Below are 50,921 nucleotides of genomic sequence, written 5' to 3'. Positions count from 1 at the left end.
CATTACAATAAATTGGTATCAACAAACTTGGCACACTATTGAGTTCTCAAACAACAGACACACCCGGCACCACCACAACCAAACAACGGCCGCGGCTCGCTCCGGAGCAACTTTCCAAACTTACCCGAACCCGGGACACTTAGCAAACCACGTTTCCGCAATCCACACGCTGTCGGGCTCGGCCCCGCCGTTATACAGCACGCCAAGTGGCGAACCATTTTTCAGGCTGTTTAGAAGGGGTTTTGGCCGCCTTCGGTTGCCAGCTTCTCGCCGGCCCCCTCTCGGCGACTTAAAAAACTATACACCCACTTGGCCTCCCCTGCAAACCCACCCCGGGCGGGGTTCCAAACCCCGCCAAGCCGGGCCAAAACGGGCGCCGGAGGCACCTTGGGGAGCGCCGGCGTCGTTCTCGTTTTTGTGGACTGGGTCACGTCAGCAGGCGCACCGCCTTCCGGGGAAAACCGGCAGACAGGGGCAGCCGCCGTTAAACGCAAGAAGGGCCGGCAACCGTAAAGGTTACCGGCCCTTCTTAGACCACTGGAATCAGCAGTGCTGAATTACCAGGAAGACTTGGTGATGCCCGGGAGCTCACCGCGGTGAGCCATGTCGCGGAAGCGAACACGGGAGATACCGAACTTCTGGAAGGTACCGCGGGGACGGCCATCGATGATGTCGCGGTTACGCAGACGTACCGGGGAGGCGTTGCGGGGCAGCTTCTGCAAGCCGAGGCGTGCAGCTTCGCGTGCTTCGTCGGTTGCGTTGGGGTCAACCAGGGTCTTCTTCAGTTCGAGGCGCTTTGCAGCATAGCGCTCGACGATGACTTTACGCTGTTCGTTCTTAGCGATCATTGACTTCTTAGCCATAGTGCTTAGCGCTCCTCTCGGAATTCGACGTGCTTACGGATGCGGGGGTCGTACTTCTTCAGAACCATGCGGTCCGGGTCGTTACGACGGTTCTTGCGCGTGACGTAGGTGTAACCCGTGCCAGCGGTCGACTTGAGCTTGATGATCGGACGTACGTCCTTGTCCTTTGCCACTAGAGCTTCACTCCTCGTGCCAGGATGGCGGCTACGACAACGTCGATGCCACGTACGTCAATGGTCTTGATGCCCTTTGCAGAGACCTGCAGAGTGACATTACGGCGCAGGGAAGGAACCCAGTAGCGCTTCTTCTGGATGTTCGGGTCGAACCGACGCTTGTTGCGGCGGTGCGAGTGCGAAATGCTGTGTCCAAAGCCCGGCTCGGCTCCGGTCACCTGGCAGTGTGCTGCCATGACGACTCTCCTCATGAATAAATGAAACGGTCCGCAGAGTTCCGCGTACCGTGCGGCAGGCAGCGTCCGCATCCAGCTTCACATGCCCGGCGTCAGGCGTGGACAGCTGACGAAAGCCGGCTGTTTCCGCACTGCGGGAGAACATGGTGGGCCACGAGTACCGGGCAGAGGAATCCACTGCGACGTACCGGGATGCTGGGCGAATACAGGAGTGCACGCAACTTGAGCCCCTAACTACCGGCCTTGAGGACTGTCATATAGAGGACAGATCCCGCCAACCGGAGCAATTGCACACGCTCCGCGCCACCTAGCGCCTACCAAGTCTACGAGCTTGACTAATTAAAGGCGAATCGGGTAGCTGCCTTTGCCCTCTGTGGGTGTATAAGCCGACGGCGGGCTGGGCTTCCGTTGCCGCTGCAGTGGCCTTGTGGCTGGCCGACGGCGGCGCGAGAGGATTCTCGACACTCACCGGAGCCTTCACCGCGTTGGGCATCGTGGCGGGACTGGCCGGCATGGACCTTGTCCTTTTGATGCTGCTGCTGGCGGCACGCCTTCCGGTCATTCACCAGACCGTCGGCCACGACCGCGCCCTGGAATTCCACCGGAAGCTCGGAAAACCGTCGCTCTACCTCCTGTTGGCGCACGGAATCCTCATCGCCGTGGGTTATGGCATGGCCGAGGGGCTGGATCCCCTCAGCGAAGCGGTGTCCCTGTGGGTGCTCGTGCCGGACATGTGGCTGGCCTACATTTCCATGGCTCTCTTTATCGCCGTGGTGGTGACGTCGCTGGTCGCTGTCCGCCGGCGCTTTCCGTACGAGTTCTGGTACGCGGTGCACCTGCTGACGTGTGCCGCCGTCGCAACCTCGCTGCCCCACCAGTTCAGCGTGGGCGGCTTGTTCGCCGTAGGGACGTGGCAGCGCTGGTACTGGCTGGCAGTGTGCATCGCAACCGGCGCGCTGAAGGCCGGAACGAAGGTCGCGGTGGCCGGGCCGTACGGCATCTTCAGCAGCGCGGCCCGGACCCGGGGCCGCACTGAACAGGAGCTCCACCTCGGTTCCGAAATCCTGGCACTTGCAAAGAGCCGGGGTGCCACGCTGTTCCACCTGACCGGCGCCTGCTCCGCCCGGTATGACGGCGGACGCGCTGGCGACGGCGATCGTGGCCGGCGGACTGCCCATGTTGGACCGGGCGGCGGACGGATGGGACATCGAGGTACTGGCCGTGCGCCCCGCCGGCGAAATCCTCGCAACGCCTGGCTTTCGCGGTAGGCGCCACGCAAGTTTCGGCGGTAGGCGCCGAGGCGGATTCCGGGGAAAGTCAGATCCGGGTGAGCCGGCTGTACCGCGGCTCGAGGCCGTCGCCCGAGGACCTCCCCGTGACCCGCCGCATCACCCATGGTCCGGCGTGCTCGCGCACCCAGCGGGCATTCGCCCGGATGGCTTCGGCCCGGCTGAGCTCCGGAACGGGGGTCATGGGCGGCACTTCGATGGAGTGATCGTGCTCGAGGACTGTCAGGACCCTTTTCGCCATGTTCGCGTGGCCGGCGGCGGACATGTGCATCCGGTCCTTGGCCCACATGCCCCAGTCGTAGTATTCGCTGAAGCGCCAGTAGTCCACCAGAAGGGCGCCGTGGTCGCCCGCGATGCCCCGGACCAGCTCGTTGTAGATGGCGGTGCGGCCGCGCATCGTGCCGAAGACCTTGGAACCGCGGGCGTCGAAGCCCGTGAACATCACCACTTTGGCGCCGGTAGCACTCAACTTGCGGATGCCGGCGTCGTACTCCTCCAAAAGTCCGTCAATATCGATTTTGGGACGGAAGATGTCGTTGGCCCCCGCATAAATGGTCACCAGAGTCGGTTTAAGTTCGACGGCGGCGTCCACCTGCTCGGCCATGATCTGGCGCAGCTTCCTGCCGCGGATGGCGAGGTTGGCGTAGCCAAAGGAAGGGTCAGCCGCACCGAGCTGCTCAGCCACGCGGTCGGCCCAGCCGCGGACACCATTGGGACGCGCCGGTTCGTCGTCGCCAAGGCCTTCCGTAAACGAATCTCCCAGGGCTACGTAGCGGGCAGCGAAATCCATAGCGCTAGTTTGCCACCCGTTGCCGGGAGCAACAAAAGCCGCGGTTCCGGGCCCGGGGCAGTCCGGTCAGGACTCGCGCAGGATCCAGTGATCAGCGTCCAAACGCCCCACGATTTTCTCGCCGATGCGGGCCAGGTCCGCGACGTCGCGCTCGGACAGGGCATCAAGGAACAGGGAGCGGACGGCTTCCACGTGACCTGGCGCGAGTTCCACGATGGTGGCCATGCCGGCGTCCGTCAGGTGCGCCGTGGTGACACGCGCATCGCGCGGTTGCGGACGGCGTTCCACCCACCCGCGGGTCTGAAGCTTGGTGACCACGTGCGACAACCGCGACAGCGACGCACTGGTCCGGGCGGCGAGTTCGCTCATGGGCAGGAAACGCCCTTCCGCTTCGGAGAGCATGGCGAGTACGTTGTAGTCGAAGAGCGACAATTTGCCCGCGGCGTGCAGCTTGGTGTCCAGCGCTGCCGGCAACAAGGTGTTGATGCTGAGCTGGGCGAGCCAGGCACGGCGTTCGTCGGCGTTGAGCCAGCGCGGTTCAGTCATGGAACCATCCTAGGAGAAAAAATCATTGACGGTTCAAGCCCTGAAGGGGCGCCCCGATCAAAGCAGGCATCATGACTGACATCACGATCATCGGTACGGGCAACATGGGGGCAGCAATCGCCGCCCGGGCTGCCAGTGCCGGCCGCAGCATCCAGATCCTGAGCCGCGACGCCGTGGCCGCGTCCGAACTGGCCTCAAAAACGAACGCGACCACCGGGACCACCGGACAGGAGATAGAGGGCAGCATCGTTGTCCTCGCCACCCATTTCGACGTGTCCAGGGAAATCGCCGGCAGGTACGGGGAGGCCCTCAACGGCAAGACGGTGCTGGACGTCTGCAACCCCGTGAACACGGACACGTTCGACTCCCTGACCGTGCCCGCGGGAAGCTCCGCGGCGGAGGAGATCCAGTCGCTCGTTCCGGGAGCGAACGTGGTCAAAGGCTTCAACACGGTCTTCGCGGCCACACTGGCAGCGGGCGAGGTGGCCGGGGAGACGCTGGACGTCCTACTGGCCGGGGATTCTGCAGCTGCCAAAGCGGCAGTCGCCAGCTTCATCAGCGATTCCGGTCTGCGCGCCCTTGACGTGGGGCCCCTGCGCCGCGCACGGGAGCTTGAATCCTTCATGATCCTCGTCGTGGGGCTCCAGGTCAGCAGCGCCCACCCGGACTACAACTGGAACAGTGCGCTCAAGCTGCTTCCGTGAGCCGGTAGGCTGGCCGCATGTACGTTGTCTCCCTGACCTACAAAGTTCCCGAAGAGATCGTCGATTTCCATCTGAAGGCACACGTTGAGTGGCTGCAGGACGCTTTCGAGCAGGGCATCTTCATTGTGGCGGGCCGGAAGATCCCCCGCACCGGCGCGCTGCTCCTGTCCAACGCGGACCGCGCCAGCCTGGACGCGTCGCTGGTCAAGGACCCGTTTTATACGAACGGCGTGGCGGAGTTCGACGTCGAGGAGTTCCACGCCGGCAGGGTGGCTCCCGGTTTCGAAAACCTCCTGGATAGCTAGCTTTTCTTCCGGGCCCCCTCCGGCGCCTTCTCGACGAGTTTTTTCAGTCCGCCCTTCCGCGGCACTTTCACCGGCTCAGGCCAACGCGGGCTCAATCTGTCCCCCAGCGTGACGCCGCGCAGCTTCCGGCCAAAGAGCGGCAACACCCAGTCGTGCACCCAGCGCCGCTGGCGCTGTTCCCACTCCCGCAGGCTCAGCCTGGCCGGCGGTTCCCACTCCAGCGGGCTGATCTTGTGCGGCACATCCAAATGGTCCAGGACTTGGGCGGCGAGGTATTTGTGCCCTGCCTTGGACATGTGCAGCCGGTCGGAATCCCACAGCCGGCGGTCGTGGAACGCGTCGAATGCCCAGTAATCCACCAGCACCGCGTTGTACCTGGCCGCGATTTCCCGGACGCGGCGATTGTAGGCGGCGTTGCGTTTCTTCAGTGGTTCCAGGACGGCGGACACCTTGACGTCGAAACCGGTGAACAGCACGACGGTAGCTCCCGTCGCGGCGAGCCGGGACACCAGGGTTTCATAATCGGACATGAGTGCGTCCATGTCGGTGCCGAAATCAAGGATGTCGTTGCCGCCGGCATACAGGGTCACGAGTGTCGGTTCCATGGCCAGCGCCGGCTCCAGCTGCTCGTCGATGATGTGGCGAAGCCTTTTGCTCCGGATGGCAAGGTTGGCGTACTCCCAGCCCGGCTCGGCCTTGGCCAGTTTCTCGGACACCCGGTCAGCCCAGCCGCGCACCCCGTTAGGGAGCCGCTTGCTCCGGTCGCCCACGCCCTCGGTGAACGAATCCCCCAAGGCAACAAACCGCCGTCGCCCTTTCCTGTCCGGCAGCAAAGGAAAAGAACCCACCCCGGCACACTAGCCACGCCAAAAAGCCGCCAGGGAACAACAGGGTTAACGGTAGGCGCTAGAGCTCGGCCTTGCCCTGCCGCCAGTAACCCATGAAGGCGACCTGCTTGCGGTCGATCCCGACGTCGCGCACCAGGTACCGGCGCATCTCCTTGATGACTCCCGCTTCGCCGGCGATCCAGGCGTAGAAGGGCATGGCTCCCGCCGGCATGCGGGGGTTTTTCGTGGCGGCGATGGCAGCGGTTTCCATCCTTGCGGGCGTCTCCCAGAGGATTTCCTGGTCCACGTCCACGTCTTCCGGTTCCGGACCGGCTCCGCCGGAGCCGGCCTTGATGCCCACCCAGCCCGGCTCGGGAACGGCGGAGCGGACGGCCTCCTGCAGGAGTTCGCCGTGCGGACGGGAGCGGCCGATCGAGGCACCGCGCGCCAGCCAGGTGATTTCGACGTCGGCATCCGACTTCAGGTCCAGGAAGTCGCCGGCCTCGGGGACCTCAAGGAAGGCGTGGCCGCTCATGTAGGACGGGAGGCTTTCCAGGATGGCGCCGATGGCGGGCACGGCGGTTTCGTCGCCTGCGAGCAGCACGCGCTGGGCGAGACCCGGACGCCATTCGATGCCGGAGTAGATCTCCGCCGTAACACAGTGCGCGGCCCGGTTGTTGGGGCCGATGATGGTGATCGCGTCGCCCGGTTTGGCGGCCTGCGCCCAGTTCGCAGCGGGCCCGCCGTTGCCCTCGGAGTCGAAGTGCATCACAAAATCGACATCGATCTCGGGGTAGACGCCATCCAGCCGCTCCTGCCGGACGGTGTAGGTCCGCATGGAGCCGCGGGTTGCGGGGTCCATGGCCAACCATTCCCGGTACCAGCCGGTCTGCGCCATTTCGAACACCGGGAGTGGCAGCGGCGTGCCGTCCTCGGCCAGGGACGGGATCATCAGCTTCACCCGAAGGTCCAGGGTTCCGCCGTGGACGCCGAAGTCGCGCAGGGAGTAGCCGCCAAAGGTGATGCGGCGGAAGTTGGGACTGAGCTCCTGCACGGCGGAAACAGTCACGTCGAACGCCAGGGTCATGGGTTCGGTGGCCGGCTGGTCCTTAACCGCCGCAGAGGCACCGGTCGGGTTTGCACGGCGTGCGCGTGCCTCGCTGAGGTCTACCGCATTGCTCTCAGTGGAACTGCTGTCTACTGCCGTCATGGGACCAACTCCAGGGTTGTGGTTTCGGCTTTTGGGAAAACAATGTGGTGCCGGCCGAGCGGAATGATCAAGGGCGTGCCGGAAAGGGGATCGGGAAGGACCCGCGAATCGAGGCCAAAGACGTTCCGGACCAGGTCCTCGGTGACGACGTCGGTGGAGGCGCCCTCGGCCACAACCGCGCCGCCCTTCATGGCGATCACGTGGTCCGCGTACCGGGCCGCGAGGTTCAGGTCGTGAAGGACGATGGCCACCGTGGTGCCGCGCTTGCGGTTGAGGTCGGTGATCAGGTCCAGCACTTCCACCTGGTGGGCCAGGTCCAGGTAGGTGGTGGGTTCGTCGAGGAGGAGCACGCCGGTCTCCTGGGCCAGGGCCATGGCGATCCAGACGCGCTGGCGCTGGCCGCCGGACAGTTCGTCCACGTTGCGCGCCGCGAGTTCCAGCGTTTCGGTGGCTTCCAGCGCACGCTGCACGGCGAGGTCGTCACCCGAGGACCAGTTTCGGAAGAAGTTCTGGTGCGGGTACCGGCCCCGGCCCACCAGGTCGCGGACGGTGATGCCGTCAGGTGCGGTGGGGTGCTGGGGCAGGAGGCCCAGGGTCCGGGCAACCTCGCGTGCGGGCCGGGCATGGATGTCCTTGCCGTCCAGGGTGACCGCGCCCGCGGCGGGTTTCAACAGGCGGGACAGTCCGCGGAGCAGGGTGGACTTGCCGCAGGCGTTGGCGCCCACGATCATGGTCACCTTGCCTTCGGGAATTTCCACTTGCAGCCCTTCAACCACCGTGCGCTGGGCATATTTAAGGGTGAGGTCCGCGGCGCGCAGTACAGCCATCTCAGGCATCCTTTCGGTTGGAAGTGACCAGCAGCCACAGCAGGAAGGGGGCGCCCAGCGCACCGGTCACCACGCCTACCGGGAGGACGGTGCCGTCCAGCAGCAGCGGCGCAAGGTTGGCGGCAAAGTAGTCCGCAACCAGCACGATCAGTGCTCCGACGAACGCCGACGCCGGGAGGCTGGCTTTTCCGGTGAACCGCCGGGCGATGGGACCGGCCAGGAAGGCGACGAATGCCACGGGGCCGGCTGCCGCCGTCGCCACCGCCGCGAGTGCAACGGCAACAATCACCACGGCCAGCCGGGTGAAGCTGACCCTGATGCCGAGCCCGGCAGCGGCGTCGTCGCCGAGTTCAAGGATGCGCAGCGGCCCGGCCAGCGCGGCGGTGGCCGGGAGGACGATCAACAGGGCAAGGACGAGCACTCCGGCGCGGTCCCAGCTGGCGGAATTGAGGGAGCCGTTAAGCCACACCAGGGCATCGGCGGCGGTGCGGATGTCCGCCCTGGTCATCAGGAAGCTCACTACTGCGTGGAGTGATGCGGCGATGCCGACACCGGCCAGGATCAGCCGGCTCCCGGCAGCGTTGCCGCGGTTTCCGCCGCCGGACCCCAGCGACCCGCTCCGGGAGATGGCGTAGATCAGGGCGGCGACCGCCAGCGCGCCGGCCAGCGCGGAGCCGGAGACCACGGCCCCGGACGCCCCGAAAACAACGATTGCGGTAACGGCCGCGGCGCTGGCCCCGTAGCTGATGCCGATGACATCAGGGCTGGCCAGCGGATTGCGGAGCATTGTCTGGAAGAGGGCGCCCGCGAGGCCAAACGCGGTGCCGATCATGGTGCCGATCACAGCCCGGGGAAGCTTGTTTTCCATGACGATGAAGCTTGCGCCGGGGATTTTCTGGCCGCCGGTGAGGTGGGCGAACAGGATCTTGAAGAAGTCCGGGACCGTGACGGTGTAGCTGCCCAGGAGGACACTGACGGCGAACAGAACCACAACGGCGAACCCCAGCAGGGCGGTCCGGCTTACTGCGGAAGCCCGAACGGGCAGATAATGCCCGGTTTTCAGGGTTTGGAGGGCATTATCTGCCCGTTCGCGCACCGGGCCGGGGGCGTTGTCCCCGAGCACGCCCCCAAGGTTGGCGAGGTCTGACTTGCTCACAGTCCGGCCCCCTTTCCTCGGCGGACCAGCCACACGAACACCGGTGCACCGACGAGTGCCGTCATGATGCCTGCGGGGACTTCGCCCGGCAGCAGGATTACGCGGCCCACGATGTCCGCGGACAGCAGGAGGACTGGTGCGAGGACGAGGGAAAAGGGCAGGATCCAGCGGTAGTCGGGCCCCGTCAGGAAGCGGACGGCATGCGGAATGACAAGTCCCACGAAGCCGATGGGTCCGGCGAGGGCGGTGGCGGCACCGGCCAGCAGGACGATGCCCAGCGCGGTGACGCCACGGACCAGGCCCACGCGCTGGCCGAGGCCGCGGGCGATGTCGTCGCCCAGGGCCAGGCTGTTGAGGATGCGGCCGGTCACCAGTACGATCCCGGCGCCCAGGATAAGGAACGGCACTCCGGGCAGCACAACCGACCAGTCGCGTCCGTTGATCCCGCCCACCTGCCAGAACCGGAACCGGTCCAGGGTGTCCTGGCTCGAGACCAGGATGACGTTCATCAGGGAGAAGAGCCCGGCGCTGAGGGCCGCACCCGCGAGGGCGAGCTTCACCGGCGTCGCACCGTCCCTGCCCAGCGAGGCGACGAGGTAGACGACGGCGGCAGCGCCCGCCGCGCCGATGAACGCGAACCAGATGTAGCCGTGCAGGGAGGAGATTCCAAAGACGTAAATGCCGGTCACCACGGCCAGCGCGGCTCCGGCGTTGATGCCCATGATGCCGGGATCGGCGAGCGGATTGCGGGCCACGCCCTGCATCGCGGCGCCGGCCAGGCCGAGGGCTCCGCCGGCGAGGAGACCCAGTGCGGTGCGCGGGATGCGTGCGTGGACCACGGCGTGGTCACCGTTCGCGGGATCAAACCGGGTCAGCGCCTGCCACACGGTTTCAAGAGAAAGCTCGCGTGCGCCGACGGACAGCGACACCGCGGAAACAAGGACAAGTACGACGACGGCGGCCAGCAGCCACGCGGCCTGCGGTCCGGAGGCGCGAACGGGCACTTGCGGCCCTTTACCGGCGGCGGCCTCGGCGCCTTGCGGGGCCTTAAGTGTCCGTTCGCGCCGGGAGGCGGCCGCCGTCGTCGTACTCGGTGTCATAGGTGCTTACTTCACTGCATCCGCAGCAGTAGCGAGCTGCGGCAGGAACTTGTCCAGGGACCACGGCAGGCTCAGGGGCGACGACGCCGAGATGGCGAGCGTGAGCGTGTTGTCCGAGTCGGCAACCAGGGCGCCGTTCTTGATGGCCGGGATCTGGCCGAGCAGCGGATCTGCTTTGATGGAATCGGTGGTCTTCGCGTCAGGAACCCAGGTCACGAAGATGTCCGACTCGAGTTCGTTGGCTTTTTCAGCGGACCACCGGATGAAGAATTCCTTGGAGTCCTTCGAGTTGTCCTCCACCACCGGGGCCAGCTTCATGCCGATCTCGGACAGGAAGCGCGGACGGTTGTCAGCTGCCGTGTAGACGTTGACGCCGTCGCTCTTGGCAGGCTCCAGGTTGCCGTAGATAAAGCTCTTGTCGGCCAGCTGCGGGTACTTGGAAACCTTGTCCTTGATGGTGGTTTCGGTGTCCGAGATCAGCTTGGCGGCCTCGGCGTCCTTGCCCAGGGCCTTGCCGATGATGGACGTGGAATCCTGCCAGGAGGTTCCGTAGGCCAGCTCAGGGTGCGCCACCACCGGCGCGATTTCGCTGAGCTTCTTGTAGTCCTCTTCCGTCAGGCCGGAGTAGGCGCCCAGGATGACGTCCGGGTTCAGCTTGGCGATCTCCGTGAAGTTGATGCCGTCCGTCTCGGAGAACTGGACGGGCGCCTTCTCGCTGCCGAAGCCAGCTCCCAGCTCTTCAAGCTTGGCGTCCTTCCACGGCGTGGAGCCCTTGTCGTTGCCACCCCATTCGTTCTTGGGGACACCGACGGGAACAACACCCAGGGCGAGTGCAACGTCGTCGTTGACCCAGGAAACCGTGACCACTCGCTTCGGCTGGGATTCGATGGTGGTCTCGCCGAAGACGTGCTTGATGGTGACGGGGAACTGCGGGCTGGCGGATTCGCTGGCCGCTGCAGTGCCGGTGCCGGATGCCGCCGGGCCGGTGGAGCAGGCGGTGAGTGAGAGGGCTGCTGCGGCCAGAACGGCCGTTGCCTTGCCGGCGGTCTTGAGCAGCAGGCGGCGGGACGGGCCGGCGGCAAGGCCGCTGCGGCCGGCGCCCGGGCCGGAGAAGAGGGGGGAAGTCACGGAACTCCTTAGGTCAATGGTGCGAACCCAAGTAAGGGTAGCCTATCCTTCTGGCTATTAAAGAACGTTTACGTAACGTAATTGTCTCAATGGGCCCTTTGCGGGACTTCCGCGGGTGCAGCGACGTGAGGAGTGACACCGCCAGTTTGTTGGCGGCACGGGGTGAACAGTGGTTCACTTTTAAGAGAGTAAACGCGCGTTCACCCCTTTAGTGGCCGCCTGACCCCCGAAGGTTCCACGCATGTCTTCGTCCCGTAGCAGCTCCAAATCCCCCGGCGCCATCACGGCCGTCCTCGCCCTGAGCGGAACCCTGGTGGCGCTGATGCAGACCCTCGTGGTCCCGCTCCTTCCGGATTTTCCCGGGATCCTTGCCGTGACGGCCGACGACGCCTCGTGGCTTGTCACCGCAACCCTGCTCTCCAGCGCCGTCGCCACCCCGATCGTCTCCCGCAGTGCGGACATGTACGGGAAGCGGAAAATGATGGTGGTCTGCCTGGCAATCATGGTGGCCGGTTCCGTCGTGGCTGCGGTCGGGGGCAGCTTCCTCTGGCTCATCATCGGCCGGGCAATGCAGGGGTTCTCTTCATCCCTGATTCCCGTGGGCATCAGCATCATGCGCGACGAACTGCCCAAGGAGAAGATGGGGTCCGCCGTCGCCCTGATGAGCGCCACGCTGGGCATTGGGAGCGCCCTGGGCCTTCCGCTCGCCGGACTGCTTTATGAAAGCCTTGGCTGGGAATCCATCTTCTGGGTTTCCGCCGCCGCCGGCACCCTGCTGCTCGCCGCCGTCGTCCTTGTGGTCCCTGAATCCAAAGTGCGCACGCCAGGCCGCTTCGATTACCTCGGCGCGCTGGTTCTATCCGCTGCCCTGGCGGCACTGCTCCTGGCCATCTCCAAAGGCGGCTCGTGGGGCTGGGGTTCCGAGCCGGTGCTGCTGCTGTTCCTCGCGGCCGCGATCCTCCTGGCCGCCTGGCTTCCTTACGAACTGAAGGTCAGCCAGCCAATGGTGGACCTTCGCACCTCAGTCCGGCGCCCGGTCCTGCTGACCAACCTTGCCTCCCTTCTGGTGGGTTTCGCCATGTTTGCCAACATGCTCCTCACCACGCAGCAGCTCCAGCTGCCCGCGTCCACCGGCTACGGTTTCCAGCTGAACGTTATTACTGCAGGGCTCTGCATGGTTCCGTCCGGCTTGGCCATGGTAGTGTTTGCCCCTGTTTCTGGCGGCATCATCCGGCGGTTCGGCGGGAAATCGGCGCTGATCGCAGGTGCAGCCGTCATGGTGGCGGGCTACGTAGGCCGCGTGTTCTTCTGGGACTCGATCGCCTCGGTGATCATCGGCTCCACGGTGGTTAGCGTCGGCACGGCAATTGCCTACGCCGCGATGCCCACCCTGATCATGGGTGCCGTCCCCATTACGGAAACAGCTTCGGCCAACGGCCTCAACAGCCTGGTGCGTTCCATTGGAACCTCGACGTCGAGTGCAGCGGTCGCAGCCGTCCTCACTTCCGTGACCATCGCCGTCGGATCCGCGCGGCTGCCTTCGTTCGAGGCGTTCAAAGACGTCTTTTGGATGGCGGCGCTGGCTTCCGCCGCGTCGATGGTGGCTGCGGTGTTCATTCCGCGGGCCGCGGCCGCGAAGGCAATGCTTCCGGCGCAGGCCGCCACCGAACTGGTGGTGCAGGGCCGCGTCCTGACAGCCGACCGCCGCCCCGTGACACCCGCCGTCGTCACTGTCCTGCACACCAGCGGCGAGCCGGTGGACTGGAGCCGGGTGGACAGCGACGGCAACTATTCCGTGGCGCTGCCGGGAGCGGGCAAGTACCTGATGGTGGCTAACGCCGCGGGGTGGGCGCCAATGGCTGAGGTGTTCGATTTCGACGGCCGGACGCTGCAGCAGCACTTCCACCTGCAGGACCGCCTGGAACTTGCCGGGACCGCCACGGTGGCCGGCGCCGCCCTGCCGGACGCCGTGGTCACGCTGCTTCAGGCCTCCGGGGAACATGTCGGCACCACCAGGACGGACTCGCGGGGCCGGTATTCGCTGCCGCTGCCCATGGCGGGCCGCTACATCGTGACCTTGCTGCATCCGGCCACCCACCAGGCTATGGCCCGCAAACTGGCCGTGGACAACCGCTCCGTAACGGCAGACCTGGCGATGGACGCTCCGGCCGGGCAGCTGGTGGACGCATGAGCGCTTCCATCAAGGACGGCATTTCCAGCCGCGACGCCGTCCTGGACTCCGCCGGAAGGCTGTTCGGTGAGCGCGGCTACCGCGGAGTGACCGTCCGCGACATCGCCTCCGACGCCGGGGTTTCCGCAGCGCTGGTGATGAAGCTGTACGGCTCCAAGGAAAAGCTGTTCGCCGCCGCCAAGCCGGACGAATCGTTGCTGTCCGAGCTCGACGTCCCTGCCTCCGAACTCGGCGCGACGCTGGTGTTCCGGGTCCTGATGCGCCGGGAGCGCGGCCTGAAGGAACCGTGGGCCATGCTCCCGTTTGTCATCCAGGACTCCCCCACGCCCGACGCCGCCCGCACGGAAACCCGCGAACGCTACCTGTCCAGCATTGCCGGCCTCATGGGGGACACCACGCCGGAACGGCTTTACGCTTCCACGGTGATTGCGCTGATGGCAGGCTTCGGCGAGGCGGTGCGCACCCTTGGGATGTTCGCTGAGTGGGACTTCGATGAACTGGTGGCCCACTATGGGGCGATCGTCCAGGTACAGATCGACGCCTGCCGGGCCGCCCGCACGTAAGTAGGTCCGCCTCCCGCCCGGGACGCTCTCTCATTTCCTGCACCCTTTTCGCCGACGCTCTCTCACCTCCTGCACGCAATTCCCCCAACGCTCTCTCACCTCACGTATGTGACTGCGTTGCCGAGACGTCCCCGATTTGGGAGGATGGCGAGGCGGGCCACTGGCGCCCAGTCAACAGGCGATTCGGATCGGATCTGCCGGAAACGAGGGGATGAGCATGCTGAAGACCGTTGAGGTCGTCGCAGCCGTGGAAAGTGGGGCGGCCGCTATGGCCTGCTTTGCGTCCGCAGCGACGTCAGCCATCCCGCGCCGGACCTGCCTCTAGCAGTCCCGACGAGCAATGCCCAAGCATGGGCTTCCTTTAGTGTGCGCGGATTCTGCTGACACGGACCGTCATTGCCCCCAAGGGGACCACACGACTTCGAAAGCTCACAGCCATGCAAAGAATTACTGCCCAGCAGATCCGTTCATCCTTCGTAAATGCAAGCCGCTCCGAGGCGGCCAAGCTGACCTTGCCCCGGGACTTCGACACCTTGGACTGGGACAGCCTGGACTTCCTCGGGTGGCGGGACCACAAGATGCCGCTACGCGGCTATATCGTCCTGCCTCGGACCGGAGGTCTCACGGGGATAGTGCTCCGTGCGCCCGAAGGCGGAGCAAAGAAAAGCCGTTCCGTGCTCTGCGAGCTCTGCCGCGACGTGTTTTCGAAAGATGACGTACTGATGTGGGTAGCCAAACGCGCCGGGCAGTCCGGCAGGGACGGCAACACAGTGGGGACGCTGATCTGCGCCGACTTTCTGTGCTGCGGGAACGTCCGCGTGGAGCCACCGGCCAACGAGATCAACCCGGACCCTGCCGCCGTCGTCCTTCGGCAAATCGACGGGCTGATGGCCCGGACCGAACTGTTCCTGGCCCGGGTTCAGGGACCCTAGCGCCAGACGTTCCGGCAGGTCCTGCCGGCCAGGCAACGACGCTCCCTCACATCAAGTGAGGGAGCGTCCGCCGAATCCCTGTAGGAAGTGCGAGAGCGTGCTGAAGGGGCGGGCGGGTAATCGGCGGGGTTGGATTGGGCGGGCGTCAGCGGAGGACGATGTCCACCGGGTTCGCCTCCGAGCGCCATGCACCCTCGGCGCCGGCCCGGGACTCGATCACGGGAGCCGTGAGCACACCGGAGCGGTTGGTCCGCTTGTCACGCAGGATCTCCGTGACGGAGCCGAGGTGCCGGGACAGGTCGATCACGTTTTCCGGGGCCGCCAACAGCAGCTGGAAGCCGAATTCGTGCAGCGCCTTGATGCCCGCCCCGGCAAATTCCTCCGAGGCCAGGACAAACGCCTCGTCCATCATCACCGTGCCGTACGTGGTGAATCCCTGCTCAGCGATGCCCAGCTGATAGCTCAGCGCGGCGGCCATGATGAACGCGGTGAAGCGCTGCCGCTCACCGCCGGACATGGAACCCGTATCCGCGTGCATAAACACGTCAGTCCGCTTCCCGCCGCGGGGACCAACCACCTCGCGGTGTTCCTTACACTGGATGAACAGGTGCCCGCGGACATCCAGCACCTCGGCGCGCCAGCGCCGGTCCTCCGGCGTCTGTGAGCCCAAACGCTTCACAAGCGTTTCCAGCGACTTGTAGCGGCTGGTGAGCTCGGCGTCGTCGTCCGTTTCCACTCCGGCGCCGGCCTGGCCGGCAGCCCGCGAGGGACGCGCGTGCCGGGTCCGCAGCGCATTCTGGATGGCATCCTTGAACTGCTTGGCCGTGGGCGGCAGGGTCTGCTTGATGTCGAGTTCCAGGAAGCTGCCCTCGTGGAAATTGACCCCCGACAGGATGCCGTTCAGCGGCAGGATGCGGCTGGTAATGGAACGGCGCTCCTCGTCGAGCAGGTGGAGCAGCGTGCTGAACGATTCGTGCGTGCGCTGGTTGAAGAACTGCCGAAACTCGGCTTCCTGGGCGGGCAGGCCGTCGCTGACGATGGCGTGGTACCTGGCTTCGAACTCCCCAGCGGCGCCGATGGACGTGCCGTGGTCCGCGGAAATCGCCGTCCCCCACTCACGCACGAAGCCCTCGAAGATCCGGGTGAGGCGCTCCGAGGTGGCCTGCCCGCGGGATTCGGCCGCGTGCAGCTCGGCCAGCAGCCGGGTCCGCACCTGGTTGGCCAGGTTGTCCAGCTCATGCATTTCGCTGACGTCGCCGAAGCCGTCGAAGTACGGTTCCAGCGCAGTGACGGTGGAGTCCGACGGCGGCGCCTGGCGCAGGCGGGCGCGCGCGGCTTCCAGCAGCGAATCCGCGGCGGTGAGCTGCCGGTCCAGCGCCTTGTACTCGCTCTGCAGCACGGCGGCCGATTCGGTGCTCGACTGGTGCTTCTGGCGGGCCGCCTCAATGTTGGCGCGCAGCGGTTCAAGGTCAGCCTGCGCGGCCAGGGCATCCTTGAGGCGCTGCTCGATCTTCCCGAGTTCGTCCTCCGCCACGGCCGCGGAAACCTGCTCCCAGGGCCGGTGGTCGTCGGCGATGCGGCGCAGCGCCTCCAGCTGGCGGGTCATTCCCTGATGCGACTCTTCGCGGCTTTGGGCAAGCTCCGCCGCTTTACCCAGTTCCTGCTGCAGATCCTCCACCTGCGCGGCCACGAGCTCAAGCTTCGAGGCGTTGTCGAAGCCGAGGACGTAGTCCTGCCTGCTGGTGAAACGGTCGTCCTTCTCCACGGTGTGGCGGTTGCGCTTGACCACGCCGCCCAGGCTCAGGCCCCTGTCGAGGGCAGCCAGTTCATCCGGGTTCTCGACGCAGGGGTAGGCAAAGTCAACGGCGATCCGCTCACGGATCCACTGCCCGGCGTCGGCCACCGGCCCGGTGGCGAGGATGTCCAGCTTGGTCAGCAGCTCGCCGTCGGCCACGTCCTCCACGGCCAGCGCTCCGCCCGCGAGGGGCTTGGACACGTCAACGGCGCGCAGTGCCCCGCGGACGGAATGGTTGTTGAGGTAGCGGGTGACGGCGGCGAAGTGTTCACCGGGAACCAGCAGCGTGGTGGCCAGGTTCCGCAGCGCGCGCTCGGCGGCCGGCCGCCACTGTTCCTCCCCCTCGGCGAGGTCGATGAGCTCGCCGCCGAACGGCATCTGCTCTTCGGGCACGCCCGTGGCGGCGGCGATCGCAGCCCGGTTTTCAATGCTCGACGGCGGCAGCAGGGACTTGCGCGTCTTCAGCGAGACGAGTTCCTGCTGGGCCGCCGCAAGTTCACGTTTCTTCGTGGCATGGTCGTCGAATGCCTCGAAGCGCAGCTCCTGGAGCGCCTTCGAATCGTCCTGCAGTTCAGCCGAACGCGCGGCCGCCTGGGTGTGCGCCTGTTCCCAGCCATCCGCCGTCCACTCGAGGTCCAGGCCGGCATCGGCCAGGGCCTGGCGGGCAGCTTCCTCCACCTGCTGGCGGAGCTTGAGCCCCACCCGGGCGTTGTCGAGCGACTGCTCGATCGCCGAGATGGCGTTGCCGCCCTGGTTGTTGTAATCCGCCTCGAGCTGGCGCAGTTCCTTGGCCAGCCCGTCCCGGACCGCACGCTCCGCGCCGAGCTCCTTGGCCTTTGCCTGTGCCAGCTCCTTGAACCGGGCCAGAGTCTTCTCATGGACAGTGACCGCGAGCTGCTGCTTGTACGCGTCAAACTCCTCGCCGGCCAGCTCCCGCAGGCGGTTGGCGTCCAGCAGCGATTGCGCGTATTCCTTGTTCAGGCCCGGCACCGGGGCCAGCTGGTCGCGCTGCTGCCGCACATCCTCCAGCCGCTGCCGGATGGACATCAGGTTGCTGAATTCCTCCACGACGTCATCAGCCGCCGCCAGTGTGGCGGGAGCGTCGAGCACCTGGTCGCGGAAGAAGGTGTTGACGCTGCCGCCGAGGCCCTTGCCGGCCTGGATGACGCGGAGCAGCGGCAGGGCCTGGTCCGAACTGATGCCCAGCAGCCGGCGGAAGCGCTCGGCAAACGCCTTGTGCACGTCGAAGACCTGGGCCTCCGGGAAGATGGTCTCCAGCGCGGCCTTGGTGAAGCGCTTCTCCGCAATGCCCTCGATCGCCGCAAGATCCAGCGGCGTGTTGTCGATCAGGTAATACCGCCCGACGCTCGACTCCGTGCCGTTCTTCGGCAGGTCGAACAGCGCCGACACCGTCACCTGCGTGCCGGCGGCGTTATCGAACGTCAGGGCGACGGCGGACCACGTGGCACCGGGCCGCTGGAAGGCACTGGCCGAGCCCTCTCCAACAGCCTTGTCGCCCACCTTGCCGCGCATGTAGGTGAACGTGGTTCTCTTGTCCTCCACAGCCCCGGAACGCTGCGCGGCGGCCTCGTTGGACCGCGGCCGGGCGTCGAATACGCGCAGCATGGCGTCGAACAAGGTGGACTTGCCGACGCCGGAGTTACCCGTCAGCAGCGTGCCGTTGCGGTCCACGTGCATCGTATGGGCCCCGTGGAACGTGCCCCAGTTCACCACCTGCACCAGCGCCAGCCGCATCTGGCCGGGGTTGGTGAGCTCGCCGATCGGCAGCATGGTTGCGATGCTCACTGGGTGTCCTCCTCGTTATCAACTGGCGCGGCGTCGCCGGAGGCGTCCGCGTCGTCGTCCTCAGTGCCGTCATCTGACTGGACGGCGGTATCGCCGTCGAGCTCCAGCATCGCCTCCGTGCCCGTGGGGTCTGCCGTGGCTGCCATCAGGGCTTCGATTTGGGCGGGGATGTCGCCGATGTTTTCGAAGGGGAGGGCCAGCGGGAGTGCGTTGGAGATAGTGTAGACGTCCTCGAGGCCGGTGCTGATGAGGAGCTGGCGGGCCAGGAGTTTGGTGATGGCGCGGTTGACCACGTCGGAGTCCCGAAGCGCGTCCTGCTGGCCGGACGGCTGGTAGTGGGCCACCAGTTCGGCGATTTCCTCCCGCGTGATGGTCGGATCCGTCTGGGCCGTGACGTGGCGATCCAGCAGGAGCCGCAGGCGCAGCAGCACGATGGTCTCAACCCGGCTGAGGGCGCGTTGCTGGCGGAGAATGCTGGAGCGGGTACTGCCGCCGATGGCGTCCGGATCCACCGGGCGCAGTACGGCCACCTTCCGTTCGTGGTCAAGCTGCAGCGTCAGGAACAGCTCGGACAGGCGGCTGCGCAGGATCAGCTGGTTGTCCAGCAGGGTGGTCCACAGTTTCTCGTCCCGGCCGCCGTCGATGTACGGCCCCTTCAGCAGCTTGACCAGCGCCTGCCGGACCTTCATCGGCAGGACCCCGGTGTCGCCCGGGAACAGCGCGGCGCCGTCAACGAAGGTGTCCCGCGGTGTGACCGTGAACGGGTCGGCGGGAATATGCTCAGGCGCCGGAAGCGCCTCCGGCGTGTCGCTGTCGACGGCGGCCTCCGCCGTCGCACTCGCGGAACCCGCCGTCGCACCCGCGGCGTTCGTAACGTCAGTCATCGTGAATCCTTCTTGAGGGTGACCACCGGCAGGAAAGCCTGGCGGGTGGTGCCGTCTATCTGTTCGAAGTCGATGGCGTCCCAGCCGGCGCGGTCGAAGCCGGCGCCGTCGTGCAGTGCGTGGGACAGCAGCGCGCGGATGGAGTTGATGTGGCGTTCCTCGGGCGGCAGCTGCTCCCAGGCCTCCGGCAGGGTGGCGGCTCCGGCGAGCGCGGCGCGGATGGCCGCCGGCTTGGCCTTGGCGGTCCGCGGCGAGCGCGCCCGGTCCGAGTCGCTGAAAGCGATGGGATCGGCCAGCTTGGGTGGCGCCGCGAACTCGTCGGGGTCGAAAAGCTTGACCATGGACAGCGACTCGAAGCCGGCATTGAACAGCACCGGGCCGGAGACCAGGCCCGGCCGTTCACGCTCGTAGGGCAGCGAGCGGATGGCCTGTTCAGCCTCGCGCAGCACTTTCCGCAGCCGCACCGACTGGCGGAAATCGTCGCTCTGGACGTACGTGTTGAGGCTTTCGCTGAGCTTGCCGTAGATCCGTTGGATCTGGCTGTGCTGGGTGCGGAGTTCGGCCACCAGGTTCTTCAACGTTTCGCGGTCCTCGTGGCTGAGGTCGTCAGCGAACTGCCGGCTCAGGACTTCGCCGATTGCCGAGCGGAAACGCAGCTGCTGCTGAGGATCCTCCAGGAAAGCCGTGAAGGAGCGGAAGGTCCGGCCTTCAGGGCTTTGCCGGAGCCGCTTGTCCGCCTCCAGCACCTGTGCCATGGTGGCGCCCTTGCTGAGTGACTCCTCGATGATCTGGTTGCGGAGCTCGCCCACCAGTTCCTCGATCCGGTCGCGCATCTTCTTGTAGTCCGCCGGCAGGCTGGCTGCCAGGTCCAGGATGTTTCCGGCGGCCTCCACGGCTTCGTCGTCATCCAGCAACCCGTCAAAATCGCCGGAGCTGATGTCCTGGATGAGCTGTTGCCGCTCCTCGATCTCGTCCTCGAGGGACTCCAACCGGGCAGTCTGGTCCGGGTTCGTCTCGTTGGCGAGTTTTTCGACGTCGCCCAGCAGCGTGCCCAGCCGGGAACCGTTCAGCGTGGAGCGTTCGCTGGAGAGGCTGTCCAGGAACGCGAGGACACGGGCCGCAGGCTCGGTGACTTCGTAGACGATCTGCCCGGACTGGTTCCGCCGCGTCAGGAAATTCTTGCGGGTCCATTCATCGCCGAACGACTTTCCGTTGGCGGCACCGCCCAGCGCGGGATCCTGGCGGCGGAGCTGCTCAAGGAAGGCGTCGACGTCGGCGTGGAACTCTTCCAGCGGCAGCTGAGGCCGTGTCCGGGTGAAGGAAGCCTGCAGGACCGCGATGACCCACGGCGCGGACCGGGTCAGCGCCCAGGCCGGGCCTTTCGTCAGCAGTTCAAGGTCCCGGAGCCGGGCACTGATCGCGTCGGCGGAGGACGGGGCGGAGCGGGACAAGACTCTCCTTCAGCTGCCTCAGAACTCGTTCGGGCAGCGGAAAACCCGGAAACTGCCAACTACAAGGTTAACGCAGTGGCCCGCGCAGCCAGTCCGGCACCCACGCCGCCTGTTGCCTGTGATACTGGTGTGACTATGTGACCGCGCTGTGACCTACGGTGCGGTAGCATTTCGATCCCGTATCAACACCCGCGCCACGCTCTCCGGGCTCTGGTTGGCGGTGCCGCCCGCACCCTACGCTCTTGCTACTTGATCCATCCAGGCAATGACGCAAGGGGAAACCATGCAGTTTGATCTCAGTGCAGTTGAAACAGGCACCTTCGTGTTCATCGGCACCCTGGTGTTTGCGATGCTGATTGTGGGCTTCATGATGACGGCTGCCTTCCTGGCCATGGTGCTCGTGGGACTGGGCCGCTTTGCCTGGTTCGTCGTCGCCGGCACGCTGCTGGGACTGGTCCACGCCATCAACCACCTCTGGGACCGGTTGGTGCACCACGCCTCCACGGTGGAGATCCCGGGCGATTTTCAGGGCCAGCCAGCCCCTAGCACCGGAACTTACCCGCGGGTAGCATTGAGGGACAGCTGAAGGGTTCTCCACCCGAGGCGGACCCAGGGCTCGAGCCGGCCACCCCGGTTAGAGGAGATGCCCCGTGAGCTCTGCCACTGACAGTCCCGCCGCCGACGTTCCCGTCGCCCCCGACCAGATCGGCCCCGACGCCACCGCCGCCGATGCCCGTGCCATCACGGAAGCCGCCCGGGAGACGGCCTGGGACAGGCCCAGCTTCGCGAAGGGCCTGTACCTGGGCAGCTTCGACATCTCGCTGATTCATCCGTGGCCCGAGGCCAAAACAGAGGACGTGGAGCGGGGCGAAGAGTTCATGGCCCGCCTCACCGCCTTCTGCAAGACCCTGTCCGGCCGGGAGATCGAACGCAACGCCAGGATCCCGGATGAGTACCTGGCCGGCCTGGCCGGGCTGGGCGTCTTTGGCATGAAGATCCCGCGTGAATACGGCGGCCTGGGCCTGTCCCTCGTTTACTACGGCCGGGCACTGGCCCTGCTGGGTTCAGTGCATCCAAGCCTCGGCGCACTGCTGTCGGCGCACCAATCCATCGGCGTCCCCGAGCCCGTAAAGGTCTTCGGCAGCCCGGAGCAGAAGGAGAAGTACCTTCCCCGCTGCGCCGCCGGCGCCATTACAGCCTTCCTGCTGACAGAGCCCGACGTCGGCAGCGACCCCGCCCGGATGGGCAGCACGGCGGTCCCCACGGACGACGGCGACGCTTACATTCTGGACGGCGTGAAACTGTGGACCACCAATGGCGTGATCGCCGAACTGGTGGTGGTGATGGCCCTGGTCCCGGCCCGCACGGATTCCGACGGCACGGCCCACAAGGGCGGCATCAGCGCTTTCGTGGTCGAAATGGACTCCGCGGGCATCACGGTTGAAAACCGCAACGCCTTTATGGGGCTGCGCGGCATCGAGAACGGTGTCACCCGCTTCCATCAGGTGCGGGTACCCGCGGCCAACCGTCTGGGGCGGGAAGGCCAGGGCCTGAAGATCGCCCTCACCACCCTCAACACGGGACGGCTGTCCATTCCGGCCCTGTGCGTGGCGTCCGGCCGGTGGAGCCTCAAGATCGCCCGCGAATGGTCCAACGCCCGCACCCAGTGGGGCAGGCCGGTGGGCAAGCACGAAGCCGTGGGCAAGAAGATCGCGTTCATCGCCGCAAGCGCCTTCGCCCTGGACGCCGTGTTCGAACTGTCCGCCGAAATGGCCGACGCCGGCCAGAAGGACGTCCGGATCGAGGCCGCCCTCGCCAAGCTCTGGTCAACGGAGATCAGTTGCCGGATTGCGGATGACCTTGTACAGATCCGGGGCGGCCGAGGCTTCGAGACGGCCGATTCGCTGGAAGCCCGCGGCGAGCGCGCCGTGCCGGCCGAACAACAGCTTCGCGACCTCCGGATCAACCGGATCTTCGAGGGTTCCTCGGAAATCATGCGGCTCCTGATTGCCCGCGAGGCGGTTGATGCCCACCTCGCCGCCGCGGGGGACCTTGCTTCCGCGGATGCCAGCCTGCAGGACAAGGCGCGGGCCGCCGTCGGCGCTTCGGGCTTCTACGCGAAGTGGCTGCCCAAGCTGGTGGCGGGCGCCGGAATGGACCCGCGGTCCTACGCCGAGTTCGGCCGGCTCGCCAAGCAGCTGCGCTTCGTCGAACGGTCTTCGCGGCGGCTGGCACGGCAGACGTTTTACGGGATGGGCCGGTGGCAGGCCAAGCTGGAGCACAAGCAGGCGTTCCTGGGGCGGATCGTGGACATCGGAGCCGAGCTGTTCGCCATGGCAGCCTGCTGCTCGCGGGCAGAGGGCATGCTCCACTCCGCCCCCGAACGCGCTGCGACCGCTTACGAACTCGCGGAGGCCTACTGCGAGCAGGCGCGGGTTCGCATTGACGAGTACTTCGACCAGCTGTGGCGGAACACGGACGACGCCGACCGCGATCTCACTGAAAAGGTGCTTGCCGGGGACTTCGCCTGGCTGGAGGAAGGCGTCCTGGACCCGTCGGAAGGAACCGGACCATGGATTGCCGACGCGTCTCCCCGTGCATCCGTGAAGGAGAACCTGCACCGAAAATACCGCTGATTCACGCCAGTTTCGGGCGTTCCGAAAATACTAAGCACCCTTGCTACTGCTGTTCCGCCGTGGTTAGGTGGAGGTAAGAGCACCATGCAGATCTCCGCATAGCGGTGGCCGGCCCAAACAATGGGCCGGTTCAATCGATGAAAGCGAGAACGCCTGATGAGCAGCACAGCAGGGCCCGAAGACAGACGGTCGCGGCGCGCCCGCGACGAGGAGACCGCCCGCCTCGACGCCAGCCGTAATTACGACAGCGGCAGCACCGACTACGACGACAGCACCCGGGTTGATGCCAGCCGTAATTACGACACCGGCAGCACCGACTACGACGACGACACCCGCGCCTATGCGGTTCCGCCCACTGCCGAGCCCGCGCTGGTGGTGGATCCGAATGCTGCCACCCGCGAGACCGTTGCGGCCCGCGAGAAAGAGCAGTTCGGCGGCATCAAGATAGGCTCGGCATTCTTCGGCTGGCTGGCCGCGACGGGAATGGCCGTACTGCTGACGGCCCTGGTTGCGGCAGCCGGAACGGCAGTGGGCCTTGCGACACACACGGACGTGAATGAGGCCGTGAACCAGGCATCCTCCGGCCAGACCGTGGGAATCGCAGGGATCATCGTACTTCTGGTCATCCTCTTTGTGGCCTATTACTGCGGCGGCTACGTGGCCGGCCGCATGGCCCGCTTCAACGGGGCCAAGCAGGGACTCATGGTGTGGATCTGGGCCGTGATCTTCGCAGTGCTTGTTGCGGTCCTGGCCATGATCGCCGGTGAACGCTTCAATATCCTGGCCAGCCTGAACAGCTTCCCGCGCATCCCGGTCAACGAAGGACAGCTGACAACCACCGGAATCATCGCCGCCGTCGTGGTGGCCGCGGTGGCACTGATCGGTGCGGTGCTGGGCGGCATGGCCGGCATGCGGTTCCACCGCAAGGTGGACCGGGCAGGGTTCACCCCGGTTGAAGCTGACAGCTAAAAGCCTGCGGCAAGGTCCGGCCTGCCTAAAGGATGGCGTCCAGGTAGTACCAGCGGCGGTCCACCCGCAGGAAGCGGCTGGTTTCGTGGTGGACTCCCAGCTCGCCGTCGTGCCTGAAATGGGCCTTGAACTCCACCGTACCCTCGGAATCCCAAGGGCCGCCGCGGTAGGTCGAAACAATGTCCAAGCGGCGCCACTGCATGGCCGGATCCAGTTCGAGTTTCGGGGGCCTGGTCTCCGGATGCCACGTCCGGAGCAGGTACCCAGCGTCCTCTACTACAAAGGCGCTGTAGCGGGAGCGCATCAGCTGTTCCGCCGTCGGGGCGTCCGCCTCACCGCGATGGAACCTGCCGCAGCAGTCAGCATACTGCTCACCGGACAGGCAGGGGCAGGGCTGGGACTGCTGGGGCATCGGGAATCCTTCGGACATGGCTGGCGGCGGCCAAACTCGGCTGCCTCCGACTATAGGCCCAGGCGGGAGGCTCCGGTCTTGTCATATCCGATAACAGCTTCGACACGTCGCGCCGGCCGCGCCCAATGCGGGCGTGTTGGCCTGCAAAAGTCCGTATTGTTAAGGGGTGCTCATCGCCGGGTGATTCCTGCCGGCGCCCAGGCGCCCGCATGCCGTTAGGAGAGGTATATGGAAGATCCCACCACCATTGCCCTGAACCTGACCTTTTTTGGCACGCTCGGTGTGGCGTTCGTCATGTTCATCGGTCTCTTCCTGGTTTTTGTCGCCACCTTGCTGATGGCCGGCCTGGGCCGGCTCGTCGGCGTCACCGTCATGGCCGTGTTCCGTTACCGTCCCGGCAAGACGGCCTCCGCCGGCCCGGCATTGGCGGTCCAGCCGGAGCCCGCTTCCGTCCAAACGGTGCCCGCCAAGTCCACTCGTGCCGGCAAAACCACGGCGGCCGGCAAAACCAAACCGGGCCGTGCAGCGGGACAGCCGCCGCAGGCCGGTGCCCCGCGCCGGGACGCCCCGGCCTTGGCCGAGGATTGGGCGGCGGCCGTTGCCGAGGCGGACGCACGCGCGGCGGCCCGGGCGAAGGCGGCAGCGGCACCCGAGGTGAAGGTCACCGTGCGCGATCTCCCCAGCCCGGAAACGCCGGTGGAAAAAGTCACGGCCGTAGCTCCCCTGGTGGAGTCCGCAACGGACCAGCACGTTACCGTCCGCGCCACACCGCGTTCGTTCGCGAAGCCCCCGGGACCGGGCCCGACGGCCATGCTGGACACGGGCTCCCTGGTTTCCCTGGCCGGCCATCCCGGCGCTTTGAAAGGTGCCCCGCCGGCTGACCACCGCCGCGCCGGCTGATTCACAATTCGTCATTGCCGCCCCCTGCGTTACTCCGCACTACGCAAGGCTAAGAACTGCTTCGTCCGCGGCCTCCGCGCAGCTGATTTTGTGTAGCCTCGTGACGATCCACAGCAGTCAGCCGTCGAAGTCAAAAGTGAGGAAACCGGGATGAGCCTCAACCAGCTAAGGGTGTTCGGGCGCAGCGGGACATTGATCAGCCCGCTCACTCTGGGCACCATGAACTTCGGCGAGGGGCCGGCGGCGGGCAGTGCAGGACCAGCGGGCGGCGTTGCCCAGGGCTATGCACCCACCGGCGCGGACCAAAGCATCCGCATCATCAACGCAGCCTTGGACGCGGGCATCACGGCGGTGGACACGGCGGACGTCTATTCCCAGGGGCAGAGCGAGCAGGTGGTGGGCCGCGCCTTGAAGGGCCGCCGCGACGACGTGTTCATCGCGACCAAATTCCACGGCCAGATGAGCGCCAACCCCGCCCACTCAGGCAATTCACGGCGCTGGATCATGCAGGCCGTGGAAGGCAGCCTTCGCCGGTTGCAGACGGACCGGATCGACCTCTACCAGGCGCACCGGCCGGACTACAACACGGACGTCCTGGAAACCATCACGGCCCTGAACGACCTCATCCGGCAGGGCAAAATCCTCTACTACGGCACCTCGGTCTTCACCCCGGCGCAACTGGTGGAGGCGCAGTGGCTGGCCACCACCAACCACCTCATCCCGCCCGTGGCAAACCAGGTCCCCTATTCGATGCTGGTCCGCGGGAACGAACGCGACGTCCTTCCCATCGCCCAGCAGTACGGACTGGGCGTGCTGGCCTACGGCCCGCTGGCAGGCGGCTGGCTGTCCGGGAGCTTTGTCCTGGACGCCGGAAAGCCGGCCACGCGGGTCCACTCCCTGCCGGGCCGCTACGACATCTCCGGACCCGCGAGCGAGCGCAAACTACTCGCCGCAGATTCGCTGGCGCGGCTGGCGGACAAGCTGGAACTGCCGCTGGTGGACCTGGCCCTCGGCTTCGCGTTGAACCATCCCGCCGTCAGCAGCGTGATTGTGGGCCCGCGGAGCGAGGAGCACCTGCAGGCTTACCTGAAGGCCGCCGACACCGTGCCGGACGAATCCGTGCTGGACGCCATTGACGAGCTGGTGCCGCCGGGAACCAACTTCGTGGAGCGTGATGCCGGGGCCGTGGTTCCCTCCCTGGAGTACGCCGAGCTCCGCCGGAGGTAGCTGGCAAAAGTCCTTACCCTGAGCAACCACGTGGGCTACGGTGAACAGCATGGAATTCAGATACCTTGGCAACAGCGGCTTCAAGATCTCCGAAGTCACCTTCGGCAACTGGCTCACGCACGGCTCGCAGGTGGAGAACGATGTAGCCGCGCAGTGCGTGCGGGCGGCACTGGACGCAGGAATCAGCACCTTTGACACCGCGGACGTTTATGCCAACACAGCGGCTGAGAAGGTACTGGGCGAAGCCTTGAAGGGCGAGCGCCGCCAGTCCCTGGAGATTTTCACGAAGGTCTTCGGCCCCACCGGGCCTAAGGGCCACAACGATGTGGGCCTGTCCCGCAAGCACATCATGGAGTCCATCGACGGTTCACTAACGCGCCTCCAGACCGACTACGTGGACCTCTACCAGGCACACCGGTACGACTACGAGACGCCGCTGGAAGAAACCATGCAGGCGTTTGCGGACATCGTCCGGCAGGGCAAGGCGCTGTACATCGGCGTCAGCGAATGGACGGCCGACCAGATCAGGGACGGCCATGCCCTGTCCAAGGACCTGGGCTTCCAGCTGATTTCCAACCAGCCGCAGTACTCCATGCTGTGGCGGGTCATCGAAGCTGAGGTGATCCCGGCGTCGGAAGAGCTGGGCCTGTCCCAGATCGTGTGGTCCCCCATGGCGCAGGGGGTGCTGAGCGGCAAGTACCATCCGGGAAAGCCTGCCCCGGAGGGAAGCCGCGCCACGGATACCAAGGGCGGCGCCAAGATGATCGACCGGTGGATGTCGGACGAGATCCTTACCAGTGTCCAGCAGCTCAAGCCGATCGCTGCGGAAGCCGGGCTTACCATGGCACAGCTGAGCATCGCCTGGGTGCTGCAGAACAAGAATGTTGCCTCGGCCATCATGGGAGCGTCCCGTCCCGAGCAGGTTGCGGGCAATGCTGCAGCGGCCGGAGTGAAACTGGACGAGGCCATCATGGACAAGATCGACGGCGTCATCGGCTCGCTGGCCGAACGCGACCCGGCGCAGACCAAGTCGCCCGCGTCCCGGGAAGCCTAACCATGACGGACCAGGAGCGCGCGACAGGCACAGGCGCAGAAACAGAAGCGACCGGACCCCTTCCCGATCTTGCCGTCACCGGATCCACCGGGCAGCTCGGCGGACTCGTCGCCAGGATCCTGGCCGACGCCGGACGGCCTCAGCGGCTGCTGGTGCGCGATGCCTCCCGGGCGCCAGACCTTCCGGGCGCAGTTCCGGTGGTATCGGCCTATGAGGACCCGGTGCTGGCACGGTCCTCCCTGGCGGGCGTGAAGACCCTGTTGATGGTGTCCGCCTCGGAAGCCGCGGACAGGCTGCAGACGCATTTCGCGTTCGTGGACTCCGCCGCCGAAGCCGGGGTAGGGCACATCGTATACACGTCCTTTTTCGGCGCGTCAGCGGACTGCACCTTCACCTTGGGCAGGGACCATTTCGCCACCGAGGAGCGGATCAAGGCCTCGGAGATGAACTACACCTTCCTCCGGAACGACTTCTACCTGGACTTCCTGCCGCTGCTCACCGGAGAAGACGGCGTCATCCGCGGTCCGGCGGGCGGCGGGGTGATGGCCGCGGTCACGCGCATGGACATTGCCCGGTGCGCCGCGGCGGTGCTGGCTGACCCCGCGTTGCACGTGGGCCGCACCTACAATCTGACCGGACCCGAGGACATCTCCCTGCAGCAGGCCGCGGAGCTCCTCACGGAAGGCACCGGGCGGACCATCAGCTACCACGAGGAAACGGTGGAGGAAGCGTACGCCTCCCGCGCATCCTACGGCGGTCCGGACTGGCAGGTGGACGCCTGGGTCAGCACTTATACGGCCATTGCCAACGGCGAACTCGCCGGCCCGACGTCGGACGTTTACGGCCTCACGGGCAGGGAACCGCAGGGGCTCGCAGACTTCCTCAAGGAGGCGCACCGCCTCTGACTTTCCGGGCGCCCATCCTGTTAAAGATGGGGATGATGTTATTGAAAGTGGCTCGTGTTATTTCCAAAGCCTCCAAAAGCGTTTAGGATTTGGCTCACCCGACAATAGGTCGGGGCATGCTGCCAACAGGCGCACTTTTTGGGGAGCCCGATGCGACTTATTTCTTCCGCGGTGCTGCGGACTCTGACTTTGCTGGTTGTCCTGGCTTCGGGAACGCTGGTGGCCGTCGCCCCCGCGCAGGCCGAGACCACACCTCCTCCGCCGCCCGGACCCGTTGACTTCATCCGGACTGGACCCTCGGGGGTCTCTCCCGGATCGCTCACCACCGAGTGGCTTCCCCGTGCCGGCAACGTCAAAGTTTCCCTCGTCACCATCCAGACGGCGGACAAGAGCACCGCCGAAACCGATGCCATCAATCTGGACGCCGCCAAGAATTCGATCAGCGTCGCCAGCAACTACTGGCACGGAATGTCCGGCGGCCGGCTGTCCCTGTCCATCGTGGACGTCGTCAAGGGGTTCAAGACAAGCGCACGCTCCGACTGGAACTTTGACGACATCCTGGAGAGGGTCACCAAGGAACTCGGCTGGCAGGAAACAACCAACACCAGCCTGGTCATTTTCATGCCGCGGAACGACGTGGTGGTTTACGGCCAGGGCGGCAACCTGGGGGCCGGGTGGTCCGGCGGGGCAACGAGCGGCCGGGTCCTGATGCCCTACCCCGGGACCTACACCAACACCGTGATGACCCATGAGTTCGGCCACGTCTTCGGCCTGGACCATGCCAACAGCATCCAGTGCACCGACGGCAGTTCCGACTCGACCGCCGCATACGGCCGCCTGGTCAACAGCAACTGCTGGTCCCGGCCCTATGGCAACGACACCTCCATCATGGGTCCCACCCGCGCTGCGCTGCCCACGATCGACTCCTACCAATATGACCTCGGCTCCTTCGGCAACGGCTACGAGATCCGTGACGCCGGAACCATCCTGGGCGCCAAGAGCTTCAAGCTGACACCCTGGGCCGGTACGGGCGACAACCGCGCACTGAAGTTCACCGACCCCGTCAGCAACGAGGTCTACTACGTGGAACTGCGGATGCCGGTCGGCTACGATGCCATCACCGCAGTGGGTGGCAACCAGGGCGTGCAGATCCTGAAGGCAGATCCGTCGGACCCCGCAGCCTCCATGATCCTCATGCCCAACACAAAGCCGTACGACGGCTGGTACCACCCCAACCTGGCCTGGCAGGGCGGCCGGTTCACCACCGCAGCGGGCACCACCATCAGCATCGACTCCATCACGAGCAGCGCGGCGACCATCACCATCCGCGGCAAGAGCCCGTATTCCTCCTACTTCAAGCACGTTGATTCGCCCAGCATTTACGGAAGGCGCCCTGACGGCACCTTCAAGTCATTGATCTGGACCGAGTATTCGGACCTGGGCTTCCCGGCATTCACCGCGCTTCCCGCCGTGAGCTTCGTCAAGAACACCTGGAGCGACACGATCTATGCGGTGGACAGCACCAACAAAGGCAGGGCCCTGAGCTACGCCGACTGGACCGCCTACGGCCAGCCCGCCCCCGTGGCCTACAAGCTCCTGGCCGGAACGTACTTCTTCAGCAAGTTCAACGACACCGGTCTCTATTACTTCAGCCCGGCCGGGGAAACCAAGTCGTCGCAGGCGCAGTGGACCAGCGCGGGATCCCCCGCCATCACCCTTCCCGTCCGGTACGTGAAGTATGCGTGGGAGCCCACTATCTTCAAGGTGGAGGCCACGGCGGCCGGACAGTCCGAGTACGACGCCAAAGTGTCAGCCCTGAGCTTCGCCAGCTGGAGCGCCGCGGGCTTCCCGGCCCCGCAAACCACCGGGTTCGTCGGCGGATCGGTTGCCAGCAAGTACAGCAACCTGCCCACGATCTTCCTCAAATCGCCATCCGGCAACAGCCACGAACTCACCTACCCGGAGTGGATGGCCATCCCGACGGCGAAACGCACCTTCACCGACATGGGCCAGGGCCGCTTCGTGAAGAATTCCTGGAGCGGAGCCATCTACCTGGTGGGCAGCACGAACAAGGGCAGCCACCTGAACTTTGCTCAGTGGCAGGGCTATGGAATGCCCACGCCGCAGACAAGCACGCTCATTCCGGGCAGCAGTTTTGTGAAGTTCACCGGCAGCACTGCGCTCTACTACGATTCCCCGGCCGGCCTGGTGACAGCCGCGAACGCCGAGTACGTTGCCGCCGGCTCACCGGCCATCGTGACCCGCTAAAACAGGCTAGAGAGCCGGCCGCAATGCCGGGTTCCCCTCCGGGGAGCCCGGCATTGCCGTGCCGGCCCCGGCCTTGACGCGCCGTCGGCGGCGGCGTAAACCTGTGTGCACGGGCACCCGCCCGATGCAGAATCCGGCCCTAGTACCAGAATCGCAGCGCCATGACGAAGCAGATTTCCAAGCGCCGACAATCCGAGAAACCCAAGGCGCATACAGGAGAACCGACGAACGGTCCGATCACCGCCGAGGAACTGCAGCTCGCGGTCAGGAACCATTCGCTGCCGCTGGAGGCGCTGCGGGATGACATCACGCCGGCGGGGCTGCATTACCTCCTGACGCATTTTGATATCCCGCACATTGAGGCTGACACCTGGCACTTGCGGATCGGCGGAGCTGTGCAGCGGGCCGTCGAAATCAGCCTCCGCGCGCTCCGCCGGGATCCTGCCATCAGCATTCCCGTGACCTTGGAGTGCGCGGGCAACGGCAGGTCGCTCCTCCGGCCGCGGCCGCTGAGCCAGCCGTGGCGGCTTGAAGGCGTGGGCACCGCGGTGTGGACCGGCGTGCCGCTGGCGTACCTGCTGGCCCAGGCCGGGGTGGATGAGGACGCGGTGGAAGTAGTGTTCACCGGGGCCGACGCCGGCATCCAGGGCGGCGTCCGGCAGCAGTACGGGCGCAGCCTGCCCATCAAGGAGGCGATGCGCCCGGACGTGGTTCTCGCGTACGAGATGAACGGCCGCGAGCTGCCGCCGCAGCACGGCTATCCGCTGCGCCTGGTGGTCCCCGGCTGGTACGGCATGGCCAGCGTGAAATGGCTGGAGTCCATCCAGGTGGTAACCCACCCGTTTGACGGCTTCCAGCAGTCGGTGGCGTACCGCTACCAGAAGAACGCGGACGACGACGGCACTCCCGTCACGCGCATCAAGGTCCGGTCGCTGATGATTCCGCCCGGGATCCCGGACTTCTTCACGCGCAGCAGGGTCCTCTCCCCCGGTCCGGTAATGCTCAAGGGCAGGGCCTGGTCCGGTGAGGGCGCCGTGGTCCGCGTGGAAGTGGGGATCGACGGAAAGTGGGTGCCCGCGCATCTTGGGCACCCCGCCGGCCCGTTCGCGTGGTGCGAGTGGACGCTGCCGTGGGTGGCGGACCGGGGCGAGCACGAGCTCGCCTGCCGGGCCACCGACGCCACCGGTTCAGTGCAGCCCCTGGAGCAGGTGTGGAACTACCAAGGCCTGGGCAACAACGTGGTGCAGCGCGTGAAGGTGAACGTTGAATAGACGCTGACCGGCACCGTTAATGACCCCGCCTAATAACCCCGCTGGCCCGGCGTCAACAGCCTTCGAAGTCTGTCAGGACTTTCACTTTGCCAGCCGAGGCCGATGAGGGGTCGAAGGTGTAACCGAGCCACTCCTTGGCCAGCCTGCGGGCCAGCTCGACGCCGACCACGCGCTGGCCCATGGTGAGCACCTGGCAGTCGTTAGAGAGCACTGAACGTTCCACCGAGAAGGAGTCATGGGCAGTGGCTGCCCTAATCCCGTCCACCTTGTTGGCGGCGATTGCCACGCCGATTCCCGTGCCGCAGAACAGGATGGCGCGGTCGGCGTTCCCGTCCTTGATCATCTCGCCCGCGGCAATGCCCACGTACGGATAGGGAGTGCTGAACTGCTCGGGAGCATCGCTGCGGTTGACCCCGATATCGATGATTTCACTGACCCGGGGATCGTTCCGCAGGTCCTCCATGATCCGGTCCTTGTAATCCACGCCCGCTTCATCGGCGCCCAGGATGAGTCGAATGCCCACGGCCTGTCCTTTCGTAGTCATGACAGGGTTCCGGCGGCCTGGCGCACTGCCTGCCCGCCCAGTCCGCCGCCAACTTCTCCTTGGCATGCCGGCCCAGCAAGATGCGGGCCCATGACGGTGAAGATCATGGCCAGCGACGTTGCTCCGGGGTCCGCGGTGCCCACGCTCTTTTCAGCGAGTGGCCGGGCCCGGCCCTTGAGCGGACGCAGCGAGGCGGTGGCCTCTGCCGCGGTGGTTGCGGCGGAAGCCGCTTCGTTCCACGCCGCTTCGGTCTGTGCTGCGTCGCTGGCGCTATCGGCCACGAGCCGGCTGAACGTCTCGGTGAAGGGCAGCAGGGCGTCCACCATGGTCTTGTCACCGGGTTCGGCCTTGCCGAGGCCGGTGATCCTCGCCGCAAACGCCCCGACGGCGGCAGCCAGTTCGGAGGGGCCGGGAACCAGCTGGTTGCCGAGGATTTCGCCGAACGCGCGAAGCCCGGCACCCCACAGCACGCCGGAGGTTCCGCCGGCTTTGTCCGCCCAGGCGTCCCCCGCGGCTGCCAGGACTGCCCCTGCTCCGGCACCGCGGGCAACGGCGTCCTCGGCGGCTGCCACGGCGGCATCGATGCCGCGGACCATCCCGCGCCCGTGGTCGCCGTCACCGGCGATGGCGTCCATGTCCCCCAGCCGGGCCTCGGCACTGCGCAGGGAGTCCCGTACGGCAGCAAGCGCCGCCAGGCAGTTCGCCGCATAGCCTTGCGATGCCTCGGTGGCCTCGAACGCGCCGGGCGCGGCGGCGTCGTCGGACGCTTCTTCCGCAAGCTGGCCGCCCGGCTGGAGGGCGGCGTTTCCCCTCCGGTAGGCGGGCGTTTCGGCAGGAGCGGTCCAGAGCGGCTCCAGCTCGTCGTCCAGCCAGGTGATGGTGAGGGACACCCCGGACATGTCGAGGCTGGTCACCAGTTCGCCCACCTCCGGCATCACCAGCGTGTAGCCGGCGTCGCGGAGCAGCGGCGCCACGGTGAGCCACAGGACGAAGAGTTCCTCGTGCTTGGTGGAGCCTAGGCCGTTGAGAATGACGGCGATGCGGTCCCCCGCACCGGCGGGTGTCTCGGCCAGCAGCCGGGAGACCAGTTCCTGGCCCAGCTCCTTCGCGGGCGGGAGTTCGGTGTCGAACAGGCCGGGCTCGCCGTGGATGCCCAGGCCCAGGCCCATCTGCCGGTCCTTGAGGGTGAACAGCGGTGCTTCCGCACCCGGGAAGGTGCAGCCGTGGAAGGCGCTGCCAATGGTCCGGGTCAGGCTGTTGGCTTTCCGGCCGAGGCGCACGACATCGGCGAGGTCGGCCCCTGCTTCGGCGGCCGCTCCCATCACCTTGAAGATCGTGAAGTCACCGGCGATCCCGCGCCGCTTCCCGGATTCCGACGGCGGGGCGCTGGCGACATCGTCCGTCACCAGGACGTTCTCCACCTGGATCCCCTCGGCGGCAAGCCGTTCACTGGCCATGCCGAAATTCAGCACGTCCCCCGCATAGTTCCCGTAGCTGAACACCACGCCGGCGCCGGAATCAGCGGCCTTGGCCACGGCATAGGCCTGCTGCGCCGAAGGCGAGGTGAAGATGTTGCCCACCACGGCGCCGTCGGCCAGCCCCGTGCCAATCAGGCCCGCAAACGCCGGGTAGTGGCCGGAGCCGCCGCCGGCCAGGACCGCCACTTTGGGCTGGATGGGGCGGCGCCGCCGCACGGCCCCGCCAGGTACCTGGCGCACCAGATCGGCGTGGACGTCGCAAAACCCGGCGAGGGCTTCCTCGGCGAAGTCGGAGGGATCGTTGAAGATTCTGGTCATGGTGGGCTCTCTAACGGATGCGGGTTCTTAGCTGGCCGGGAGGGCTGCTAGTGCATGTGGCTTCCGCCGTTGATGTCGATGGTGGTGCCGGTCAGGTAAGCCGAGTCTTCCGAGGACAGGAAGGTGATGACGGCTGCAACTTCTTCAGTGGTGGCGTTGCGGCCCAGCGGGATGCCGGCGTTGATGGCCGCTTCCTGTTCCTCCGTGCTGCCCACGCGGATGTTGGTGTCCACGGCGCCCGGGGTGATGGCGTTGACGGTGACCCCGGTGGTGCCCAGTTCGCGGGCCAGGGCCTTGGTGAGGCCCAGGATGGCTGCCTTGGCTGCCGAGTAGGGGACCTTGCCGAAGACACCGCCGCCACGCTGCGCGGAGACCGAGGACATGTTGACGATCCGGTCCCAGCCGCTGGCGATCATGTCCGGCAGGAATGCCTTGGTGACCAAGTAGGTGCCGGTGGCGTTGACGTCCATCACCTTGTGCCACAGCTCCAGGGTGGTTTCCAGGAACGGTACCGGGGAGGTGATGCCGGCGATGTTGGCCAGGGCGCCGACGGCGGGAAGGCTTCCGGCGCTGACCTCAGCGGCCACTGCCTTGTACGCGGCATTTACCGAGGCCTCGCTGGCAACGTCGATTTCGTAGCCGAAGGCCGGGACGTTGAATTCGTTGCCGATTTCGGCAGCGACCTTGGCGGACTTCTCGCCGTCGAGGTCCAGGATCACCACCGCCCAGCCCTGGCTGGCGTAGCGGCGTGCGGTGGTGATGCCGATGCCCCGCTCCGAGGTTGCTCCGGTGAGGACGGCGGTGCGCTGGATGGTGGTCATGTGGTGCTCCTTGTAGTGCGTGAGGTGTGTTTTAGGTGAGGCTTTGCTTCAGATGAGGTCGGTGATGAAGCTGGCTGCCTTGGCGGCGGCCGCCGGCCGTTCGTCGTGCGTGACGTCCCGGGTTTCCAGTTCAAGCGAGAAGTGGCCGGTGTAGCCGTCCGCGGCAAGCCGCTTTAGCCCGCCCGCGAAGTCGGCGTTGCCGTTGCCGATGCTGACGTTGATGTTGTCCGGCACGGCGTCACGGAGGTGCACGTGGGCAATGCGGCCTTGATGGCGGTCCAGGTACTCCAGCGGATCCTCGCCGGCGGCGACGATGTGGCTGAAGTCCATGACGATCCCCACGCCGGAACCGTCCAGCCGGCGCGCCAGCGCTTCAGCACGGTCCAGGTTCCAGCAGAACCGCAGGAAGTGCAGGGACTCGGTCCAGAGCTCGACGCCGAACTCCTTAGCGCGCTCACCGGCGTGGATGAGCTGGCCCGCGATCGCGTCCAGGTCCTCGTCGAGGCCCCGGACCGGCTCGTGGGCCAGGGCGCCGCAGGGAAGGACCAGCGCCTTGGCGCCCGTGTTGGCGGTGAGCGTTAACAGCGCCTCGAGGTGACGTTCGCGTGCTGCCCGCTGCCCGGCGCCGAGCACTGCATTAAGGTCCCCGATGTCCCCGTTGACCGAACGGACCAGCAGCCCGGAGGCGGCAACCTGTGCGGCAACGGCTGTTACGGACTCCGGGTCCAGCTCATAAGGAACGTGATCGCAGACGCCCGGCAGGGCACCGAGGTCGATTTCTTCGAAACCCAGCCCGCGGATGGTCCGCAGGGCGGTGCCCAGCTCCTGGTGGCGGAAGCTGATGGAAGAGCAGCCCAGTCGCGAGTTGAACATCTTCGTTGATCCTCTGGTCGGAGTCACCGGCCAGTTACCCCGGTGTGTAGTGATGGGCACCACAGTAACGGCGATCAATGTTAACAGTCAACCCCTGAGGTTGACTGTTGACATAGTAGATGACCTACGTCACACTGGGTCTATCATTTGTTAACCGTCGACAGCGGCGAACCCCCTTCAGCCGCTTTCCGAAAGGGAACCACCATGAGCAAAGATGCTCTGAGCATGCGCGGTCCGGTACACGGCACCAAGGACGCCAAAAGGGTAGCCATCGGCTCCGGCGTCGGCGCCGTGATCGAGACATACGACTTCATCGGATTCGGCACTGCGGCTGCACTGTACTTCGGAACTGCCTTCTTCCCCACCGGCGATCCCGTCACCGGCACGCTGGCCGCGTTCGCCACCCTCGGCGTCGGGTTTGCGGCCCGTCCCATTGGCGGCATCATCGGCGGACACCTGGGCGACAAGCTCGGACGCAAGCCTGTGCTGGTTGCTTCGCTGATCCTGATGGGTGTAGCTACGTTCCTGATTGGCCTCCTTCCCACCTACAGCCAGGTGGGACTGCTCGCTCCGGCTCTGCTGGTCTTCGTCCGCGTCGTCCAGGGCCTGGCCTTCGGCGCGGAGTGGGGTGGTGCCATCCTGATGAGCTACGAGCACGCGCCTTGGAAGGCCAAGGGCAAGTACACCGGCATCGTCCAGGCCGGCTTCCCGGTCGGCCTCCTGCTGGCCAACCTCGTCTTCTTGGTGAGCGTGAACCTTGGCGGCGAGCTCGCCTGGCGCGTTCCGTTCCTGGCCAGCATCGTGCTGGTGGTGGTTGGCCTGATCATCCGTTCCAAGGTTCCCGAGTCCCCCGTCTTTGACGAGGTCAAGGACAGCGGCTCCATAGTCAAGTCCCCCATCGTCGAGGTCATCAAGACCGACTGGCGCAGCATCGTCCGGGGCATCGGCCTGCGCATCGCGGAGACCGCCGGCTACGCCGTGTCCATCACGTACATGATTTCCTACCTGCACACCCAGCACCTCGCAGACAAGACCCAGACCCTGGTGGCCCTCTGCATCGCCTCGGCTATCGGCATCTTCGCCACCATGGCATGCGCCCGCCTCACGGACCGCATCGGCCGCCGGCCACTGTACATCTGGTCCACAGCCTTCGCCCTGCTCTTCGGTATCCCGATGTTCCTGCTGGTGAACACCGGAATGTTCATCTTCGTCATCGCCACCATCGTGATTTCCTACGCCGTCTGCCAGAACTCCCTCGCCGGCGCACAGGGCCCGTGGTTCCCCGAACTCTTCCAGGCCAAGACCCGCGCCTCCGGCGCCAGCCTGGCCTACCAGATCTCCGCCATGGTCTCCGGCTTCACTCCGTTCATCACCACCCTGCTGTTCGTCGCCCTGGGCTGGATGGGCCCCGCCCTCCTCTTCAGCTTCTACGCGGCCATCGGGCTCTGGGCCGCTGTCGCCACCCGGGAAACCTGGGGCAAGCGTGAACGGCAGCTCGCAGATGAAGCCACCAAAAGCACACCCAACACGGTGAGCGTCTAAATGACCGCCACACACGGAACGAACACGGAGTCAGTAATGCCAGTACAAACCGTCCAGGACCGCGCCGCGCAGAACGGGGTGACAAAGGAGCGGGTCGAGAAGATCAGTGCCGCGGCCTACCGGATCCGGCACCATGCCCTGAACATGGGCGAGGTCCAGGGCCAGGGCTACGTCGGCCAGGCGCTCGGCGCGGCGGACATGCTGGCCACCGTGTACGGCGACCAGCTCCGGTTCCGGGCCGAGGATCCGCACTGGAATGCGCGGGACCGGTTCCTGCTCTCCACCGGGCACTACGCGATCGGCCACTACGCGGCCCTGGCCGAAGCCGGCATCGTGCCGGTGGAGGAACTGGAGACTTACGGTTCGGATGATTCGCGGCTGCCGATGTCCGGGATGTCCACGTACACTCCGGGCATGGAAGTCTCGGGCGGCTCGTTGGGTCACGGCCTGACCATCGCGGTGGGCATGGCCTTGGGCCTGCGGTACCAGGGCTCGGGTTCGCGGGTGTTCAACTTCCTTTCCGACGGTGAACTGGACGAGGGCTCCACGTGGGAGGCGGCCATGGGCGCGCACCACCACCAGCTGGGCAACCTGACCGCGATGGTGGACATCAACGCGCTGCAGGCCGACGGCAAGACGGACACGGTGCTCCGCACCGAGCCGGTCACCGAGAAGTGGGAATCATTCGGCTGGTACACCCAGCGGGTGGACGGCAACAACATGGCCGAACTCCTGCAGGCCTTCGACAACGCTGCGGCCCAGGCGGCCGCCGTCGGGCGTCCTTCGGTGATCCTGTGCGACACGAAGGTGGGCCGCGGCGTGCCGCTGCTCGAGGACCGGGAAAAGGCGCATTTCATGCGCATCGAAGAACACGAATGGCAGACCTGCCGCGAGCAACTGACCGCCGGATACGAAGGAAAGGCTGCCCGATGAGCACCACAGCAGTCAAGGGCCCCGCCGTGACAAGCGCCGCCCCCAAGCTCAAGACGTCCGCGATGATCGCGTCCTTCGCGGACCCCGGCCAGAAGACTGCGTCCGCGCCGTTCGGGCACGCCCTGGTGAAAGCCGCGCAGGAGAACGACAAAATCGTTGGCCTCACCGCGGACCTCGGCAAGTACACGGACATGCACATCTTCGCCAAGGCCTTCCCGGAGCGGTTCTTCCAGATGGGCATGGCGGAGCAGCTGCTCTTCGGCGCAGCCGCCGGTCTGGCAGAAACCGGGCTGGTGCCGTTCGCCTCCACCTACTCGGTGTTCGCGGCACGCCGCGCCTACGACTTCCTCTGCCTCGACGCCGCGGAACCGAACCTGAACGTGAACATCGTGGGCGGCCTGCCGGGCCTGACCACCGGCTACGGCCCCAGCCACCAGGCCACCGAGGACATGGCGATCTTCCGCGGCATGCCCAACCTGACGATCGTGGACCCCTGCGACTCCATCGACATCGAGCAGGCCGTCCCGCAACTGGCCGCCAGCGACGGGCCCACCTACCTGCGCCTGCTGCGCGGCAACGTCCCCACCGTCCTGGATGAGTACGGCTACACGTTCGAGCTCGGCAAGGCCAAGGTCCTGCGCGGCGGCAACGACGTCGTGTTCATCTCCAGCGGGCTGATGACCATGCGGGCCCTGCAGGCAGCCAAGGCGCTGGCCGAACACAACGTCGACGTCGCCGTCGTCCACACCCCCACCATCAAACCCTTCGACGCCGCCACCGTCCTGGCCGAGGTCAACACGGACCGGCTCGCGGTGACGCTGGAGAACCACAGCGTAATCGGCGGGCTGTTCGAAACCGTTGCATCCGCCGTCGTGACCGCCGGGCTCGGCAAGCGCGTGGTTCCCGTAGCACTGCCGGACGAGTTCCTCGATGCCGGCGCGCTGCCCACACTGCACGAACGCTACGGCCTCTCCGTCCAGCGGATCGTTGCCAAGGTCCTCGCCGAACTCGGCTAAGCCCGGAGATGCCAGAAGCGCGGAACGGGCACGAGCTTGTTCCGCGCTTCTGCCGTAGTATCAACAGTTAACATACCGAAGGTAAACAGTCGACCACTGACATGAAGGAAGTACCTCGATGGCCGGAGCAACAGCACCCCTGCTGGGACTGGAAAAGAAGAGCCTTCGCGAGCAGGCGCTTTCCGCGCTGCGCACCGCCATCACCAGCGGCGAGCTTGCACCCGGCAGGCACCTGGTGGAAACCGAGCTGTCGGACATGCTCCAGATCAGCCGCGGAACACTCCGCGAGGCCCTGCGCCAGCTCGAACAGGAAGGCCTGCTGTCCGCCGGCCCCCGCGGGCGCCTTTCCGTCCGGCACCTCGATGCCAAGGAAATCCGGGACATCTACTCCGTCCGGGCGGCCCTGGAATCCCTGGCCGCCCGCACCCTGTGCGAGCTCCCGGAGCGCCAGCACGTCATCAGCTCGCTTCGTGCGGCCATCGATGCCATGCAGGCCGCAACCAAGGGCAGCCTCGAGGACCGCATCGAGTCAGACCTGGAGTTCCACCGCACCATGTGCCGCCTGACCGGCAACGAGACCCTCCTCCATTCATGGGAATCACTGGAAGGTTCCATCCGGATGTCCATTATGTTCGCGGGCCTGGAAAAAGGCGTCAGCAACATGAGCGTTGACCGCCACCACGACATTGTGGCCGCAATCGAAACCGGCGACGCGTCGCTGGCCCGCAAGACCATCCGCGAACACATGGACAGCGCAGCCGACAACCTGGTGGCTTAGCAGGCCGGTTGGCTCTGGCCGGGGAAGATTACCCCCGAGGCGGCGGGGTCGGCGGCGGTCCTGCTTGCGGCTGCCCTGGCGGCGAGGATGGCGAAGCCGGAACCGGCGGCGGATAGCTGCCGGACGGCTGGTAGCCGCCTGCCGGCGGCAGCGCGCCGGCCGGATCCGTCGGGCCCATGTCGAGGCGGAACGGCGGGTACTCGTCCCGCATCAGGGCGACGTAGGCGATGACGCGGTATACCCAGCGGTTCAGGCCAAGGAGCAGGTCGAACAGGCTGTGGAGGTAGCTCCCGGTGAAAAGCAGGATCACACCCGCGATAAGGGTCAGGAGTCCAATCAGCGAAATGCCGTTCCCGGTGACGTAGCGGGACCCGTTACCCGCCCGTCGTCGTCGGACGCTACCCACGTGCGCGTGGTGGCGGCCAGCACAGCCACGACCAGCAGGTGCGGGATGGCCAGCAGCCAGGACTTGACCAGCACCAGGCCGCGGGAGAGATGGTCCGGATAGTCCACGTCGAAGTCTGCCGGATAGTCCGTGCGGGCCAGGGTGAACGGCGGGTAGCGGTCGGTGCCGATCGCCGTGAACGCGTAGAAGGAGACCCGCCAGCTCCAGCGGAGCACACCCACGTTGAAGTTGAACAGCGAGCGCGGGTAGCGGGCCGTGAACAGGATGGCGAACCAGGCCACGATGGTGGTGATGATCAGGGCAAACCACAAGAAGAACAGGACGATGATGTGCGGGATGGCCAGGAACCACTTGACCAGCCACATTCCCCGGGACAGGGCAGGATCAAGGCGCCCGTTCAGGCGCGCCGGATAGAAACCGGTATCCCACGCCCCTGCCGCCACGGGAGCGCCGGCTCCGGTCCGAGCGCCGGCCGGCGGGCCGTGCCTGCCGAGCCCTGCGGCGCCGGCCACAATCAGCGGCACCCCCACCGCCAGCAGGACGATGCCGCTGACCAGGAGCCCGATGAAGACCGGCCACAACAGATCGGACCGGACCCCTGCCTGCAGATCCACCGAAACCGGGGTCCCGCCGTCGGCGTTCATAACCACCACGGCCCAGCGACCCGCCCGCAGGTCCCACTCGATCTGCTGGGTACCCGTTCCCTGGGCTGACGCGGACCAGAACGTTTGGGTCGCCGGGGCAGCGGGTACGGCGTCGCCCGGGGTTTCCCGGTACTCGGCGTGGAACGGGGAGAAGTCGGCATCGCTGAGCTCTGAATGCCGAACGTTGGCAAGATAGCGGGCCACGTCCTCCTGCGGTCCTATGCCGATGAAGATCTGCTGCCCCGACGCAGCAGTTCCGCGCAGCAGCACCCGGCCTGCGCTGTCCACCGGGAGGAGGTCCGGCAGTTCATCGTCGATCAGGACGTTCAGGCCCGGTGACGAGATGGCCCGGGTGGCCACGTCGTAACGTTCCGTTGGCGTGGTGAAGTATCCGTTGTCGCGCTGCTGGAAGTTGACCCATCCCACTGCGCCGGCCGCCGTCAGCAGTCCCAGCCCCATCAGGGCGGCGAGGGTGCCGAGCACCAGCATGACGATCCGGCCTGGCTTCATAACCGGCCGGTCCTTTCCTGGCTCGTGTCAGGCGTGCTCCCGCACCCTGTGGATGAGGACCGGGTCCATGATCTGGACATGGCACGGCACCTGCGAACTATCCACACCCGTCGACAGCCTGGACAGCCGGGCACATTCATGGAGTTGCTCCAGCGCAGATTCGGTCACCCGCGCCCGGGTGAGGTCGATGGTGAGAGCGTTGCCGTGCAGCAACGAGATGGTCCGCCGCGCGACGATATACAACGCCCGGAGGTTCGCTCCGGTGACAACGCCGCGGACTTCGATGCGCGCAGCTTCCAGGTCCGCCTCGATGCGGACGACGATTTTGAGCCGGTGGTCCGAGTGTTCGTAGTGCGTGGTGGAAACGGCCCCATGATGGGAGAGAACGGTAGGGCGTGTACCCAGGGCGGTTCGGGCGTGCTGATTCATGAGGCCTTGGTCTCCTGCTATGTCCGGGAGGCGCGCGGCGCCGTCCCTTCCCCAATGGTGTAGCGAGACCTGTGGTGCGGGCTGAAGAATCTCCCTCCCCGAGGTGCGTGCGTTGACCAACACGCGCATGAGAAACCCCACAACAAACAATGACGGCTCCGCCACGCCTGCGTAAGGGACGAAAGTCCCGAATCCGGGAGCCTGAGTAGCCTGTTCGTATGCCACACGGCACCCGAACTCGTCCTCGCCTCGGAGAGGCGGCCAGGAAGGCTGCCGCGCGCGGGGTTTACCCCTTGAGGGCGCGAACGGACACTTAAGCCCCCAACCGGCCGCCCACCGTCGTACTACCCCTTGACCCGGGCCTGCACCAGGTTGGCGAACGGCAGCCGGCCGTATTGCTGGACGAACGCCGCGTGCAATTCTGCTTCGACCGCGCTCAGCCCGCCCGCGGGCAGCGGCTCTGCGGGTAGCTCTTTCCAGGCGATGATCAGGGCCTTGGTGTTGGCGAGCTGCCAGATAAGCCGCCCGTCCCAGTGGCCCGGGGGTTTGCCCTTGCCGAAATCCATGAATTCCTGGATCTGCCGGCGCAGGCCACGGTTGCCCTTGCTTCCGGATCCGGCCTTTCCGATGTAAAGAACGTCCGCGGCGTCGACCCACTCGGCGGTGAGCTTTTCGGCCGGGAGCGAGGGGTCCTTCTTCTTGAATACGCCTGCCGTGCTCCTGGCCAGAAATTGCGGTTGGAAGCCATCCGGCCGGAGCACCGCGAAGATCCCCGGGGCCTGCGGAATCCGGTTGATCTCGACTTCTGCGAAGGTCCTGAATCCCGCGAATCCCTCGGTTCTCAGCGACCGCTTGTCCACGTTCATTGCTTGGATCCTTGGTTCGGGAAGTCTTTCAACGGCGGCCGCTGTCAAGGAAACTCTAGCCGGGCAGCTCAGTCGAAGTTATAGTAAGCATACTGATGACTTGATGTGGACATCGTCATCGTCAGGCCCAGTTCGAAACCATTCCAGCCAAAGGAGACACCATGAGCACGAAGGTTGAGAAGCGCATTCTGGTCAATGTCCCGGTAAGCACGGCATACAACCAGTGGACCCAGTTCGAGGAATTTCCGCATTTCATGGGAGGCGTCAAAAGCGTTACGCAGTTGAGCGATGACCGCATTGAATGGGTCGCCGAAATCGCAGGCGTACGCAGGCAGTGGGAAGCGAAGATCCTGGAGCAGGTCCCGGATCGAAAAGTTGCCTGGGCTGCCACCGAAGGGGCGACAAACGCCGGCGCCGTGACGTTCGAAGACCTTGGCGGAGGCCAGACCTCGGTCCAACTGACGCTCGAGTACGAGCCCGAGGGCATCGTGGAAAAAGTCGGTGACAAGCTGAACGTTGTCGAACGCCAGGTCGAAGGGGACCTCCAGAGGTTCAAGGAGTTCATCGAGGATGAGGGCTACGCCAGTGGCGCCTGGCGCGGGACCGTCGGCGGGGGTGCGGCTATCGGCACGCCCGGGGTCGACGCCGCCGCTGCATCGCGCGGCGATTCCGGCAAGGCGGGCGTTTCCGGAAAGATGGCGGCCGGAGTAGGAGTCGCTGCGGCAGCGGCAGTCGGCGCAGCCGCAGCCATGCGCGGGGATGACACCAGGACCGAAACCACTCCTACCGTAGTACCCGCGGAGACGACTCCCGTTGTTCCCACGACCGCCGTGCCTGCCGACCGGCCCGTGGGTGAGCCGTTTGACCAGACCAACGGCCTGGTCGACTTCGAAGGCGACTCCGACGGGACCGTTGTCAGCGACACCGCAAGTGCTGCGGAGCGCAAAGGAGACGTAGACCGCGACGGCGGCCTGCCGCCCGCAGGGGGAACCCTCGGCCAGCACTAGATGTGTAGGCCCCATCGGGCATAGTGCGAAACAGACCCCCGGCGCGAACGCCGGGGGTCTGTTTGCTGTTTTTTAAGTGAGGGATGGTCCGTCCACGGGGACCTCGCTTTATTGTCGGGGGTCGCGGGGAGACTTGATTCATGGACGGCAATGAGGGGCCGGTGGTTCCGGCAGCAGGGCCGGGGGCGGCCGCGGAGATGATCCGGGCGCTTTCGGTGCTGCCCCTTGCCGGGGATTCGGCCGGGCTGATTGAGGAGCTCCGGATCCTTGAAGACCTGAAATCGGCTGCCGCGGCGAGGGAGGCCCGGGTCACGGTCGCCTTCGATCTTCAGCAGCGTCATGAACAGTCCGACGCCGGTGTCCCGGCGGATCAGCTCGGAGCCGGTGTCGCAGCGCAGGTGGCGCTGGCGCGGCGCGAATCCCCCGCTAAGGGTGGCCGGCTTCTGGGCCTGGCGAAGGCACTCGTGGCCGAGATGCCGCGAACTCTCGCGGCCCTGGAGGCCGGGGAGCTCAATGAATGGCGTGCCACGCTGCTGGTGCGCGAGACCGCGTGCCTGTCCGCGGTGGACCGCTGCGCGGTCGATGAAGAACTCGCCCCCGACAGGGGAACGTTCACCGGTGCCGGTGACCGTGCGGTGGTCGCAGCGGCCCGGGCGGCCGCGTATCGGCGCGATGCCCGGTCGGTCACCGAACGGGCCGGCCGCGCCGCCACGGAACGGCACGTCAGTCTCCGGCCGGCCCCGGATACGATGTGCTACCTCACGGCCCTGCTGCCGGTCGCCGAGGGCGTCGCCGCTTACGCGGCGCTGACCCGGTCCGCTGAGGCACAGCGCGGCTCCGGGGACGCCCGCTCCCGGGGCCAGGTGATGGCCGATGACCTGGTCGAACGCATCACCGGGACTCCCGGCGGTGTCAGCGGCGTCGAGATCCAGCTCGTCATGACCGACCGCACCCTCTTCCAGTGCGACAACGAACCCGCCCGGCTGCCCGGCTACGGCACCGTCCCCGCCGGCTGGGCCCGGACGGCGGTCAATTCGAGCCAGGACAGTGGCCTGAACATCTGGCTGCGGAGGCTGTACACCGCCCCGGGCAGCGGTGAGCTCGTGGGCATGGATTCCCGGGCCCGGCTGTTCCCGCCGGGGCTGCGCCGCTTCATCCAGGCCAGGGATGACACCTGCCGCACACCGTACTGCGGCGCCCCCATCCGGCACCTGGACCATATTGTTCCCTGGCATGACGGCGGGACAACGAGCCAGGACAACGGCGCCGGGCTGTGCGAAGCGTGCAACCACACCAAAGAGGCTGCGGGCTGGAGCGCCAGACCCGTCCCGGGAGCCAGGCACTCGGTGGAGATCCGGACGCCAACCGGCCACAGCTACCGCTCCACGGCACCACCCCTGCCCGGCACACCCCTGAGTGCGTTCGCCGAGCCGGGATCCCGCCGAAGACACGACCTCCGACACCGGGCCAAGACAGCGATGCTGAAACGCGTCAGGCGAACATATGCGGCTGCTGCTGCGGCCTGACGACTGGCCTGCGTTGCAGTAATTGCGCACGCCCGATGAGCCGGCGACGCGCGGTCGACCGGCTCCGCGCCCCAACTGCGCGAACTCCTGGCGGCGGAAAACATCAACGGTCAGCGAACTTTGTAACGCGAGGAAGCCAACCGAATCATCCGTCGTCGTTCATAGGCGTAGGCGTCCGTTTGATGGCACAGGGAGCTGCCTTACGACTTTGTGCGCCTTGCCGAACACGACTATTCCTGTCGGCGCACCGTATCGAGTCACGATGGTTGAGGCGTTCCTGCGTAAATTTGGCACCCAAAGGGGATGACGTTCCTTGCAGTTACAAGCAGAAGCGATAGACGGCACTGTCATTGCAGCACGAGAATGACACGCTTCGGACCAACCTTCTGGACGATCATCTGGGCCAGCATCCGACAGTCTCAGGAGCTGACACTGTTCACGCCCACGTTTTCAGAAGACTGACTGCCGCGCGGCTCCTGGCCTCTTCCAAAACCACAACCCCGGCCAAAAGCGTAGAGTGGGACCAGACGCCTGATTCTGGACGCCGTGTGCTGAGGGAGAAATCGTGACGATTGACTGGGACGAAAAAAAGGCCCTGCTGCAGGAACCGAACATCGCTGCTGTGACCCAGCTTTGCGACGAACTTATGGAAAAGAAGCCGGGCTCCGTAGTCCCGTACATCGACCCCGTCCATGACGAGGACGAATGCAGAATCGTCAGCCTCCATGTCAGCCCCGGCAAAGGCACCGAATCGGGCTTCGTTTCGCACTTCAATGACGATGAAGCAGCCCGGCGGGCCACGTCGATCTACGAAATCGTGGAACTCGACCCCCGTTACGTCATGCCGTGGAACGCCTACCCCTGGGTGCGCGACCCCGACCTGCCATCGGCCCTCAATGTCCAGGAGAAGACGGACGGCCTGCGGCCCTTCCGCCAGTTCCTGAAGATCAACAAGCGGGTCTCGGCCATCATTGCCCACGGCACGGACGCCCAGACCTTCCTGACCCTCTTCGAAAAGACGTACCACCAGTCCCTGAGGAATTCCGGGATCAAAATCTACAAGGCCAGCGCCCTCGGCGGCCGGGCCTTCGCGGTCTCCGCGAACAAGCAGGAAGAGCTGCTGAGCAAGAACATCGAAATCTACAAAGACGCGATGCAGCGGGCTGGGATCCAGCACCTTTAGATAGCGCCCGACTAGGTAACGCCCGACGGCGGGCCTCGCCTCAGGCAGCAAGCTCACCCCTCAAGCAACCGCCGGCGGTGCTTGAGCTCCTTAAGCCATGACCGGGTGACTTGCGCCGGAAACGGCGAGGCGCCGTCGTCGTTCGTTCCCGCAAAGGCCGTGCCCGATTCCAAGTCGGCCACCAGCGGGCCCGAAGCCTTCAGTCCCAGCTCCAGGACCTGCACCGCCGCGCGCTCCGCCAGCCCCAGGCCGGTGGCCCAGCCAAGAAAATGCCGCCGTGAGATCCCGGTCCGCTTGCCGTCGAGGGTGAGGGCGAGCGTCTTGTCCCCGTAAACCACCGTGGAGGGGATGTCATAGACCGGGGCGACCGCCCACTCCCCCGACGGCTGCTGCACCATCGACACATTCTTGGCGTGCAGATCGCCGTTCCCGCTCAGCCACGCGAACGCCGCCTGGATGGCCAGGTTCCGGAGTGCCGGCAGCGGCGCGGCGCAGTACTCCGCGAGGGCGTGGCACACCGGCCCGTAGCCCACGTTGTACTTATCCGCGGGATACAGCCCCAAAACCTGGGCACCATCCTCGACGGCAAGCCGCTGCACCGCTCCCTGCGAACCTCCCGCCAAGGGAATCCGGTCAAAGCGCTCCACGAGGAGCCCCGGCCGGCCGCCGACGTCCCTGATCAGCCGCACTTTGCTCAACGGAATCCGCAGCTTCGCCGCATACCGGAACATCACGAACTCGTTCTCCACCACGTGCGGGAATTCCGGCGCATTGAGCTTGAGGATGTAGCGCCGGCCGGCACTTGCCACGGGCATTGAGATCATCCCCGCGGACAACTTGTCCTGCACGCCGGCGAGGGCCACGGGGTCGATCAGCCCGGAATCGCCCAGCAATGCGTCAAAGTCGACAGGCGTCTTCGGATTGAGCTCAACGGCGTGCTCGTCCGGGTCGAGGGGCTCGCCGTGCCCCACGATCTGCACGTCGCCCACCGGATTGGCGCCCGCCACAATCAGGAGGGAGAGCTCGTCGTCCACACTGGTTTTAACCGACCGCCGCAGCGCGTTCAACCGCCGGCCCTCCGGCAGCAGCCCCGTGAAGTAGGGCGGTGCGGCACCGGCCGCGGACAACACCGGTTCGGTACTTAATGGAAGGGAACTGGCGACGGCGGGACCTCCCGACGCGAGGTACGCCGGAAGATAGCTGAACCTGGTACCGCCCTCGTGCCGCTCAAGCCGCGCGGCCAGGACGCCCGCCTTGTAAACGTCCGCGACGCGGTGCCTCATGGCCGGTTCTCCGGCAGCGGCTTGCCAGCAGAACGCGTGCCACCAATCGCGCGCGCTGCGGCCCGGGTCCGCGTCGTCAGCTGAAGCTCCAGCCCGAGCGTCTCAAGCAACGCCAGGAGCGAATCCAGCTGCACGCTCCGCTTCCCCTGCTCAACAAAGCGGACGAAGCGCTCCGAGACTCCTGCGAGCTGGGCGAGGTCATGCTGGGTGAGGCGCAGGGCTGCACGGCGGCCGCGGACCTCAGCGGCGAGCCGGTCAGTAAACGCATCCGTCATCCGGGTCCTCCCGATAGGCACGAACGTGCCGATATATTCCTACCTCTCATTGTATAAATCAAAAGGGGGGCCGGTACAGCCTCTTTTCGGAACGAACGTGCCGGGCCGCACCTGAGAGCACAAGCGCCCAATTGACACCACCTGTGACCCGTGCCATATTTTAAGCGTGAACCTGTCAGACAGCCGGACAGCAGGACAGCCCGGAGCCGCACCCCTCGCCCGCCTTAGCGCGGCCGAAGCCGTCTTCAACGTCCTCCGCGCGGACATCGAATCCGGCAAGCTCGAGGTCGGCACCAAGCTGAGCTCCGAAGCAACCCTCGCCCAGCAGTACGGGGTGAGCCGTTCGGTCGTCCGTGAGGCACTGCGCTCGTGCAACGCCCTCGGCCTGACCACAACCAAGACCGGCCGCGGCACCTTCGTTGTGGCCAGCCGGGTGGCCAAGGACCTGGTGCTTGGACAGTATTCCGCTCTGGACCTCACTGAGGCCCGCCCGCACATCGAAGTCCCGGCCGCCGGCCTCGCCGCCCAACGGCGCACCCCCGAGCAACTCGAAGGCCTGCGCGATATCGTCACTGCCATGGCCGCAGAGGATGACCCCGAAGCCTGGGTGGCCCTCGACTCGAGCTTCCACGCAGCCATCGCCCGCGCCAGCCACAACAAGGTGTTCGAAAACGTGGTCTCGGATATCCGGGACGCCCTGGCCCACCAGTCTGAAACCCTCAACATGGTGGCCGACCGCCAGCACGCCTCCGACCAGGAACACCAACGGATCCTCGCCGCCATCGAATCGGGCAACGCCGAAGAGGCCAGCGCCGCCATGCAGGAGCACCTGCGCGCCGTGGGCGTTGCCCTCGACTCCATCCTCAGCCAGTAACCGCACCACACCCAGCCACCGATACACCAAGGACTCCATGCTCTCCCCAGCCCTGCCCGCCCACGCCCACGCTCCGGTGCGGACCCCGGACCAGCCGGACGCCACAGCGTTGCCGCAGCACACCCCTCTGGCCGTGCAGATCCGCGACGGTCTTGTGGAAAGCATCCACTACGGTTCGGTGATCGCCACCGCCCTGGACGAATCCGCCGACGGAGGCCTCCGCACGCTGCTCTCCGCGGGTGACCCGCTGGCGACCTTCTACCCGCGGTCCTCGCTCAAGCCGCTGCAGGCCGTGGCCATGGTCAAAGCCGGCCTTGACCTACCCGCCGACCTCCTGGCCCTCACCGCCGCCAGCCACTCCGGAGCCGCGGTACACCGGGAGGGCGCGCTCCGCATCCTCGAAACCCACGGGCTCACGGCCGACGCCTTGGAGAACAGCACCGACTTCCCCTACGGACCGGACGAACGGGAAGAATGGATCCGCGCCGGCGGGAAATCCACGCAGCTGACCCAGAACTGCTCCGGCAAACACGCCGCCATGGCCGCAACGTGCGTCATCAACGGCTGGCCGGTCCGCGGCTACCTCAATCCCGAACACCCCCTCCAGCAGCTCGTGGCCCGGACAGTCCGGGAACTCACCGGCGAAGAGCCCGAGCGCACCAGCACCGACGGCTGCGGCACTCCCCTGTTCGCACTCACCCTCCGCGGCATGGCCCGCGCGTTCGGCCGCCTTGCCGCCGCAGTGGTGACAGACCCCGACGGCCCGGAAGCCGTCGTCGGCCGCGCCATGATGCAGCACCCCGAGATGGTGGCGGGCGAAGGCCGCGACGTCACCGATCTCATGCGCCTGCTCCCCGGCGCAGTGGCCAAGGACGGCTTCGAGGGCGTCCAGCTCGTGGGGCTGCCGGACGGCCGTGCCGTCGCAGTAAAGATTTCCGACGGCGGGGACCGCGCCCGCATGCCCGTCACCGTCCGCGCACTGGAAGCGCTCGACGTCGACACCGCACCGCTGGCGGGTATCGCCACCGGAGCCGTCCTGGGCGGCGGCCGCCACGTGGGAACACTGACGGCCACCGACTTCCTCCCGGCAACCTAGCCGCCCGCCACTCCGCCACCGTCCGCCAGCCACGCTTCCCGAGGATTCCCATGACCGAAACCGTATCCCCCGCCGCCTTCCGTTCCGAACATGATTTGTTG

49 protein-coding genes are annotated in these 50,921 nt (G+C 66.1%); 24 read left to right on the top strand and 25 right to left on the bottom strand.

The window, feature by feature from the left end:
* Window positions 1–557: 557 nt before the first annotated feature.
* From rpsN to rpmB, 3 genes are read right to left on the bottom strand one after another with little or no spacing between them, the layout of a single operon-like run.
* Entirely contained in the window at window positions 558–863 is a 306-nt protein-coding gene (gene rpsN, locus J7I92_RS21880; RefSeq protein ID WP_214843914.1) for a 30S ribosomal protein S14, read from the bottom strand.
* A gap of 5 nt (window positions 864–868) precedes the next feature.
* The gene (gene rpmG / locus J7I92_RS21875; protein WP_011693743.1) at window positions 869–1,036 is read right to left on the bottom strand and encodes a 50S ribosomal protein L33; all 168 of its coding nucleotides are present in this window, start codon (window positions 1,034–1,036) and stop codon (window positions 869–871) included.
* On the bottom strand, window positions 1,036–1,272 hold the full coding sequence (gene rpmB / locus J7I92_RS21870; RefSeq protein ID WP_050687447.1) for a 50S ribosomal protein L28: 237 nt from the start codon (window positions 1,270–1,272) through the stop codon (window positions 1,036–1,038). Before rpmB ends, rpmG begins: the two co-directional genes overlap by 1 nt.
* A gap of 377 nt (window positions 1,273–1,649) precedes the next feature.
* On the opposite strand from rpmB, the gene J7I92_RS21865 reads away from it, so the two are divergent.
* The gene (locus tag J7I92_RS21865; protein WP_311380459.1) at window positions 1,650–2,540 is read left to right on the top strand and encodes a ferric reductase-like transmembrane domain-containing protein; all 891 of its coding nucleotides are present in this window, start codon (window positions 1,650–1,652) and stop codon (window positions 2,538–2,540) included.
* A 49-nt stretch (window positions 2,541–2,589) separates the two neighbouring features.
* On the opposite strand, the gene J7I92_RS21860 is transcribed toward J7I92_RS21865, so the two are convergent.
* Both J7I92_RS21860 and J7I92_RS21855 read right to left on the bottom strand, forming a co-directional pair.
* Window positions 2,590–3,351 carry an SGNH/GDSL hydrolase family protein gene (locus J7I92_RS21860; protein ID WP_214843912.1) on the bottom strand — a complete coding sequence of 254 codons (762 nt, stop codon included), beginning with the start codon at window positions 3,349–3,351 and terminating at the stop codon, window positions 2,590–2,592.
* 66 nt (window positions 3,352–3,417) lie between these two features.
* Window positions 3,418–3,897, bottom strand: a complete 480-nt coding sequence (locus tag J7I92_RS21855) for a MarR family winged helix-turn-helix transcriptional regulator (RefSeq protein WP_214843911.1) — start codon at window positions 3,895–3,897, stop codon at window positions 3,418–3,420.
* Window positions 3,898–3,968: 71 nt separating this feature from the next.
* On the opposite strand from J7I92_RS21855, the gene J7I92_RS21850 reads away from it, so the two are divergent.
* Complete coding sequence (locus J7I92_RS21850; protein ID WP_214843910.1) at window positions 3,969–4,601, top strand: NADPH-dependent F420 reductase; 633 nt, start codon at window positions 3,969–3,971, stop codon at window positions 4,599–4,601.
* Between the two features lie 17 nt (window positions 4,602–4,618).
* Window positions 4,619–4,906 (top strand): YciI family protein, encoded by a 288-nt coding sequence (locus tag J7I92_RS21845; protein WP_214843909.1) that lies wholly within the window; start codon window positions 4,619–4,621, stop codon window positions 4,904–4,906.
* Here the strand turns inward: J7I92_RS21845 and J7I92_RS21840 are convergent.
* The 6 genes from J7I92_RS21840 to J7I92_RS21815 all read right to left on the bottom strand — a co-directional run bounded on the left by J7I92_RS21840 (window position 4,903) and on the right by J7I92_RS21815 (window position 11,154).
* Window positions 4,903–5,754 carry an SGNH/GDSL hydrolase family protein gene (locus tag J7I92_RS21840; RefSeq protein WP_214843908.1) on the bottom strand — a complete coding sequence of 284 codons (852 nt, stop codon included), beginning with the start codon at window positions 5,752–5,754 and terminating at the stop codon, window positions 4,903–4,905. The two genes, J7I92_RS21845 and J7I92_RS21840, sit on opposite strands and share 4 nt — an antisense overlap.
* Before the next feature lie 58 nt (window positions 5,755–5,812).
* Window positions 5,813–6,820: a siderophore-interacting protein gene (locus tag J7I92_RS21835; RefSeq protein WP_214843920.1), complete on the bottom strand. Its 1,008-nt coding sequence runs from the start codon at window positions 6,818–6,820 to the stop codon at window positions 5,813–5,815.
* A gap of 119 nt (window positions 6,821–6,939) precedes the next feature.
* Window positions 6,940–7,770 (bottom strand): ABC transporter ATP-binding protein, encoded by an 831-nt coding sequence (locus J7I92_RS21830; protein WP_214843907.1) that lies wholly within the window; start codon window positions 7,768–7,770, stop codon window positions 6,940–6,942.
* Window position 7,771: 1 nt separating this feature from the next.
* Window positions 7,772–8,833 (bottom strand): iron chelate uptake ABC transporter family permease subunit, encoded by a 1,062-nt coding sequence (locus tag J7I92_RS21825; RefSeq protein ID WP_251040310.1) that lies wholly within the window; start codon window positions 8,831–8,833, stop codon window positions 7,772–7,774.
* Between the two features lie 89 nt (window positions 8,834–8,922).
* Complete coding sequence (locus J7I92_RS21820) at window positions 8,923–10,026, bottom strand: iron ABC transporter permease (protein WP_214843903.1); 1,104 nt, start codon at window positions 10,024–10,026, stop codon at window positions 8,923–8,925.
* 6 nt (window positions 10,027–10,032) lie between these two features.
* Window positions 10,033–11,154: an iron-siderophore ABC transporter substrate-binding protein gene (locus tag J7I92_RS21815; RefSeq protein WP_214843901.1), complete on the bottom strand. Its 1,122-nt coding sequence runs from the start codon at window positions 11,152–11,154 to the stop codon at window positions 10,033–10,035.
* Window positions 11,155–11,395: 241 nt separating this feature from the next.
* Here J7I92_RS21815 and J7I92_RS21810 point away from each other — a divergent pair, with 241 nt between their 5' ends.
* The 3 genes from J7I92_RS21810 (at window position 11,396) to J7I92_RS21800 (ending at window position 14,840) form a co-directional block, all read left to right on the top strand.
* Window positions 11,396–13,345: an MFS transporter gene (locus tag J7I92_RS21810; protein WP_214843899.1), complete on the top strand. Its 1,950-nt coding sequence runs from the start codon at window positions 11,396–11,398 to the stop codon at window positions 13,343–13,345.
* Entirely contained in the window at window positions 13,342–13,908 is a 567-nt protein-coding gene (locus J7I92_RS21805) for a TetR/AcrR family transcriptional regulator (protein ID WP_214843897.1), read from the top strand. Before J7I92_RS21810 ends, J7I92_RS21805 begins: the two co-directional genes overlap by 4 nt.
* Before the next feature lie 437 nt (window positions 13,909–14,345).
* Window positions 14,346–14,840, top strand: coding sequence for an FBP domain-containing protein (locus J7I92_RS21800; RefSeq protein ID WP_214843895.1), 495 nt, complete (start codon window positions 14,346–14,348; stop codon window positions 14,838–14,840).
* 145 nt (window positions 14,841–14,985) lie between these two features.
* On the opposite strand, the gene J7I92_RS21795 is transcribed toward J7I92_RS21800, so the two are convergent.
* From J7I92_RS21795 to J7I92_RS21785, 3 genes are read right to left on the bottom strand one after another with little or no spacing between them, the layout of a single operon-like run.
* Complete coding sequence (locus J7I92_RS21795; protein ID WP_214843893.1) at window positions 14,986–18,441, bottom strand: ATP-binding protein; 3,456 nt, start codon at window positions 18,439–18,441, stop codon at window positions 14,986–14,988.
* Window positions 18,438–19,325: a DUF4194 domain-containing protein gene (locus J7I92_RS21790; protein WP_251040303.1), complete on the bottom strand. Its 888-nt coding sequence runs from the start codon at window positions 19,323–19,325 to the stop codon at window positions 18,438–18,440. Before J7I92_RS21790 ends, J7I92_RS21795 begins: the two co-directional genes overlap by 4 nt.
* Window positions 19,322–20,776: a DUF3375 family protein gene (locus tag J7I92_RS21785; RefSeq protein ID WP_214843892.1), complete on the bottom strand. Its 1,455-nt coding sequence runs from the start codon at window positions 20,774–20,776 to the stop codon at window positions 19,322–19,324. The genes J7I92_RS21790 and J7I92_RS21785 overlap by 4 nt, the downstream gene beginning before the upstream one ends.
* 283 nt (window positions 20,777–21,059) lie before the next feature.
* On the opposite strand from J7I92_RS21785, the gene J7I92_RS21780 reads away from it, so the two are divergent.
* From J7I92_RS21780 to J7I92_RS21770, 3 genes are all read left to right on the top strand, one after another.
* Window positions 21,060–21,362, top strand: coding sequence for a hypothetical protein (locus J7I92_RS21780; protein WP_214843891.1), 303 nt, complete (start codon window positions 21,060–21,062; stop codon window positions 21,360–21,362).
* 64 nt (window positions 21,363–21,426) lie between these two features.
* A complete protein-coding gene (locus J7I92_RS21775; RefSeq protein WP_214843890.1) occupies window positions 21,427–23,412 on the top strand; it encodes an acyl-CoA dehydrogenase family protein in 1,986 nt (661 codons plus the stop codon).
* A gap of 156 nt (window positions 23,413–23,568) precedes the next feature.
* Entirely contained in the window at window positions 23,569–24,381 is an 813-nt protein-coding gene (locus tag J7I92_RS21770; protein ID WP_214843889.1) for a TIGR04086 family membrane protein, read from the top strand.
* 25 nt (window positions 24,382–24,406) lie between these two features.
* Here J7I92_RS21770 and J7I92_RS21765 read toward each other — a convergent pair whose 3' ends face one another.
* A complete protein-coding gene (locus J7I92_RS21765; protein ID WP_214843887.1) occupies window positions 24,407–24,793 on the bottom strand; it encodes a YchJ family protein in 387 nt (128 codons plus the stop codon).
* A gap of 228 nt (window positions 24,794–25,021) precedes the next feature.
* On the opposite strand from J7I92_RS21765, the gene J7I92_RS21760 reads away from it, so the two are divergent.
* The 6 genes from J7I92_RS21760 to J7I92_RS21735 all read left to right on the top strand — a co-directional run bounded on the left by J7I92_RS21760 (window position 25,022) and on the right by J7I92_RS21735 (window position 32,418).
* Entirely contained in the window at window positions 25,022–25,693 is a 672-nt protein-coding gene (locus J7I92_RS21760; protein ID WP_214843885.1) for a hypothetical protein, read from the top strand.
* Between the two features lie 150 nt (window positions 25,694–25,843).
* Entirely contained in the window at window positions 25,844–26,920 is a 1,077-nt protein-coding gene (locus J7I92_RS21755; RefSeq protein ID WP_214843883.1) for an aldo/keto reductase, read from the top strand.
* Window positions 26,921–26,969: 49 nt separating this feature from the next.
* A complete protein-coding gene (locus J7I92_RS21750; protein ID WP_214843881.1) occupies window positions 26,970–27,974 on the top strand; it encodes an aldo/keto reductase family protein in 1,005 nt (334 codons plus the stop codon).
* 2 nt (window positions 27,975–27,976) lie between these two features.
* Window positions 27,977–28,879 carry an SDR family oxidoreductase gene (locus J7I92_RS21745; protein ID WP_214843878.1) on the top strand — a complete coding sequence of 301 codons (903 nt, stop codon included), beginning with the start codon at window positions 27,977–27,979 and terminating at the stop codon, window positions 28,877–28,879.
* Window positions 28,880–29,029: 150 nt separating this feature from the next.
* Window positions 29,030–31,147 (top strand): M12 family metallo-peptidase, encoded by a 2,118-nt coding sequence (locus J7I92_RS21740; RefSeq protein WP_214843877.1) that lies wholly within the window; start codon window positions 29,030–29,032, stop codon window positions 31,145–31,147.
* Window positions 31,148–31,308: 161 nt separating this feature from the next.
* Window positions 31,309–32,418: a sulfite oxidase gene (locus J7I92_RS21735; protein ID WP_214843876.1), complete on the top strand. Its 1,110-nt coding sequence runs from the start codon at window positions 31,309–31,311 to the stop codon at window positions 32,416–32,418.
* A 52-nt stretch (window positions 32,419–32,470) separates the two neighbouring features.
* Here the strand turns inward: J7I92_RS21735 and J7I92_RS21730 are convergent, their stop codons facing one another.
* From J7I92_RS21730 to J7I92_RS21715, 4 genes are read right to left on the bottom strand one after another with little or no spacing between them, the layout of a single operon-like run.
* Window positions 32,471–32,962: a ribose-5-phosphate isomerase gene (locus tag J7I92_RS21730; protein WP_251040302.1), complete on the bottom strand. Its 492-nt coding sequence runs from the start codon at window positions 32,960–32,962 to the stop codon at window positions 32,471–32,473.
* Entirely contained in the window at window positions 32,959–34,758 is a 1,800-nt protein-coding gene (locus tag J7I92_RS21725) for a dihydroxyacetone kinase family protein (RefSeq protein ID WP_251040301.1), read from the bottom strand. Before J7I92_RS21725 ends, J7I92_RS21730 begins: the two co-directional genes overlap by 4 nt.
* 47 nt (window positions 34,759–34,805) lie before the next feature.
* Window positions 34,806–35,579, bottom strand: coding sequence for an SDR family NAD(P)-dependent oxidoreductase (locus J7I92_RS21720; protein WP_214843875.1), 774 nt, complete (start codon window positions 35,577–35,579; stop codon window positions 34,806–34,808).
* 48 nt (window positions 35,580–35,627) lie between these two features.
* Window positions 35,628–36,452 (bottom strand): sugar phosphate isomerase/epimerase, encoded by an 825-nt coding sequence (locus tag J7I92_RS21715; RefSeq protein ID WP_214843874.1) that lies wholly within the window; start codon window positions 36,450–36,452, stop codon window positions 35,628–35,630.
* 204 nt (window positions 36,453–36,656) lie between these two features.
* On the opposite strand from J7I92_RS21715, the gene J7I92_RS21710 reads away from it, so the two are divergent.
* From J7I92_RS21710 to J7I92_RS21695, 4 genes are all read left to right on the top strand, one after another.
* Window positions 36,657–37,994: an MFS transporter gene (locus J7I92_RS21710; RefSeq protein WP_214843873.1), complete on the top strand. Its 1,338-nt coding sequence runs from the start codon at window positions 36,657–36,659 to the stop codon at window positions 37,992–37,994.
* Window positions 37,995–38,030: 36 nt separating this feature from the next.
* Window positions 38,031–38,927 (top strand): transketolase, encoded by an 897-nt coding sequence (locus tag J7I92_RS21705; protein ID WP_214843872.1) that lies wholly within the window; start codon window positions 38,031–38,033, stop codon window positions 38,925–38,927.
* Window positions 38,924–39,943 (top strand): transketolase family protein, encoded by a 1,020-nt coding sequence (locus J7I92_RS21700; RefSeq protein WP_214843871.1) that lies wholly within the window; start codon window positions 38,924–38,926, stop codon window positions 39,941–39,943. The genes J7I92_RS21705 and J7I92_RS21700 overlap by 4 nt, the downstream gene beginning before the upstream one ends.
* Window positions 39,944–40,061: 118 nt before the next feature.
* Window positions 40,062–40,721, top strand: coding sequence for a GntR family transcriptional regulator (locus tag J7I92_RS21695; RefSeq protein ID WP_214843870.1), 660 nt, complete (start codon window positions 40,062–40,064; stop codon window positions 40,719–40,721).
* Window positions 40,722–40,749: 28 nt separating this feature from the next.
* On the opposite strand, the gene J7I92_RS24075 is transcribed toward J7I92_RS21695, so the two are convergent.
* The 4 genes from J7I92_RS24075 to J7I92_RS21680 form a co-directional block, all read right to left on the bottom strand.
* Window positions 40,750–41,031, bottom strand: coding sequence for a DUF4389 domain-containing protein (locus tag J7I92_RS24075; protein ID WP_311380458.1), 282 nt, complete (start codon window positions 41,029–41,031; stop codon window positions 40,750–40,752).
* 26 nt (window positions 41,032–41,057) lie between these two features.
* Complete coding sequence (locus J7I92_RS21690; protein ID WP_251040300.1) at window positions 41,058–42,281, bottom strand: DUF4389 domain-containing protein; 1,224 nt, start codon at window positions 42,279–42,281, stop codon at window positions 41,058–41,060.
* Between the two features lie 27 nt (window positions 42,282–42,308).
* On the bottom strand, window positions 42,309–42,710 hold the full coding sequence (locus tag J7I92_RS21685) for a hypothetical protein (protein WP_214843869.1): 402 nt from the start codon (window positions 42,708–42,710) through the stop codon (window positions 42,309–42,311).
* Window positions 42,711–43,054: 344 nt separating this feature from the next.
* Entirely contained in the window at window positions 43,055–43,576 is a 522-nt protein-coding gene (locus J7I92_RS21680) for a hypothetical protein (RefSeq protein WP_214843868.1), read from the bottom strand.
* A gap of 161 nt (window positions 43,577–43,737) precedes the next feature.
* Here J7I92_RS21680 and J7I92_RS21675 point away from each other — a divergent pair, with 161 nt between their 5' ends.
* The 3 genes from J7I92_RS21675 to J7I92_RS21665 all read left to right on the top strand — a co-directional run bounded on the left by J7I92_RS21675 (window position 43,738) and on the right by J7I92_RS21665 (window position 47,292).
* Window positions 43,738–44,583 (top strand): SRPBCC family protein, encoded by an 846-nt coding sequence (locus J7I92_RS21675; protein WP_214843867.1) that lies wholly within the window; start codon window positions 43,738–43,740, stop codon window positions 44,581–44,583.
* A gap of 197 nt (window positions 44,584–44,780) precedes the next feature.
* A complete protein-coding gene (locus J7I92_RS21670) occupies window positions 44,781–46,109 on the top strand; it encodes an HNH endonuclease signature motif containing protein (RefSeq protein ID WP_251040306.1) in 1,329 nt (442 codons plus the stop codon).
* 565 nt (window positions 46,110–46,674) lie between these two features.
* Window positions 46,675–47,292 (top strand): uracil-DNA glycosylase, encoded by a 618-nt coding sequence (locus J7I92_RS21665; RefSeq protein ID WP_214843863.1) that lies wholly within the window; start codon window positions 46,675–46,677, stop codon window positions 47,290–47,292.
* Between the two features lie 53 nt (window positions 47,293–47,345).
* Here J7I92_RS21665 and J7I92_RS21660 read toward each other — a convergent pair whose 3' ends face one another.
* Entirely contained in the window at window positions 47,346–48,575 is a 1,230-nt protein-coding gene (locus tag J7I92_RS21660) for a type II toxin-antitoxin system HipA family toxin (RefSeq protein WP_214843861.1), read from the bottom strand.
* Entirely contained in the window at window positions 48,572–48,850 is a 279-nt protein-coding gene (locus J7I92_RS21655) for a type II toxin-antitoxin system Y4mF family antitoxin (RefSeq protein ID WP_214843859.1), read from the bottom strand. Before J7I92_RS21655 ends, J7I92_RS21660 begins: the two co-directional genes overlap by 4 nt.
* A gap of 166 nt (window positions 48,851–49,016) precedes the next feature.
* Between J7I92_RS21655 and J7I92_RS21650 the strand changes: the two genes are divergently transcribed.
* Together J7I92_RS21650 and J7I92_RS21645 are read left to right on the top strand one after the other, a co-directional pair.
* Window positions 49,017–49,724 (top strand): FadR/GntR family transcriptional regulator, encoded by a 708-nt coding sequence (locus J7I92_RS21650; RefSeq protein WP_214843857.1) that lies wholly within the window; start codon window positions 49,017–49,019, stop codon window positions 49,722–49,724.
* A gap of 37 nt (window positions 49,725–49,761) precedes the next feature.
* Window positions 49,762–50,820, top strand: a complete 1,059-nt coding sequence (locus J7I92_RS21645) for an asparaginase (RefSeq protein WP_214843855.1) — start codon at window positions 49,762–49,764, stop codon at window positions 50,818–50,820.
* Window positions 50,821–50,921 lie beyond the last annotated feature (101 nt).

Origin of the sequence: Arthrobacter sp. ISL-72, assembly GCF_018613755.1 — a bacterium.
GTDB lineage: Bacteria > Actinomycetota > Actinomycetes > Actinomycetales > Micrococcaceae > Arthrobacter.
Note: the sequence above shows the minus strand (reverse complement) of the source record. Positions and strands in the feature narration are given on the sequence as shown.

Excerpts from the sequence above, each read along its gene's own strand:
- J7I92_RS21760 (WP_214843885.1), top strand. The coding sequence starts at position 25,022 with ATGGAAGATCCCACCACCATTGCCCTGAACCTGACCTTTTTTGGCACG.
- rpsN (WP_214843914.1), bottom strand. The coding sequence starts at position 863 with ATGGCTAAGAAGTCAATGATCGCTAAGAACGAACAGCGTAAAGTCATC.
- J7I92_RS21810 (WP_214843899.1), top strand. The coding sequence starts at position 11,396 with ATGTCTTCGTCCCGTAGCAGCTCCAAATCCCCCGGCGCCATCACGGCC.
- J7I92_RS21670 (WP_251040306.1), top strand. The coding sequence starts at position 44,781 with ATGATCCGGGCGCTTTCGGTGCTGCCCCTTGCCGGGGATTCGGCCGGG.
- J7I92_RS21695 (WP_214843870.1), top strand. The coding sequence starts at position 40,062 with ATGGCCGGAGCAACAGCACCCCTGCTGGGACTGGAAAAGAAGAGCCTT.
- J7I92_RS21740 (WP_214843877.1), top strand. The coding sequence starts at position 29,030 with ATGCGACTTATTTCTTCCGCGGTGCTGCGGACTCTGACTTTGCTGGTT.
- J7I92_RS21685 (WP_214843869.1), bottom strand. The coding sequence starts at position 42,710 with ATGAATCAGCACGCCCGAACCGCCCTGGGTACACGCCCTACCGTTCTC.
- J7I92_RS21845 (WP_214843909.1), top strand. The coding sequence starts at position 4,619 with ATGTACGTTGTCTCCCTGACCTACAAAGTTCCCGAAGAGATCGTCGAT.
- J7I92_RS21705 (WP_214843872.1), top strand. The coding sequence starts at position 38,031 with ATGCCAGTACAAACCGTCCAGGACCGCGCCGCGCAGAACGGGGTGACA.
- J7I92_RS21680 (WP_214843868.1), bottom strand. The coding sequence starts at position 43,576 with ATGAACGTGGACAAGCGGTCGCTGAGAACCGAGGGATTCGCGGGATTC.
- J7I92_RS21645 (WP_214843855.1), top strand. The coding sequence starts at position 49,762 with ATGCTCTCCCCAGCCCTGCCCGCCCACGCCCACGCTCCGGTGCGGACC.
- J7I92_RS21710 (WP_214843873.1), top strand. The coding sequence starts at position 36,657 with ATGAGCAAAGATGCTCTGAGCATGCGCGGTCCGGTACACGGCACCAAG.
- J7I92_RS21765 (WP_214843887.1), bottom strand. The coding sequence starts at position 24,793 with ATGCCCCAGCAGTCCCAGCCCTGCCCCTGCCTGTCCGGTGAGCAGTAT.
- J7I92_RS21725 (WP_251040301.1), bottom strand. The coding sequence starts at position 34,758 with ATGACCAGAATCTTCAACGATCCCTCCGACTTCGCCGAGGAAGCCCTC.
- J7I92_RS21835 (WP_214843920.1), bottom strand. The coding sequence starts at position 6,820 with ATGACCCTGGCGTTCGACGTGACTGTTTCCGCCGTGCAGGAGCTCAGT.
- J7I92_RS21655 (WP_214843859.1), bottom strand. The coding sequence starts at position 48,850 with ATGACGGATGCGTTTACTGACCGGCTCGCCGCTGAGGTCCGCGGCCGC.
- J7I92_RS21700 (WP_214843871.1), top strand. The coding sequence starts at position 38,924 with ATGAGCACCACAGCAGTCAAGGGCCCCGCCGTGACAAGCGCCGCCCCC.
- J7I92_RS21675 (WP_214843867.1), top strand. The coding sequence starts at position 43,738 with ATGAGCACGAAGGTTGAGAAGCGCATTCTGGTCAATGTCCCGGTAAGC.
- J7I92_RS21735 (WP_214843876.1), top strand. The coding sequence starts at position 31,309 with ATGACGAAGCAGATTTCCAAGCGCCGACAATCCGAGAAACCCAAGGCG.
- J7I92_RS21745 (WP_214843878.1), top strand. The coding sequence starts at position 27,977 with ATGACGGACCAGGAGCGCGCGACAGGCACAGGCGCAGAAACAGAAGCG.
- J7I92_RS21860 (WP_214843912.1), bottom strand. The coding sequence starts at position 3,351 with ATGGATTTCGCTGCCCGCTACGTAGCCCTGGGAGATTCGTTTACGGAA.
- J7I92_RS21715 (WP_214843874.1), bottom strand. The coding sequence starts at position 36,452 with ATGTTCAACTCGCGACTGGGCTGCTCTTCCATCAGCTTCCGCCACCAG.
- J7I92_RS21660 (WP_214843861.1), bottom strand. The coding sequence starts at position 48,575 with ATGAGGCACCGCGTCGCGGACGTTTACAAGGCGGGCGTCCTGGCCGCG.
- J7I92_RS21855 (WP_214843911.1), bottom strand. The coding sequence starts at position 3,897 with ATGACTGAACCGCGCTGGCTCAACGCCGACGAACGCCGTGCCTGGCTC.
- J7I92_RS21690 (WP_251040300.1), bottom strand. The coding sequence starts at position 42,281 with ATGAAGCCAGGCCGGATCGTCATGCTGGTGCTCGGCACCCTCGCCGCC.
- J7I92_RS21750 (WP_214843881.1), top strand. The coding sequence starts at position 26,970 with ATGGAATTCAGATACCTTGGCAACAGCGGCTTCAAGATCTCCGAAGTC.
- rpmB (WP_050687447.1), bottom strand. The coding sequence starts at position 1,272 with ATGGCAGCACACTGCCAGGTGACCGGAGCCGAGCCGGGCTTTGGACAC.
- J7I92_RS21805 (WP_214843897.1), top strand. The coding sequence starts at position 13,342 with ATGAGCGCTTCCATCAAGGACGGCATTTCCAGCCGCGACGCCGTCCTG.
- J7I92_RS21790 (WP_251040303.1), bottom strand. The coding sequence starts at position 19,325 with ATGACTGACGTTACGAACGCCGCGGGTGCGACGGCGGGTTCCGCGAGT.
- J7I92_RS21820 (WP_214843903.1), bottom strand. The coding sequence starts at position 10,026 with ATGACACCGAGTACGACGACGGCGGCCGCCTCCCGGCGCGAACGGACA.
- J7I92_RS21830 (WP_214843907.1), bottom strand. The coding sequence starts at position 7,770 with ATGGCTGTACTGCGCGCCGCGGACCTCACCCTTAAATATGCCCAGCGC.
- J7I92_RS21780 (WP_214843891.1), top strand. The coding sequence starts at position 21,060 with ATGCAGTTTGATCTCAGTGCAGTTGAAACAGGCACCTTCGTGTTCATC.
- J7I92_RS21800 (WP_214843895.1), top strand. The coding sequence starts at position 14,346 with ATGCAAAGAATTACTGCCCAGCAGATCCGTTCATCCTTCGTAAATGCA.
- J7I92_RS21730 (WP_251040302.1), bottom strand. The coding sequence starts at position 32,962 with ATGACTACGAAAGGACAGGCCGTGGGCATTCGACTCATCCTGGGCGCC.
- J7I92_RS21720 (WP_214843875.1), bottom strand. The coding sequence starts at position 35,579 with ATGACCACCATCCAGCGCACCGCCGTCCTCACCGGAGCAACCTCGGAG.
- J7I92_RS21850 (WP_214843910.1), top strand. The coding sequence starts at position 3,969 with ATGACTGACATCACGATCATCGGTACGGGCAACATGGGGGCAGCAATC.
- J7I92_RS21770 (WP_214843889.1), top strand. The coding sequence starts at position 23,569 with ATGAGCAGCACAGCAGGGCCCGAAGACAGACGGTCGCGGCGCGCCCGC.
- J7I92_RS21755 (WP_214843883.1), top strand. The coding sequence starts at position 25,844 with ATGAGCCTCAACCAGCTAAGGGTGTTCGGGCGCAGCGGGACATTGATC.